This window comes from Lysinibacillus sp. UGB7 (assembly GCF_049058285.1).
GTDB classification, from domain to species: domain Bacteria; phylum Bacillota; class Bacilli; order Bacillales_A; family Planococcaceae; genus Lysinibacillus; species Lysinibacillus sphaericus_B.
Window position 1 is genome coordinate 1 of record NZ_JBMGUV010000008.1, and the last position, 57,671, is coordinate 57,671.

56 protein-coding genes, 2 pseudogenes and 1 riboswitch (1 of these 59 running past the window's edge) are annotated in these 57,671 nt (G+C 37.4%); of the genes and pseudogenes, 47 read left to right on the forward strand and 11 right to left on the reverse strand.

Annotated features, from left to right (window positions below; genetic code table 11):
• Nucleotides 1–111: 111 nt before the first annotated feature.
• Nucleotides 112–357: a hypothetical protein gene (locus ACOMCU_RS09055; protein ID WP_421049991.1), complete on the reverse strand. Its 246-nt coding sequence runs from the start codon at nt 355–357 to the stop codon at nt 112–114.
• Between the two features lie 148 nt (nt 358–505).
• Here ACOMCU_RS09055 and ACOMCU_RS09060 point away from each other — a divergent pair, with 148 nt between their 5' ends.
• The 6 genes from ACOMCU_RS09060 to ACOMCU_RS09085 all read left to right on the forward strand — a co-directional run bounded on the left by ACOMCU_RS09060 (nt 506) and on the right by ACOMCU_RS09085 (nt 5,608).
• Nucleotides 506–1,054, forward strand: coding sequence for a hypothetical protein (locus ACOMCU_RS09060; protein ID WP_421049992.1), 549 nt, complete (start codon nt 506–508; stop codon nt 1,052–1,054).
• A gap of 172 nt (nt 1,055–1,226) precedes the next feature.
• Entirely contained in the window at nt 1,227–1,598 is a 372-nt protein-coding gene (locus ACOMCU_RS09065; protein ID WP_421049993.1) for a hypothetical protein, read from the forward strand.
• Nucleotides 1,599–1,969: 371 nt separating this feature from the next.
• On the forward strand, nt 1,970–2,746 hold the full coding sequence (locus ACOMCU_RS09070; RefSeq protein ID WP_421049994.1) for a phage baseplate assembly protein V: 777 nt from the start codon (nt 1,970–1,972) through the stop codon (nt 2,744–2,746).
• Nucleotides 2,746–4,056 carry a hypothetical protein gene (locus ACOMCU_RS09075; protein WP_421049995.1) on the forward strand — a complete coding sequence of 437 codons (1,311 nt, stop codon included), beginning with the start codon at nt 2,746–2,748 and terminating at the stop codon, nt 4,054–4,056. The genes ACOMCU_RS09070 and ACOMCU_RS09075 overlap by 1 nt, the downstream gene beginning before the upstream one ends.
• Nucleotides 4,053–4,493 (forward strand): hypothetical protein, encoded by a 441-nt coding sequence (locus tag ACOMCU_RS09080; RefSeq protein WP_421049996.1) that lies wholly within the window; start codon nt 4,053–4,055, stop codon nt 4,491–4,493. Before ACOMCU_RS09075 ends, ACOMCU_RS09080 begins: the two co-directional genes overlap by 4 nt.
• 761 nt (nt 4,494–5,254) lie before the next feature.
• Nucleotides 5,255–5,608, forward strand: a complete 354-nt coding sequence (locus tag ACOMCU_RS09085) for a hypothetical protein (RefSeq protein WP_421049997.1) — start codon at nt 5,255–5,257, stop codon at nt 5,606–5,608.
• A gap of 188 nt (nt 5,609–5,796) precedes the next feature.
• On the opposite strand, the gene ACOMCU_RS09090 is transcribed toward ACOMCU_RS09085, so the two are convergent.
• The gene (locus ACOMCU_RS09090) at nt 5,797–6,012 is read right to left on the reverse strand and encodes a helix-turn-helix domain-containing protein (RefSeq protein WP_421049998.1); all 216 of its coding nucleotides are present in this window, start codon (nt 6,010–6,012) and stop codon (nt 5,797–5,799) included.
• A gap of 201 nt (nt 6,013–6,213) precedes the next feature.
• Here ACOMCU_RS09090 and ACOMCU_RS09095 point away from each other — a divergent pair, with 201 nt between their 5' ends.
• The 10 genes and pseudogenes from ACOMCU_RS09095 (at nt 6,214) to ACOMCU_RS09140 (ending at nt 15,901) form a co-directional block, all read left to right on the forward strand.
• Nucleotides 6,214–6,996, forward strand: a complete 783-nt coding sequence (locus tag ACOMCU_RS09095; RefSeq protein ID WP_421049999.1) for a recombinase family protein — start codon at nt 6,214–6,216, stop codon at nt 6,994–6,996.
• A 148-nt stretch (nt 6,997–7,144) separates the two neighbouring features.
• Nucleotides 7,145–8,380, forward strand: a pseudogene (locus ACOMCU_RS09100) (IS110 family transposase).
• 479 nt (nt 8,381–8,859) lie between these two features.
• Nucleotides 8,860–9,339 carry a DUF2247 family protein gene (locus ACOMCU_RS09105; RefSeq protein WP_421050000.1) on the forward strand — a complete coding sequence of 160 codons (480 nt, stop codon included), beginning with the start codon at nt 8,860–8,862 and terminating at the stop codon, nt 9,337–9,339.
• A gap of 1,098 nt (nt 9,340–10,437) precedes the next feature.
• Entirely contained in the window at nt 10,438–10,743 is a 306-nt protein-coding gene (locus tag ACOMCU_RS09110) for a hypothetical protein (RefSeq protein WP_010861416.1), read from the forward strand.
• Between the two features lie 168 nt (nt 10,744–10,911).
• Nucleotides 10,912–11,403, forward strand: coding sequence for a hypothetical protein (locus ACOMCU_RS09115; protein ID WP_421050001.1), 492 nt, complete (start codon nt 10,912–10,914; stop codon nt 11,401–11,403).
• 371 nt (nt 11,404–11,774) lie between these two features.
• A complete protein-coding gene (locus ACOMCU_RS09120) occupies nt 11,775–12,026 on the forward strand; it encodes a hypothetical protein (RefSeq protein ID WP_010859787.1) in 252 nt (83 codons plus the stop codon).
• Complete coding sequence (locus ACOMCU_RS09125; protein WP_421050002.1) at nt 12,010–12,555, forward strand: hypothetical protein; 546 nt, start codon at nt 12,010–12,012, stop codon at nt 12,553–12,555. The genes ACOMCU_RS09120 and ACOMCU_RS09125 overlap by 17 nt, the downstream gene beginning before the upstream one ends.
• Nucleotides 12,556–13,160: 605 nt before the next feature.
• Nucleotides 13,161–13,319 (forward strand): competence pheromone ComX, encoded by a 159-nt coding sequence (comX, locus tag ACOMCU_RS09130; protein WP_036130322.1) that lies wholly within the window; start codon nt 13,161–13,163, stop codon nt 13,317–13,319.
• Nucleotides 13,292–15,643, forward strand: coding sequence for an ATP-binding protein (locus tag ACOMCU_RS09135; RefSeq protein ID WP_421050003.1), 2,352 nt, complete (start codon nt 13,292–13,294; stop codon nt 15,641–15,643). Before comX ends, ACOMCU_RS09135 begins: the two co-directional genes overlap by 28 nt.
• A gap of 108 nt (nt 15,644–15,751) precedes the next feature.
• The gene (locus ACOMCU_RS09140) at nt 15,752–15,901 is read left to right on the forward strand and encodes a hypothetical protein (RefSeq protein ID WP_421050004.1); all 150 of its coding nucleotides are present in this window, start codon (nt 15,752–15,754) and stop codon (nt 15,899–15,901) included.
• A gap of 564 nt (nt 15,902–16,465) precedes the next feature.
• Here ACOMCU_RS09140 and ACOMCU_RS09145 read toward each other — a convergent pair.
• From ACOMCU_RS09145 to ACOMCU_RS09155, 3 genes are read right to left on the reverse strand one after another with little or no spacing between them, the layout of a single operon-like run.
• Nucleotides 16,466–17,764, reverse strand: a complete 1,299-nt coding sequence (locus ACOMCU_RS09145) for an AAA family ATPase (RefSeq protein ID WP_421050005.1) — start codon at nt 17,762–17,764, stop codon at nt 16,466–16,468.
• On the reverse strand, nt 17,757–18,641 hold the full coding sequence (locus ACOMCU_RS09150) for a tetratricopeptide repeat protein (protein WP_421050082.1): 885 nt from the start codon (nt 18,639–18,641) through the stop codon (nt 17,757–17,759). The genes ACOMCU_RS09145 and ACOMCU_RS09150 overlap by 8 nt, the downstream gene beginning before the upstream one ends.
• A gap of 21 nt (nt 18,642–18,662) precedes the next feature.
• A complete protein-coding gene (locus tag ACOMCU_RS09155) occupies nt 18,663–19,112 on the reverse strand; it encodes a hypothetical protein (RefSeq protein WP_421050006.1) in 450 nt (149 codons plus the stop codon).
• Between the two features lie 443 nt (nt 19,113–19,555).
• Here ACOMCU_RS09155 and ACOMCU_RS09160 point away from each other — a divergent pair, with 443 nt between their 5' ends.
• The 5 genes from ACOMCU_RS09160 (at nt 19,556) to ACOMCU_RS09180 (ending at nt 28,118) form a co-directional block, all read left to right on the forward strand.
• Nucleotides 19,556–22,420: a hypothetical protein gene (locus tag ACOMCU_RS09160; RefSeq protein ID WP_421050007.1), complete on the forward strand. Its 2,865-nt coding sequence runs from the start codon at nt 19,556–19,558 to the stop codon at nt 22,418–22,420.
• A 267-nt stretch (nt 22,421–22,687) separates the two neighbouring features.
• Complete coding sequence (locus ACOMCU_RS09165; RefSeq protein WP_421050008.1) at nt 22,688–24,010, forward strand: hypothetical protein; 1,323 nt, start codon at nt 22,688–22,690, stop codon at nt 24,008–24,010.
• A 396-nt stretch (nt 24,011–24,406) separates the two neighbouring features.
• Nucleotides 24,407–25,657, forward strand: coding sequence for an MFS transporter (locus ACOMCU_RS09170; RefSeq protein WP_421050009.1), 1,251 nt, complete (start codon nt 24,407–24,409; stop codon nt 25,655–25,657).
• Between the two features lie 12 nt (nt 25,658–25,669).
• On the forward strand, nt 25,670–27,085 hold the full coding sequence (locus tag ACOMCU_RS09175) for a M20 family metallopeptidase (protein ID WP_010859776.1): 1,416 nt from the start codon (nt 25,670–25,672) through the stop codon (nt 27,083–27,085).
• Between the two features lie 79 nt (nt 27,086–27,164).
• Nucleotides 27,165–28,118 carry a glutaminase gene (locus ACOMCU_RS09180; protein WP_010859775.1) on the forward strand — a complete coding sequence of 318 codons (954 nt, stop codon included), beginning with the start codon at nt 27,165–27,167 and terminating at the stop codon, nt 28,116–28,118.
• Nucleotides 28,119–28,438: 320 nt separating this feature from the next.
• Here the strand turns inward: ACOMCU_RS09180 and ACOMCU_RS09185 are convergent, their stop codons facing one another.
• Entirely contained in the window at nt 28,439–29,782 is a 1,344-nt protein-coding gene (locus ACOMCU_RS09185; protein WP_219361635.1) for an amino acid permease, read from the reverse strand.
• 166 nt (nt 29,783–29,948) lie between these two features.
• A riboswitch (glycine riboswitch) is annotated at nt 29,949–30,025 on the reverse strand.
• Nucleotides 30,026–30,229: 204 nt separating this feature from the next.
• Here ACOMCU_RS09185 and ACOMCU_RS09190 point away from each other — a divergent pair.
• Nucleotides 30,230–30,385 carry a hypothetical protein gene (locus ACOMCU_RS09190; protein ID WP_155242460.1) on the forward strand — a complete coding sequence of 52 codons (156 nt, stop codon included), beginning with the start codon at nt 30,230–30,232 and terminating at the stop codon, nt 30,383–30,385.
• Between the two features lie 409 nt (nt 30,386–30,794).
• Here ACOMCU_RS09190 and ACOMCU_RS09195 read toward each other — a convergent pair whose 3' ends face one another.
• Nucleotides 30,795–31,181, reverse strand: a complete 387-nt coding sequence (locus ACOMCU_RS09195) for a rhodanese-like domain-containing protein (protein ID WP_010859772.1) — start codon at nt 31,179–31,181, stop codon at nt 30,795–30,797.
• Between the two features lie 402 nt (nt 31,182–31,583).
• On the opposite strand from ACOMCU_RS09195, the gene ACOMCU_RS09200 reads away from it, so the two are divergent.
• The 8 genes from ACOMCU_RS09200 to ACOMCU_RS09235 all read left to right on the forward strand — a co-directional run bounded on the left by ACOMCU_RS09200 (nt 31,584) and on the right by ACOMCU_RS09235 (nt 40,190).
• Nucleotides 31,584–32,414: a lipoate--protein ligase family protein gene (locus tag ACOMCU_RS09200; RefSeq protein WP_010859771.1), complete on the forward strand. Its 831-nt coding sequence runs from the start codon at nt 31,584–31,586 to the stop codon at nt 32,412–32,414.
• A gap of 202 nt (nt 32,415–32,616) precedes the next feature.
• The gene (locus ACOMCU_RS09205; RefSeq protein ID WP_421050010.1) at nt 32,617–35,187 is read left to right on the forward strand and encodes a vitamin B12-dependent ribonucleotide reductase; all 2,571 of its coding nucleotides are present in this window, start codon (nt 32,617–32,619) and stop codon (nt 35,185–35,187) included.
• A gap of 642 nt (nt 35,188–35,829) precedes the next feature.
• Nucleotides 35,830–36,318: a VOC family protein gene (locus ACOMCU_RS09210; RefSeq protein WP_421050011.1), complete on the forward strand. Its 489-nt coding sequence runs from the start codon at nt 35,830–35,832 to the stop codon at nt 36,316–36,318.
• 538 nt (nt 36,319–36,856) lie between these two features.
• Entirely contained in the window at nt 36,857–37,297 is a 441-nt protein-coding gene (locus tag ACOMCU_RS09215; protein WP_421050012.1) for a LytTR family DNA-binding domain-containing protein, read from the forward strand.
• Nucleotides 37,298–37,307: 10 nt separating this feature from the next.
• Nucleotides 37,308–37,772 carry a DUF3021 domain-containing protein gene (locus tag ACOMCU_RS09220; protein ID WP_010859767.1) on the forward strand — a complete coding sequence of 155 codons (465 nt, stop codon included), beginning with the start codon at nt 37,308–37,310 and terminating at the stop codon, nt 37,770–37,772.
• On the forward strand, nt 37,762–38,487 hold the full coding sequence (locus ACOMCU_RS09225) for an ABC transporter ATP-binding protein (protein WP_010859766.1): 726 nt from the start codon (nt 37,762–37,764) through the stop codon (nt 38,485–38,487). The genes ACOMCU_RS09220 and ACOMCU_RS09225 overlap by 11 nt, the downstream gene beginning before the upstream one ends.
• The gene (locus tag ACOMCU_RS09230) at nt 38,484–39,215 is read left to right on the forward strand and encodes an ABC transporter permease (protein ID WP_421050013.1); all 732 of its coding nucleotides are present in this window, start codon (nt 38,484–38,486) and stop codon (nt 39,213–39,215) included. The genes ACOMCU_RS09225 and ACOMCU_RS09230 overlap by 4 nt, the downstream gene beginning before the upstream one ends.
• Before the next feature lie 66 nt (nt 39,216–39,281).
• Nucleotides 39,282–40,190: an NAD(P)H-dependent flavin oxidoreductase gene (locus ACOMCU_RS09235; protein ID WP_421050014.1), complete on the forward strand. Its 909-nt coding sequence runs from the start codon at nt 39,282–39,284 to the stop codon at nt 40,188–40,190.
• Nucleotides 40,191–40,386: 196 nt separating this feature from the next.
• On the opposite strand, the gene ACOMCU_RS09240 is transcribed toward ACOMCU_RS09235, so the two are convergent.
• On the reverse strand, nt 40,387–41,358 hold the full coding sequence (locus tag ACOMCU_RS09240; RefSeq protein WP_010859763.1) for a DUF1385 domain-containing protein: 972 nt from the start codon (nt 41,356–41,358) through the stop codon (nt 40,387–40,389).
• Nucleotides 41,359–41,899: 541 nt separating this feature from the next.
• Between ACOMCU_RS09240 and ACOMCU_RS09245 the strand changes: the two genes are divergently transcribed.
• From ACOMCU_RS09245 to ACOMCU_RS09305, 13 genes are all read left to right on the forward strand, one after another.
• The gene (locus tag ACOMCU_RS09245) at nt 41,900–42,325 is read left to right on the forward strand and encodes a hypothetical protein (RefSeq protein ID WP_010859762.1); all 426 of its coding nucleotides are present in this window, start codon (nt 41,900–41,902) and stop codon (nt 42,323–42,325) included.
• Between the two features lie 62 nt (nt 42,326–42,387).
• Nucleotides 42,388–42,822: a type II 3-dehydroquinate dehydratase gene (gene aroQ, locus ACOMCU_RS09250; protein WP_010859761.1), complete on the forward strand. Its 435-nt coding sequence runs from the start codon at nt 42,388–42,390 to the stop codon at nt 42,820–42,822.
• A 1-nt stretch (nt 42,823) separates the two neighbouring features.
• Nucleotides 42,824–43,885 (forward strand): M24 family metallopeptidase, encoded by a 1,062-nt coding sequence (locus ACOMCU_RS09255; RefSeq protein ID WP_421050015.1) that lies wholly within the window; start codon nt 42,824–42,826, stop codon nt 43,883–43,885.
• Between the two features lie 17 nt (nt 43,886–43,902).
• Complete coding sequence (gene efp / locus ACOMCU_RS09260) at nt 43,903–44,460, forward strand: elongation factor P (RefSeq protein ID WP_010859759.1); 558 nt, start codon at nt 43,903–43,905, stop codon at nt 44,458–44,460.
• Between the two features lie 201 nt (nt 44,461–44,661).
• Nucleotides 44,662–45,663: an NAD(P)H-dependent flavin oxidoreductase gene (locus ACOMCU_RS09265; protein ID WP_421050016.1), complete on the forward strand. Its 1,002-nt coding sequence runs from the start codon at nt 44,662–44,664 to the stop codon at nt 45,661–45,663.
• 298 nt (nt 45,664–45,961) lie between these two features.
• Entirely contained in the window at nt 45,962–46,171 is a 210-nt protein-coding gene (locus tag ACOMCU_RS09270; RefSeq protein ID WP_010859757.1) for a hypothetical protein, read from the forward strand.
• Nucleotides 46,172–46,176: 5 nt separating this feature from the next.
• Nucleotides 46,177–46,554, forward strand: coding sequence for a hypothetical protein (locus tag ACOMCU_RS09275; RefSeq protein WP_010859756.1), 378 nt, complete (start codon nt 46,177–46,179; stop codon nt 46,552–46,554).
• A gap of 13 nt (nt 46,555–46,567) precedes the next feature.
• Nucleotides 46,568–47,479, forward strand: a complete 912-nt coding sequence (locus tag ACOMCU_RS09280) for a stage III sporulation protein AE (RefSeq protein WP_421050017.1) — start codon at nt 46,568–46,570, stop codon at nt 47,477–47,479.
• Between the two features lie 291 nt (nt 47,480–47,770).
• Nucleotides 47,771–48,106 carry a hypothetical protein gene (locus tag ACOMCU_RS09285; RefSeq protein ID WP_421050083.1) on the forward strand — a complete coding sequence of 112 codons (336 nt, stop codon included), beginning with the start codon at nt 47,771–47,773 and terminating at the stop codon, nt 48,104–48,106.
• On the forward strand, nt 48,107–48,667 hold the full coding sequence (locus ACOMCU_RS09290; protein WP_010859753.1) for a SpoIIIAH-like family protein: 561 nt from the start codon (nt 48,107–48,109) through the stop codon (nt 48,665–48,667).
• Between the two features lie 199 nt (nt 48,668–48,866).
• Nucleotides 48,867–49,361, forward strand: a complete 495-nt coding sequence (gene accB / locus ACOMCU_RS09295; RefSeq protein ID WP_010859752.1) for an acetyl-CoA carboxylase biotin carboxyl carrier protein — start codon at nt 48,867–48,869, stop codon at nt 49,359–49,361.
• Between the two features lie 15 nt (nt 49,362–49,376).
• On the forward strand, nt 49,377–50,735 hold the full coding sequence (accC, locus tag ACOMCU_RS09300; protein WP_010859751.1) for an acetyl-CoA carboxylase biotin carboxylase subunit: 1,359 nt from the start codon (nt 49,377–49,379) through the stop codon (nt 50,733–50,735).
• Between the two features lie 248 nt (nt 50,736–50,983).
• The gene (locus ACOMCU_RS09305) at nt 50,984–51,394 is read left to right on the forward strand and encodes an Asp23/Gls24 family envelope stress response protein (protein WP_010859750.1); all 411 of its coding nucleotides are present in this window, start codon (nt 50,984–50,986) and stop codon (nt 51,392–51,394) included.
• Nucleotides 51,395–51,489: 95 nt separating this feature from the next.
• On the opposite strand, the gene ACOMCU_RS09310 is transcribed toward ACOMCU_RS09305, so the two are convergent.
• Nucleotides 51,490–52,659 carry an MFS transporter gene (locus ACOMCU_RS09310; RefSeq protein WP_010859749.1) on the reverse strand — a complete coding sequence of 390 codons (1,170 nt, stop codon included), beginning with the start codon at nt 52,657–52,659 and terminating at the stop codon, nt 51,490–51,492.
• Nucleotides 52,660–52,795: 136 nt separating this feature from the next.
• Nucleotides 52,796–53,638 (reverse strand): MerR family transcriptional regulator, encoded by an 843-nt coding sequence (locus ACOMCU_RS09315; RefSeq protein WP_010859748.1) that lies wholly within the window; start codon nt 53,636–53,638, stop codon nt 52,796–52,798.
• Nucleotides 53,639–54,044: 406 nt separating this feature from the next.
• Between ACOMCU_RS09315 and nusB the strand changes: the two genes are divergently transcribed.
• Nucleotides 54,045–54,425, forward strand: coding sequence for a transcription antitermination factor NusB (gene nusB, locus ACOMCU_RS09320; protein WP_421050018.1), 381 nt, complete (start codon nt 54,045–54,047; stop codon nt 54,423–54,425).
• 34 nt (nt 54,426–54,459) lie between these two features.
• Entirely contained in the window at nt 54,460–55,323 is an 864-nt protein-coding gene (folD, locus tag ACOMCU_RS09325) for a bifunctional methylenetetrahydrofolate dehydrogenase/methenyltetrahydrofolate cyclohydrolase FolD (RefSeq protein ID WP_010859746.1), read from the forward strand.
• A gap of 581 nt (nt 55,324–55,904) precedes the next feature.
• On the opposite strand, the pseudogene ACOMCU_RS09330 reads toward folD, so the two are convergent.
• Nucleotides 55,905–56,274: pseudogene (locus ACOMCU_RS09330) on the reverse strand (transposase); the annotation flags it as partial.
• A gap of 303 nt (nt 56,275–56,577) precedes the next feature.
• Here ACOMCU_RS09330 and ACOMCU_RS09335 point away from each other — a divergent pair.
• A complete protein-coding gene (locus tag ACOMCU_RS09335; protein ID WP_421050019.1) occupies nt 56,578–57,393 on the forward strand; it encodes an undecaprenyl-diphosphate phosphatase in 816 nt (271 codons plus the stop codon).
• Nucleotides 57,394–57,594: 201 nt separating this feature from the next.
• Nucleotides 57,595–57,671, forward strand: the 5' end (the start) of a protein-coding gene (xseA, locus tag ACOMCU_RS09340; protein WP_421050020.1) for an exodeoxyribonuclease VII large subunit. 1,276 nt of this gene lie beyond the right edge of the window; the window shows 77 of its 1,353 coding nt (coding positions 1–77); it begins with the start codon at nt 57,595–57,597; the stop codon falls past the right edge of the window.

The window sequence follows — 57,671 nt, forward strand, 5'->3', positions numbered from 1 at the left end:
CTGCCAAGAAAGTAGTACTTGCAACGAAAAAGGTTGCAAGTAAAGCGAAAAGTACAGCAAAAGCGGCTACAAAGGCAGTTACGCAGACAGCGAAGAAAGTGGCAACAGCAGTTAAGTCGATTGATGTAAAATAAGCGATATCCTCACTGGAAAGAAATTAGCGCCATGGGAACGAGCAGTCTCAGCAGCAGCCATTGTAGGTGGACCGGCAGTCAAAGGTGCGAAGCACGCAGCAAAAATTGGGGGAGCAGCAGTCAGTGGTATTGCTAAGGCTGGAAAAAAAGGAGTCCCAACTAAAGCACCACCGAAAGCAACAAAACCACCTGCTAAGCCAACAGAAACAAAGAAACCTAGCAAGAGTACACCACCAGTTGCTGCGAAACCAAAAGCAACACCGGCACCGACGAAAGCGACAAAACCACCAGCGAAGGCGACAGGAACAAATGCCCCAAGTAAGAGTCAACCAGTTGCTGCGAAACCGAAAGTAACACCAGCACCAGCACCGGTGAAATCGACAAAACCACCAGCAAAGGTGACAGAAACAAAGGCACCAAGTAAGAGTACGCAACCAGTTGCTTCGAAACCGAAAGATACAGCAGTTCCATCAAAAACGACAATACCATCAGCAAAGTCGACACAAACAATTGAGCGTAAAACAGGTGCGTATAACTCGTCGTATAATGGTAGTTCGGGTCAAGGACTAGGTAAGTTAGTAGGGAAAGAACTAAATGTTTCCGAGAAAGGTTTAAAAATTGTGAAAGAGCATCTTTCAGAAAATTTTGGGGATTATCCTGAAAATTTAGCTATGATAAAGAGATTGGAGAATGCATTAGCTAATAAGCAAAAAATATCTGGTGCAGATGCAAGTTTCTATTTGCATGAAGTTTCTGAATCAACAATGATGAAAAAGGGAGTTGATTATGATACTGCACATGAAATGGCAATTAAAAAGTATAATGTCTCTCCATTTAGCGTTTATCATGCTGATGTTATTAAATCAATGCCAGATATATTTAACAAAAACTGGAGAAAATTCTGGGGGTTGGATGAATGATTGCTTTAGATAATTTAGGGCAAAACAAAAAAAAGGTAAATTATGGGTAAATAATTTACCAGATTTAAATTACGAGATTATAAATAAGATAACAACTTCCATAGATATTGAAAAATGCATGTATATTAAGCCTACTAGCATAGCACTTGAGCTTTTGCTTTCAAGACGTGACATGAGTAATTATGCATTCTTAGGCATTAAATTTACGCCTAAAAATATAAAAAGTCTTAATATTAGAGTAAATATCAGTTTGGATGAAGATGAAATTCTATCTGATAATATTGCAATGAAATCCGATACTGTATTTTTAGGAATACCAAACGAATATGCAGAAGCGATTATCGATACTACAAATAAAGTTGTCAGAGAACATTCCTTATTTCCATGTGGAGATTTAGAGTTTTTTATGGGGGCACATGGAGAAATTGGATCAAGTAAATTCTCATTTTCTAAGGTAACAGAAATATTATTAAAATTATTTGTTATTGAGCCTGAAAATAAAAGTATTAATCAAATAGAAAATTTAGTTAAGAGTGGTCTGTAGTTTAAAATATGCAGTGAATCAACTATTTTAAGAGATTTTAATTATTCGAAAAAGGCTGAACAGGGGTTTGAAGTAGCCTCTAGTAGTGACATTAAACGATGGACTATTCCAATTGTTTAATGTCTGAATCGGCTACACTAAGTTGGACATAAAAAATAGGGCTATACACTTAAACTACCAACTTAAAAGGAGCGTGCTACTATGTCACGTCAAACTTTTACATCTGAATTTAAATTATTGCAATAAAATATCATCAAGAACATGAATGCTTAATTACAATAGTTAGTTTCACAAGTTATAAAGTTTTTTATCAATTCAAACAGCTCATGCAACCATTTTACTGGTAAGTGTGAGCTGTTTATTTTTTCATTTTGGCAAAGTCAATTGCCCACATGCAAAGAGGTGTTCTTAGCTATGAATACCATTTGCTGTCGGAGGCAGGCATTCGTCAAGGGAGACTCAGCATTCCCTCTCTTCCAGGCACAGCGATTGAAGGGACCGTATTAGAGGTTAAGAAGGGTCAAGTGCGACTGCACCTAGCGATTGATGAGGCGCAAAAGAAGGAAGAAGCCACGTGGTTTTCACTGGCTACTCCGTATACAGCCGAGGGTCATAGCGGTTTTTACAGTCCACCGGAAATCGGCGATAGCGTCCACCTTGCCTTCCCGAATCACCGAGAGGAAACAGCAGTCGTTCGTCACAGTGTTCGCAAAGGCGGTGATGCCAACCCTAAAATAGCCGATCCCAAAACAGCTTATTGGGGCACACCAAAAGGCAAAGACATGAAACTCGACCCACAATCTGTGACCTTTACCGCCAAGGAAGGCGCCGTTTTCCTGCAGTTAAACCAGGACAGCGGGATTGAGGTACATAGTAACTATCCGCTTACACTAAAGGCCAATGACAATATCACCTTTGCGGGTAAAACCATTTCCATAAGCGCCACAGAATCCATGCGTTTGACCTGTGGCTCCAGCAGTATCGTGCTCGATGGCATTACCGATATGCAGGGACAAGTTGTCGAAATGGAGGGTTCCATCAAGGCGCCTGTTCCGGCATCTAGTGCAGCGGAAGAGGGAAACGGAGATGACCTTGAATCCGCTCTCGACGTCATGGGCATGATTCCCCTCGCAGGGGGTGGTACGTAATGGCCAAGAAAGGGAAAGGTTTTTTCGGTTCGATAGGCAGTTTTCTTGGTAGTATCCCAGCTGTCGGCAAAGTCAAGAATGCCGCCAAGTCTGTAAAAAAGAAAATCAAAAATACGAAAAAGAAACTGAAAAAAGCTATAAAAAAGGCGAAGAAAAAACTAAAGAAAAAGCTCAAGAAAAAGATTGGGAAAGTATTTACAAAAGCCAGGAAGCTTAAAAATAATCTATCGAAGAGTAAAATGGTGAAGAAGTTTAAGCGGACTGCCAAGAAAGTAGTACTTGCAGCGAAGCAGGCGGCAAAGAAAACCTCTACCAAGGTAAAACAAGCCGTGAAGGAAGTAAAAGCGAAGGTGAAAGAGACAGTCGTGCCATTAAAACCTTCGAAAGGCAAAGTAGAAAAAATATCCAAAAAAGTCGGTAATAAAATCCAAGGAGAAGCTGAATTAGCGAAATTCTTTGACGAGTACCTTAAAGACCGAAAGACGGTTGGACCAATAGGAAACAAGTATTCAGTTCAGGATGGCAATCCACTGACAACTTTACAGGACAAACAACGAGTATTAGGTGGAGGAAATCATTCGCGAACTAAAAAATCTACAGCAGTAGACCAATTTATCTACAGTTTGCTTATTGAAAATTATGTTACATTGGTTGACCCTAAAGCTACTCTTGGAGAGAAAGCACTTGCGGGACTTTCCATGGTACCAATATTCAAGCCAGTGAAAGCAGTAGATGCAGCTTATGACACAGCAAAAATCTATAATAAAACACGTGTTATAGAGAATGTAAATGATAGCAAAAAAATAAGAGCTAGTTCAAATTTCAATAATTATAAAAATAAAGAAAAAGAAGTTTTAGAGAATATTAAAAATTCCGCAAAGAAAGTTGAAGTCACTGAGCAAGATTCCAAACAACTTGCAGAGTATGCTAAGAGTCTTGATAAGGGTACGGGTAATGTTATTAGTAATGGTAAAGTTACAGTTAAATCAATTGAATCAAACCCAAGTGCATTTACTGGTAAGAGTGTAAATGAAATTGCCGAGGTTTTAAAGAGTGAAGGTTATGATGTTACAATAAAAGTATCTACTAAATCTCGATCTGGTGCACAAATAATTCAAATTAATAATCATGGTAACGGGAGAAATATAACACAAGTACAAGTATCACCTGGTGGAGGGAGACATGGGGATAACCCTTATGTAAAAATCAGTACAAGTGACGAAGGTATAATTAAAATTGTAGATGGTAAAAAGGACACTTATAAAACTGATGGAAAAGAGAATGCTAATATTATTTTTACGGAGAGGTGATATATTTGATTGATCTAGAGGCGCCTATCGTTCCTTGGATTGGAATGGGAAATATAAAGTTGTATAGTCACATTAATGATTTATATTCATTAATTGAGCAACAATGTAAACAACCAACACTTTTAGGAAACTTTTTAATAAGGTACGAAATAGATAATTCAATTGATTTATGGTTCAATTTGTTAAACGGTAAAATATTTAAAATAACTACTTTAGAAAACTATAAAGGTACTTTATTTAATAAAATAAGAGTAGGAATGCATATTGATGAAGTTCTTAAGCTAGAACCAAGTTTTATATATGATGAATTTGAAGAGGTGTATTGTAGCTCTAAAGGAGTTTACATTGAAACAGACCCTGTGAATAACACAGTATTATGGATTTCAGTATTTATAAAAGAAATAGATGATCCAGATTTTATAAGAGGGGAATGGTAGAAAACACTTTTTAAACCTTGATTGGCTATATTGTCACTCTCGAGAAGAAAAACAGAATGGACCCAATGAACAATAATTGTTTGAGAATCGAGACTTCATGAAGGCAGAGCCATCAAGAAGTGCTATTGTAGCGCTAATGTAATAAGAGCGAGAATAGGCGAGATGCCATTTTACTTACAAGGGACCACTTTATGGGTGGCATAAGCAACAAACACACGAGATTAAACAAGCTAAAGGGTTTAAAAGGTACACTTGCCATGTAGTAAAAAAGATGTCATACTGTCAATACTAAAATAACTTATAAAACTTGCAAATATTATTAAACTTAGAGAATTTATAAACTTAAAGCACTTGATTGTCTATAAAAGGCGACAAGTGCTTTTTTTTGCATGTTTATATACGTAAATTGAAAAGATTACGATTATTTAATTAGTGTACTAAGTGTTAAATTTTATACATGAACTAGCATAACAAGGGGAAGAACAGGCGATGGAAATAGAGGTTTCGATAGATAAATTTGTTATAGATTTTAGGGATGTACCACATTCAGCATTTTTACGTGCTTATATGGTGGGAGTGCAGAAATATAAAGTGAAAATGGAGATTTATGGTGGAACATATAGCTATGAATTGCACATAAAAGTGATAATGTATACATTCATATGTATTTTAAAAACTTTAGAGAAACAGAAGGTCACTTACATACCCTAAGGATTGAGACAAGGCCAGAGCATTACTCACATTTCAGAGAAATACTAGAGATGATAGGGAAGCGGGCAAGTCGAGTAGAATTTGTGAGCTGTGATGTTGCGTATGATATACAAACGGGGTTAGAAAATATAGTGGTGATACCGACAGATATACGGAGGAATATGACACACTTTGATACAACACGGTATTTTGGTAGAAGCGACCAACGTAAACGGAATGGTTTCTGTAGGATTTATGATAAACGGCTAGAACTAGCAAGGAATAAAGGAATTTATTTAGCACATGAATTAAGTCGAATAGAAGTGGTGTACAAGGTAAATGAGCAAGTAATGCTTAAAGACCTCATGAAACATCCACCAAAACAGAATGAACATTATTTTGCGGCTGTAGTGATAGATTGGTAAATACTTAAAAACAAGCATCGAGAACGGGTAGCTAGCATGCGAGATGGAAGAGATATGTATACGCAGTATTTACGGAGGGAAATAAAAAAGACCCTTACGAATCAGTATCGATTGGACTTCGACGAATTAGCAAGGGTGGAGTGGAAAAGATTGATAGAAGAACCCAGTTCAATAGTTCTGCGAGTGAGTTAATCGTTTATCTCCAATACAAGTAGGTCTTGGATAGAGACATGTAATGTGTCGCACAAAGCTGAAAGGGTACTTATATGCAGACGTTGTATGGGTTGTGTACATAAATCATTGACGGTATTAGGACGCAATGAGGTTTGCTTGGCCAGTTGCCAACGGCTCATTTGTTTTTCAATTAAAATTTCATTGAGACGTAAACGAATAGTAGAAGACATAAAACACCTCTTTGTTAGATTGTAACGGTTATGTATAGTGTACGACCATACTAGAGAAAAAACGACTGTAAAATAAAGGGTTTTGCAGAATTTGGGTAAGGTCGTACAGTATGTTGTAACGGATATACGTTACACACAAGTTATCCGCAAAAAACGGGTAAGCGTTACAGGGACTTTAATTGCTGTAACGGGAGGGGCATTATGAAAGAAAAAGTAGTTGGTTATGTACGAGTTTCAACAGAAGGGCAAGTACGTGAAGGATATAGTTTAGTGTATCAAGTAGAAGAAATTGAGAGGTATTGTGACGAAAATAAGCTACAACTGCTTCACATATATGAAGATAGAGGACTCAGCGGAGCGACAGTTGATGAAGATGGATTAACAATTGAGCGAGAAGGCTTGCAAGAGCTATTGGCAGATATAGAATATCATCAAGTGAGCCAAGTAATTGTATTAAATACGTCTCGTTTGTGGCGCTCTGATATGGCAAAAGTATTGATACAACGAGAGTTGAAAAAATATAACGCAGATGTGAAAGCGATTGAGCAGCCAAATTACAGCATATACACACATGAACCAAATGATTTTTTAGTGAATGGGATGTTGGAGCTATTAGACCAATATCAACGATTAGAGATTGCATTGAAACTAAGTAGGGGCATAAAGAAAAAAGCTGAACAAGGTGGCTATGCAGGTGGCGGTGTCATGTTTGGTTATACAGTACAGAAAGGGCGAAAAGTATTAGAAGTGGATACAGAGAAAGCGATCGTTGTACGGAGGCTATTTGAATTAAGACATTTTTTTAAACATTGGTCACTATCTCAATTGTCAGAACAGCTCAACATGGAAGGCCATCGAACAGAGAAAGGGAAACGATTTACAAAAGTACAAGTGAAGCGCATTTTAGACCGAGAAAGCTTTTATCGGGGAATTTATACATATGGGCAAATTCAAGCAAATGGGCAACACCCTGCAATAATTTGAAGGGCTACTTAAAAAAGGTGCTCATTTACTTATATATCTTCATATAACGGTGAAAATGGATAGGCTTTCGTACCAATGCGCACCAGTTGGTGAACGCTCGAACTAAGGTTGCCGGCATTTTCATTCCATTGAATAGGAGGATAAGTTAATGCACGAAAGACAGAAGCATTTTTATGTGGGAGTAGATTTACATAAGCAACACCATGTGGCGGTTATTATTAATTGTTGGCAAGAAAAACTAGATGAAATAAAGTTTGAAAATAAACCTTCTGCTTTTTCAACTTTTTTATTGGATATTTATCAACATATGGAGGATGGTTTGACACCCATTTTTGGTTTAGAAGATGTTGGGGGTTATGGGAGAGCGTTAGCTAAATATTTAGCAGACCATGAGCAAATTGTAAAAGAAGTGAATCCAGCTCTTTCATACGCTGAACGAAAAAGCAATATGACCACACAAAAAAGCGATAGTTGGGATGCAGAATGTGTAGCTAGAATTTTGGTGAACAAACTAGAGCAGTTACCAGACGCTAAACCACATGATTTATATTGGTCGATACAACAGCTGGTCAGTAGAAGAAATGCATTAGTAAAGGCACAAGGGGCTTTAAAGAACCAACTGCATATTCAATTAAGTCACCACCATCCAAGCTATAAAAAGTTTTTTTCAGAGGTAGATGGAAAAACAGCATTGGCATTTTGGGAACGATACCCGTCTTCCCCGTGTTTAGAAGGGGTAAGTGTTAAGCAATTGACCATATTTTTATTAGAAGCCAGTAGCAATACATGTTCGGTGAAAAAAGCGAGTGAAATTTTAAAGTTGGTGAAAGAGGATGGAAACACAATAAGAGAACACCAAGAAACACGAGACTTTCTAGTAAAGAGCATCGTCCGAGACATTTCATTTAAGAAGCAGGAAATGCGCTATGTGGAACGAGAATTAAAAGGGTTAATGAGTTTACTAGACTTTCAATTAGACACGATGCCAGGCATAGATCTCGTTACAGCTTCGGCTTTAATTGCAGAAATAGGTGATGTACGCCGTTTTCCGAATGCCAACAAATTAGCATGATTTGCGGGCATTGCGCCTGTTTACTTTGGTTCTGGTGGGAAAGGAAGGGAACAAAAAAGCAAGCAGGGAAATCGGGCGCTACACGCTTTATTTTACAACTTAGCCGTACAGCAAGTACAAGTGGCAAAAGGAAGTAAGCTGCCAAGGAATCCAATATTCCATGCATACTACCAACGGAAGCTAAAAGAAGGCAAAACAAAGGGACAAGCATTGGTTTGTATCATGAGACGGCTTGTAAATATTATATACGGCATGATGAAGCACAAAACAGCCTATGAATTGCCGATAATAAAGGAGGAAGAAGTGGTTTAATAAGGTTTAAAAGAGATTGTTTTTTATTAGCGGATTATAAGATTACAACATAGGGTACTGAAAAAGCTGGTCAGAAAGTCAGTGGATCTAATTCTAAAGTAATTGAAGAACTTGAAGGTCCTATTATAGATGGAAAACGAGTTGGAAGTGGGGAAAAGGTTGATAAAGTAAAACCAGTTTGGGGAATAGACGAAAAAGGGAGACCTATTATAGAAAAAGAGTACCCTCATGTACCAAAGGAACATGGTTTTTCTGATGTTGTTGATAATTATTCAAGATTTTCGGAGAAGTTTCCACTGGTAGGAGGGGATAAGATTGAAAGGGAATTATATCAAATAATGGGGAGCAATAATGGCAAAAAAGGTGTTTTTGAATGGATTATTGAGCCGAATGGTGACGTGAGCCATAGGAGATTCATTGAAAATGGTGTTATAACAGGTACGTCAAATCAAATTCCAAAAAAGTAGTAGGTGAATAAAATGAACTTAAAAGATTTAAAAAATAGAAATATTAAGTATGACTGGAAGACTATTTTTGTAGGTGTCCAAGAAAATTATTTTAGTAAAGCTGTTATTTCTGACTACGCGGTAGAGTTGATGGAGATTGGTAATGAAAGTGGGTTTGTTAGTGAACTTGCATGGGGAATATCTAGTGAAGATTTAGATAAAGTAATGTTAGAAATAAAAACTAAATATTTCCCTCAATTAGATGATGAAAACACAATATTAGAAGAGGAGAATAGAAAACTCAGATTTGTTTGTTTATCTGAAATAAAAGAAAGATGTAAAGAAGATAATGAATTATTAAATAAAATTGCAGAGTTTTATGGAAATCATCACTACCCAGAAGATATGGTGAGTTTTATTAATTATATGCCTCAAGAAGTTCCAACTACGAAAAAAGATTTGGTATATAGGTTTGATAAATTTTTAAAATTAGAGAGTGTGAGATTTAGTTAGATATTTTACTTAATTCTAAGGGTAGAGAAAGAAAAGCTTAAAAGAACAAGAGAAAAAGCAAACTATGGGCATTTTTAGCAAAAAAAGCTGTCAAGGGCTAACCAAAGTATTACCTAATTTGTGGATCTCTCATGCAGGGACAAAAGCATCAAGTTTTAGATAACCTTGTATTGATAACAATGCTACTTTTGGTCTACAAAATTAAAGGCCAAATATAATATCAGTTTTTGGAGTTATGTAGATGAATGGATTGTAATTGGCTTTGAAATGTAAATAGATAGAGGTACAATAAATAAAACAATGATTAAAGAGTAGACCAAATGAACAATAATTGTTTGAGAATCGAGACTTCATGAAGGCAAGTCATCAAGAGATGCTATTTTAATACTAATGTAATAAGAGCGAGAGAAGGCGAGATGACATTTTACTTACAAGGACCACTTATGGATGTATTAAGCAACAAACACACGAGATTAAGCAAGATAAAAGGTTTAAACGTTACACTTGCCAACTAGGATAAAAGATGGGTACTGTCGATATAAAAATAACTTATAAACTTGCAAATATTAATAAACTTAGAAAATATATAAACTTAAAGCACTTGATTGCCTATAACAGGCGACAAGTGCTTTTTCGTATTTTCATATACATAGATTGAGAAGATGATGATTATTTAATTAGTGTACTAAGTATTAAATTTTATACAAGTACTAGCATACAAGGGGAGGACCAGGCAATGGAAATAGAGGTTTCGATATGGTAGGAGTGCAGAAATACAAAGTGAAAATAAAGATTTATAGTGGAACATATAGCTATGAACTGCACATGCGGAAATGTGACGATGTATACATTCATATATATTTTAAAAACGTTATAGAAACAGAGAGTCACTTATATACCCTAAGAATTGAAGCAAGACCAGAGCATTACTCGCATTTTTGAGAGTAATGGATAAATGGGCAAGTCGAGTAGAAATTAACTTAAATCCAACTAAACCAGCTGATAAATCTAGTGGTCGATGTAATCAAAACAAATGGAGAGATAGGAACTATTTTTCCAGATAGTATGTTACAACTGTAGTATAGGGAGGTATTAAAAATGTTTGAGGAAAAAGTAAGAGCAGTCTTAGGTGCAAGAGCATTACTTGATGATAATGACCCGAGAATCGAGCAAAAATGGGAAGAGCTAATTGTCGTACTAAGTGAAGATGAAAACTTGACTTTGAATTTCTTACAGATTTGTACAAAAACAGAGCTTTCATTTTTAAGTGAGATTTTCGAAGAAGTGGCATATAATTTACAAAGTAAAAAGTATATAGATTTACTATACTGCTTAGATCAAAGATACCCAGACTTAAATTTAAAGAGAAGTATACAAATTGCTGAAGAGTACATGGGAATTTAGTTAAGTTTGGTTTGTAATTTAGAATATGGAAAGAGTAATCAGCCTTTGAAGAGATTTTAATTTTTCAAGAAAGGTTTTTGTAAACACCCACTCAGCCAAGCCCAGTTATGAGGAATACTACTTTAATAATATGTAAAATAATTGAGGTGAAAGACTATTGGGAATTTATTGAATATCGCTGTTAAACGCTTATCAACAATTCAATTTGAAAATGTGGCTGATAAGATAAAAGAATCACATCACGTATTGATTAGAGAGTATTTTCGAAGGATTAATGTATTTTTAGATAATGTGGATATTGTTGTTGATACATATCCTATATTCAGTATATCTAAAGTTCTCGGAAAGACGTTAGAAGGTGATATTTTTAATGTTTGTCAAAAAGTTGATGGGATTAATAATCTTTATATAAAAGCAATTTGTTTCTGTTATCTTGAAATTTCTGAACTAGCTGATGAGGGAGTCAGTGAAGCGATTGCATATATCGACTTGTTTGAACCAATAATTAAATTTTTGGAAAGAGGAGGCGTCTTTAGTATTCGGCAAGGTGAAATGATTGTTGGAAGTTCATCTTATCCTCTAAAATACTGGAGGGATTTAGATATACCTGTAAATGATATAAGTGATGTTTCTTTAGACAGAATAGATGAAAAATATTAGACCAATACCTACGGATTGAAACAACATTACAAAGGGGTGAAATAAAAAAGTAAAAGTAGGAGGAAAGCAAGTGGTAGGCCAACATTTGCCTATCATAAACAAAAAGGTGAAAAAGAACTAATAGATACATAAAGGTCAAACAGAAGTAATAAATCAGGTGTTTGAGCTTAATTGGCCGATATCTAATAGTGGAGAAGATTGGAGAAATATCTAAAGAAGTAATGGATAAATTTAATAGTAATTCAAGCTTGCAAATAGCTTAAATATATTAGAAGAAGTACGATTTGAATATGTCGGCTTTGATGAACAATTTGCTCCTACCTGTGTGCTTCAACAAATCGATATAAACGCAATTAGAGCATCAATCTGACTTGCCTAGTAGTGTATATTGGAAAATTCACCAGCAAAGCCGACTGATACGACCGTTCGTAAAACAGGTGCTAATAACTAGTGCAGATGCAAGTTTCTATATGCATGAAGTTTCTGAATCAACAATGATGAAAAATGGAATCGATTATGATACTGCACATGAAATGGCTATTAAAAAGTATAATGTTTCTTCATTTAGCATTAAAAAAACTGGAGAAAATTCTGGGGGTTGGATGAATGATTGCTTTAGATAATTTAGGACAAAACAAAAAAGGTAAATTATGGGTAAATAATTTACCAGATTTAAATTACGAGATTATAAATAGGTTAACAACTTCTATAAATATTGAAAACTGCATGTATATTAAGCCTACAAGCATAGCACTTGAGCTTTTACTTTCAAAACGTGACATGAATAATTATGCTTTCTTAGGCATGAAATTTACTCCTGAAAATATAAAAAGTCTTAATATTAGAGTAAATACTAGTTTGGATTTAGATGAAATTTTATCTGATAATATTGCAATGAAGTCAGATACTATATTTTTAGGAATACCAAACGAATATGCAGAAGCGATTATCGATACTACAAATAAAGTTGTCAGAGAACATTCCTTATTCCCATGTGGAGATTTAGAGTTTTTTATGGGGGCACATGGAGAAATTGGATCAAGTAAATTCTCATTTTCTAAGGTAACAGAAATATTATTAAAATTATTGATTATTGAGGCTGAAAATAAAAGTATTAATCAAATAGAAAATTTAGTTAAGAGTGGTCTGTAGGTTAAAAATGAAAAGGGTCTTCCTTACAACAAATAAACGTAATTCAACGCTACTGTATATCGTCTATTTGAAAAATTCGAATCATTCTTAAATTGCTCTAAACTACGTCTTCTAGTACTATCCGTAACAGGTTGGCTGCTGAAGTCATTTTTTAAAGTCTTATATGTTTTCAGCTTCCAACTATCTTATGAACTATGTCAAAAAATAACCTACTAGTGATTTATATAGAATGGCTATAAAAATACAGTATTGCTGTAGCAGATATAGTTCCTAGGAAGAAGCGTTTAAAAAAACGTCCTCGGATTTTTTTTAGGAGAAATGATGGGCAATTTATGCTTGAAAACAAGGGTCTAAAAATATCATATTGAACAAGAATTACTCATAATCTAAAATATTTTAGCATTTAATAGAAAATAATGTTGAAAAATTGTGAATAGATAGTATAATTATTTTATAGTTACATTTATGGTTAATAATTACTTTTTGGTGATTAAAAAGTATGGTTGGTCACTATGCGATAGCTATTAAAGTTCTACAAGTTGAGGTTCTGAATTTTCTAAATGTGACTATACGCTAGAAAAAAACTAATGAAATGAGGAGATTTTATGATTAACATGATTCAATTTTTAGAGCAAAATCCGACATTGGTTACACTGTTAAAAGAAAAAAAGGCTTCTCTAGTTGGCGTAACAGCACTTGAACAACAGGCTATTTTAGAATCTTATGAGGAAGACTTGTGTTTAGATCTTCGGTTGTGGAACTAAAACCAACTAAATACAAATGGTTTTGGCTTGTTATAGGTGTTTATTTAACAATAGGTTGTTATTTACTATTTGTAACTTATAGCAAGCCTTTCTTAAATATTGAAATACAAGAGGAGAATGGACGTTGGATAGTCACTGACCCATATTATAAAGATTGGGCTGATAAACAAGGAGTATCACCTAGAGATGCTGTTTTAGACGTGGATGGCATTCAAATCAATGATATCGCTAATATAAAATATGACTTTGTAATTAGAGCAGCAAATGATTTAACAATAATGAAGCCAAATGGTCATTTGGTTCATGTACAAATAAAACCACAAGATATTCCGCAACAATTTTACTATATACTTGTAGTACCTACTAGTTATTATTTCCTGACGTTGATGATTTCGTTATATCTATACTACAATCAGAAGAATACGGCTTTATTAAATTTATTGATTCTGTTTATTCTCACGGTCTCATTGGCATATGTCAGTATAGGTGCATCTGGTATATTAAACAATGTTGGCATTATTGTGAATCGTAGTAGTATGTTACTTTGCCTCGTACTTTTAATTCACTTTTTAAGTAAGTATTTTGAATTTCTAAATATAGAATGGATGTTTTTTAAGAACATAAAAATACTTTATATGTTACCTGTGTTAGTAATATTTATGAGTATTTTTGGTATTACTTTTCGAGCTACTCATCTCATACTATCAAATGCAATCTTAGGGTTATTTTTTTTACTACTTATATTCATACTTAGTACGATGGTGGTAGGTTATATGAAATATAAAACGCCACAATTAAAAATTTTACTGAGTAGTATTATTATTCCGTTTTTGCCGTTCCTTTTTCTTTATGCTCTACCAGAAATTATATTTCAAAAACAAATACTTTCTGCGGATATCTGCTCTTTATTTCTCATGTTAATCCCTTTTAGCTTTATTTTCACACAACTAACAGAGCGCATATTTGATTTGGAATATTTTATTACACGTTTACGTTATTATGTTAGTTTTTCATTTGTTTTTACACTGTGGCTATTATTAGGTGTTTATTGGTTTGCGGACCTACCCATATCAAAAATGGCAGAAATATTCTTCTTCTCTTTTTTGTCATTAACTGCTCTTTTTTATGCCAAGGAAAAAATCGATTACCGAAAGCGCAAAGTTCTTTTTTCTACAAAAGGCGATTATATCCATCGATTGTATACAACAGTTGATCGAATTGGACGAGTCATTAAAATTGAGGACTTACTGCAAAAATTTGTACAGGAGGCCGCTATACATCTTGAGATTAACAGTGTTTATGTATTAACATATGATTACAAAAATAACCAATTTATTTCTGCCAATAAATCAACCGAGTACCTACATAATCATTTCGATGAAGTATTAATTGAGCGGTTACAACTCGGGGATATAAAGAGAATCGACAAGTTTTATATGGCCTTCATCCACCAAGATGTGGATTATAAAAGAATATTAGTAGTAGATCATAATAATTCGATACATTTAAAAGATGAGGAACTGTTGTGGCTGGAATTGCTACTTTTATATTTAAATAATTTTATCGAAAATACGAAGATGGTGGAAGAGCTGTTAGAACAGTTAAAGCATATGAAGGTGGCCGATAAAAATCAACTACCGTGGCTAAATAAGTTACTATGGTATAGATTTGAGGAAGAGAAGTTCCAATTGGCGCAAGAGCTCCATGATACCAATTTACAGGAACAGCTTCATATTGCTCGGGAAGTGAATGCACTTATGCATACCAAGAATACGACGGACATTCAGTGGCAGCTCGCCAAGATACATGAACAAATGATAACATCGTTGTATGATTTAAGAGTATATTGTGAGAATTTAAAACCTCCATTATTAGATACATTAGGGTTGAATGCTGCACTTGACAAGCTGATTCAGAAAACACGCAAAAGAGCCGACTTTGTCTTACTTTATTCAATCGATCGTCTCTATCTAGAAGATGAACGATTAAACCTTATGATTTATCGACTTTTTCAGGAGTTATTAAACAATGCAATAAAGCATTCCTCTTCAACCACGGTCGAAATTCACCTGCAAGAAATGGAAAATGGTTTTGGGATTTTTTACACAGATGACGGTGTAGGATTTAATATGGATGCCATTATCCGCTCTGATTCAATGGGATTAAAGGGCATGCAAGAACGGGTACAAGCCTTTAATGGACTGTTCTACATCAATTCAGAGGTAGGCAAAGGAATGTCTATTCAAATTACCGTCAATGAAGAGAACAACATTCTGGATTATGCTCAAAGTGGATGGTCGTCTCATTTCACTAGAGGGCACTAAAAATATATTGCAAAATGGATAGTAAAAGAAAATCATAATCAATTCCTTCTAATTAATTTCGTGCTGAGGCGATGAGTTCAGTACGAACATTGAGTAGGAGGTTTTTTGATGCCGCAGTCGGAAGTTTTTCGAATGAATGCTTATAAAAAATTGAAACGATTTATTGGAATTGTATACGCATGGATACATATAGCATATGTAAAATTGGAGGTTGTAGATTTTATTATGCCAGAAAATGAAGTAAGGGAGTTTTACTGATATTACTATCTAATGGGGAGGTATTTGGTCGTGTCTCATGTGGAAACTAGATACCTGAGAGATTCTTGGCTAGACCCGAGCGTTTCTTGGCTCGCCTGAGCGAAACTGACCTTAACCCGAGCGGAAACCACGTGTACCAGAGCGAATCTTGGTTAGACCCGAGCGGAAACCACGTGTACCAGAGCGAATCTTGGTTAGACCCGAGCGGAAAACGTGAGTGCCTGAGCATTTCTTGACTAGACCCGAGCGGAAAGCGTGTGTACCCGAGCGAAACTGAACTTGACCCGAGCGTTAAACGGTAGGACCCGAGCGATACTGGCCTCGCCCCGAGCGGAAATCGTGAGTACCCGAGCGTTTCTTCGCTCGAACTGAGCGGAAACCATAAGGACCCGAGCGATTCCCTTGACTCGAATAAAACTCCGACTGACGGAAGCGATAAACCTGGCTTACCCCAAGATGGCCCCATTATTTAGTTGTGCATAAACTATAGCGTTAAAAAAGAGGCGTCTCTAAGTTTGAGATGCCTCTTTTCTGCTGATTTTCCTTACTGCCTTGAATCTTATTTTATATGCGCCGACCATGGGCACGCAGATATTTTTCAACATCATTGTAGAGTCCTGTTTGGTTTGCGTATTTAACGTAGTTTTTTGCTGTACGTAGCCATTCTAATGTAGATGGTTGTAAATCTTTTAATACATGTAGTAGATCATTTGTTGTAATTGGTCGTTCATCACCAGTTGTTAAAATTTCAGCAAGTACATTTTCAGTAGCTAATTCTATGACATTTTCGATATCTGCACCTGAGAAAAACTCAGTTTGCGCCGCAAGTGTTGTTACATCAATGTCTTCAGCATATCTTCCTTTTAGCTTCAATTGAAAAATTAGTTTTCTTGCTTTTTCATCTGGTGGGGCGACAAAAATGAGTCGGTCGAATCGACCTGGACGCTTTAACGCATTATCAACATCCCACGGGGTATTCGTTGCTGCCATTACAAGAATTTCATCTGTGTTTGTATCGATTCCTTCCATCTCTGTAAGGAAGGTATTAATTAAGCTTCTAGCATTTGCTGAAGAATGCGAACGACTATAACCAAGTGTATCTACTTCATCAAAGAACATAATACTTGGCTTTTGCAAACGTGCTTTATCAAAAAAGCTTTCTAAATTTTGTTCACTTTCGCCAGTGTACCCACTTAGAATGTCTGTAATATGAACAGGGTAGAAATTAGCCTTACATTCACCAGCAGTTGCCTTGGCTATAAATGTTTTTCCACATCCGGGTGGTCCGTACAGGAGAACACCACCGCCTACTTTTTTTCGAAACTTTGCAAACAGACCTTTGTTGTAAAAAGGACTAATAATGCGAAGATTAATAGTCTTTTTTAAATCGTCAAGACCAGCAACATCTGCAAACGTGACTTGATTCTTCACTTTTTTTGCAGTTATTTTGGGATTTTCGCCATCAATGACTTTTAATCGCGGTTCAAGATCCAATAAACTTGTTTGTTGTTCTGTCTCTTCTTCTTCCACTTTTACAAATAGCTCTTCAGCTGAAGCGGCAATTGTTTCGTCACCCTCGTTCTCCTCGTTGATCGCGTTAACCTGGTCAACTTCATCCAACACATAAATTTGTTCGGGGTGCGTTGTCTCTGCTTGTTGAATATGTATGCTCGCCTTAGTCAGTTCATTGATGATTTCCATACGTAGCGTTTCGTCTGCACAGAAAGAAATGCCAGTAGTATAAGACTGAATGGCTTCTAGCCAACGACTATTTTCAGCAAGCTCTTTTCCAAGCCAGTAGTGTGCCTGAGGGTCTGTTGGGCTTTGCTCAACCATTTGTTGTAACCATTTTACTTTATCCATAATTGTATCCCCTTAATTTTTTTAGTCCCTTCACTAATGGGACTGAAATCCATGTATAAAGTGCAAGTACAATATAGCACTTCATCCATAATATTCCTATATCTTCAAAACCCAAGAACAAGAGTGTGAAAGTCGTCCCAACACCAATTAGCCAAAAAACAGGTGCACCTCCAAAGCGTTCTATTATACGATTTAGTGCTAATAATGGGTGTCCTGAAAATTCCATTTCTTCTAATATTGATAGTAAATTTTTATCTTCTGGCTGTAGAAGATAGGCTTGTCTATAATATTCTTTAGCTTCTTTGTCGTTATGTCGAAAGGAAGCATTATTGCCAAGATGCAGTAGCTTGGCTAATTCACTATCTGCGGAATTCATATATTGCTCAAGTGCTAGTACTTGTTGTTGCTTGTCACCATGGACGCCTTCTAAAGTAAAATGCTTTCGTAGAACATAGGCATTTTCTGGATCTAATTCTAAAGCTTTTTCTATTAATAATTTTGCTTTTTTTCGATGACCTGTTTTTTTCATTAGGACGGCATAGCTAGCGTGTGTCTCTGCATCGTTTGGATTCAAGCAAAGTACTTCTAGAAAGGATGCTTCCGCTTCTTGCCATTTCTCAGTTTCCATATAAAGATGGCCTAATACATAAAAGACAATTTCTTCATCATGGCCTAATCTCATCGCTTCGAGTAATTGCTCTTCAGCATCATCAAATTCGTCAATAGTATAGTTGCTATATCCTAACATATACCAAAGCATACTATTTTCTATATGGTCTTGTAATTCTTCCTTTACGAGCTCAATAACTTGATTATATTTTCCAATATCAAAATAATGCTCGATGACTTCAAAAGATGTTTCTTCGTATTCGTTCATCAAGGTACACGCCTTCCTTTTTTACATTGCTAAAATAAACGCTAGAATAAGTGCATCAATCAGACCTGCCAGTATACACCAAGTCAAGCCTAATCCCATTAAAGGTTCTGTATCTCCACCAACTGCTATATGTTCTTTGTAGGGTTTGTTAAGAAATGCAAAGAATATAAAAAAGCCAACAGCTCCAGTTAATCGCCCAACAAGCTTAATAAACGTATCATCAATCGCTATTAATTGTTGTGCGATTAAGTAAACGAGTACAATTTTGGATATGAATAGAATAATACTAATAACCGTTAATAGTTGTATGTATTTTTTCTCTAATTTCAAGGACTTTGCATTTCGTATACCTAACACTGAAACTGCAAGAATCCCACCAATTATTGCGACAAAAAATAGGTTGCTAACCTCAAAGCTTTTTGTTTTCTCCACGTCACTCCCGGTCAAACTTGGTGTATATAGATTTTCCATACACCCATCTACCTCCTTAAATGTTATAAATAGTATAATAACATTTGTATTATACATATATATAACAATCTTGGAAACTGCTTAAAGGGTAATTGCATACTTTCTAATGGTTATTGAATTTTAATGAATAAGTCGAAAAATGGTATTAAACCTAGTATGAAGTTAAAAATAAATAAACAAAAAAAGTCTAGCAATCATTATTGATGGCTAGATTTTTTTGTCAGAAAAAAGGAAGAAGATACTTCCATTATGGTTGGGTAAGAGTTGGAAAAGAAAAATAAAGTTGATTTATGATATAAAATGGGAAATAAAATCAAATTATTATTTTTTTAATTATTAAAATAGGTAAGAAATACACTTTATGAGAAAAATGCGGTAAAACAAAGGAAATTATTGAATTGTTACCGATATAATTTTAGAGATGAAATGAGGAGGACTGAATATTGAATAAAAAATTACTTTTCACCGTAGCAGCTATTCCGGCAGCCCTTATTGTTCCTACAGTAGCTGGAGCAGAGGGAGTTTCAACGATTTTAATCACAGGAACGAATACCGTAAATGAAACATTAAAGGCGTCTATTGAAAACTTACCAGCAAACACAATTGTAAATAAGTATCAGTGGTACTATGTAGAGAACGAAAGTGGTACCAAGACTACTACGAACAAACCAATTTCAGGTGCAACAATGGCATCTTTTACAATCCCAGCTGAAGCAGCAGGTAAAACAATTTTTGTAGAAGCGACTTCGACAACAGGTAGTACGTATAAAAGTGAATCACGTACCATTAATACATTGGAACTTGAGATTACACAGCCAACATTTGATTCGACTACAAACTTTGTAGCACCAGGTGAAACGGTAAGGGTATCAGGGGCCAAAGTAACAGATAAAGGCGGGGCAAAGTTACAAAGCAGTCAAATTACATATAGCTATCAATGGTTTTATAAAGTAGGTGAATCGTTCACTATTATCAACGGTGCAACAGCTGGTACTTATAAAATTCCAGCAGATGCATTAGAAAATGGAATGAAAGATTTTATAGTGAAAGTGCAGGCGAAGGTAGGTCCAGCGGTTGTTGAGTCGGATGTATCTGCACCGATAACAGTATCTAAAGAACCGTCTGATACATTGATTAACGATATTAAAACTTTACGTATAAGCGACAGCAAATATAATGTATCAAGCTTAGAATCATTTAAAGCGGATTTAGATGCATTAGAAAAAAAATATCAAGACCTATCGCCCGCTGCGAAGGCAAATGTGACCAACTATGATGTATTAAAGAGAGCACTTACTGACGTAGAGGCAATAAACAAACTAAATGAAAAAGTAAATAAAGTAAAAGAAGTAAGTGAAAAAGACTTACCTAAATATATAAAAGAAATTGAAGATGCCTACGATAAGTTTGATTTATTACAACGCAGCTTAGATATAGGTGATGTTTTATATACTAATATTAAGGACATTTTGAAAGAACCTGCAGATATTGCAGAAATTGCTGAAGTAAGAAGATTGAATCAAGCGATTGTTGCATTACTATCCTATGAAAATTCCCTTGTGAAGTACGTACCTACAAGCATGGAGTCTCTAAAAGTAGCTGTTGAGGCGATTGAAACAGATATAGCGAAGTTATCAAAAAACTACCAAGTAACTGTACAAAATCAAACAATCTTAAATGAAGCGAAGCAGGACATCAAAAAGATTGAACAATTTATTAAGCTTTTCGATAAATTATCAGTAAATAATACACCGAGCAAGCAAGTAACAGCTGCAAAATCAATTCGTACAGCCTATGAAAAGCTCACTTACAAACAGCTGCAACTAGTGCCAGCTACGTATGTCACGCAATTACTAGCTGCAGAAAATGCAGAGGAAAATCAAATTTATTTTTTAAATACTGAGATAGCTCGCTACATAGGAGACGTAAGCTATCCGATAAATCCATCTGCGGAATCATGGCAAGGTCATGTGAAAAATGTTAACCAAATAATTACTGATTATAAAAGCTTAACGAAAACTTCAGCTGCTAAAATTATCGGTTATCAAAGCATTTTAACGCTGCAAAAAGATATCAAAACAGCAGAAAAAGTCATTAAGGACATGGTCGCATATAAAAATCTTACATTGACAAGCGGTGTAGCTGAAAGTAAATTACAATCGACCTATAGTAATACGTTAAAAGCTTATAATAAGTTGACAAGCTTGCAGCAATCACTTGTTTATAATGCAGATGAATTTTTGAATAAATCACCAAATGTAACGGTTGATGGTAAAGAGCCAGCAGATAAAGCGGCAGCAGAAGCTTTAAAAGCTGACATTGCGAAGTTTACTGATGTAACAAAATACTCCTTCACGCAATTAGAAACAGCTGTAAACACTGCGACTGCGACTTATAAAAACCTCTCATCTTCAGCACGTAAGTATGTGACAAACTATCATTTATTAACGGCAGCAACTAAAGACATTACTGGGGTAAAATCATTCCATAAAAAGGTACAAACTGCTAGAGAAGAAATGGACGTTGCTAAACAAGCGAAGAAAATAGAGACTGTGGAAAAGGCCTATGCAAAATTACCAGCAAATCAGCAGCATTTAGCAAAACCACAGTACGAAGATTTACTAAATAATCGTTTAGTAGATGGAAATGCACCGAATATTTCAAAATTAAATGGACAAATAGCGGCAATGGTGTCGGACGATTTATATACGGTGTCTCTCCAAGAAATTCAGAATCTTTCTGCTCAATATAATAAGTTGAGTTCAAGTGATAAGAAGCTCATCACTAATGCCTCGATTTTAACAGCAGCTGTTTCAGATGTTAAAAAAGTAGAGACTTTCATGAAGCAGTATGATAAGTCATTTGCTAGTAATCCAACAACGGTTATTAAAGCATTTGCAAAACTTACTGCAAAGCAAATGAACTTGGTAAGCCAGGATACTCGCCAAAAGATTATTGAGGCTGATAAGAACCAACAAAAAGCAAACGAAACGGCATTAGGCTTAATAGAAGCTATTAATTTGCTTGTTCAAAATGGTGATTATGTAGCTGATTTACAAACGAAGGTAGCGACAATCCGAGCAGACTATGATAAGTTGAGTTCTTCAGAAAAAAACATCGTGAAAAATTATTCAAAGCTAACACAAGCTGAGAGTGATTTGAAAAAAGTAGCGGAAGTACATGCATTGCATGAAGCAATTCCTGCTGAAAATAGTGAAACAGCTCGCAAAGCTTGGCAAACTGCGTATGGGAAGCTTTCGAAAAAATTAGAGCTTCTATATAATAAGTTATATCCAAATGATTTGTAGGTGCCTGGCACCCACACAATTTTCACACAATTTGCATAAAATATTACCCCGAACTGTTATGTAGTTCGGGGTTTTTTATGCCTAAATTTTGCTCTATTATGGGTTATATAGATAAAATAGAAAGTTAATTTTGAAATCACTACCTATTGTGATGGTCCTTTCATTTGGCTAGCCGTTCATTTCTTCGTTATACTATTTACAATTGAAAGGTAGAGACCAATATATATTTAGCATGATGAGAGCAGTTGACATAGAAAGTAGGAATAAATGATGTATAAAATTGGTGTTGTTGGGCCTGCAAAATCGGTAGAAAGAATTATATTGTTAGCCCAAGAAATTGAACAGGATATGGAGTTTAAGCCCTATATTTATTCAATTGCTACGGAAACAAAAAATATTGTGGAAGCCCATGATCAGCATGTTGATTTTTGGCTTTTTTCTGGCTATATACCATTTCAGATTGCCAGTCAGACGAGCGTGCCACAGGACAAACTTACACATATTTTCTTTTCTGAGGCAGCCATTTATCAAGGTTTTTTGGAGCAATCTTATAGTATGGGAAAGCTCATTGACAGTGTAAGTGTAGATATTATTCCTTCTCCTGCACAGATGGCAGCAGAAGGGCTTGAGAAAATCGAAAAAAATGTGAAACAGCTGTTTGTCAAAGAATTTGATGTAGCAATTGATCCGAAAGAGTTATTTGACTTTCATTTTCAGCTTTGGCAGAAAGGAAAAATTGAATTTGCCATTACTTGTTATCCAACAGTAGATGAACAGCTAAAAGAAGCGGGTGTTCCCTCTTATTGGGTATCCCCTACAAAGACTGAGATTTATCATACCGTTCAGTTATTTACTGAAAAAATCAAGACCTCCTATTATAAAGAGACGCAAATTGGCGCTCTAATGCTAGAAATAAAAGATTTCGACTCATTAAAAGAGCGGATGAAGCTAGGCTATCAAATTCAGTATTTAGAATTACGGATGAAGGAAAATTTGTTGCAGCTATGTGAACAGGTGGATGGTTCCTTAATAGAAGAAGGCAATGGGAAATATACAATTTTTAGCACGAGAGGAGCAATCGAAGGGCAAATTCAATTTATAAAAGAAAAAATGTATCAGCTGTCAATCGAAATGGATGCGAAAGTGACTGCTGGCATTGGCTTTGCTCAGACTGTGTTTAATGCGGAATTACACGCTCATAGGGGATTGCATCAAACGAAAGTAAACGAATCCATTGATATTGTGATGATTCAAGACGATGGAACCATTATTGAATCTGTGGGCAATACGGAGGAGCTCTCGTACTCTTATCGAGCGGAAGATCCCGTTGTAATTGAGAAATTGAAAGAAGCAAGTGTAAGTGTTAAAACATATACAAAAATTCAAGCATTAATTCAAAAAATGCGTTGGAAGCATTTTACGACAAAAGATTTAGCGTCACAACTCCAGATGAGTGAGCGCAATGCACAGCGTATAGTTGCAGATTTATGTAGTGTAGGCTTAGCCAAAATCTATGGTGAAGAGTTGCAACATACACGGGGAAGACCGATTAAAATTTACCAACTTATCTCGTCAAAAAATACAAATTAATGAAAAGATGTCCCGAACCTTCTAAATGGTTTTTGGGACATTTTTCGATTATGAAAAAGCACGATGAAACAGGGGGTTATACAGTTTTCTTTAGATAGATGGTGTCTCAATTATTTTGGGGGCACCATCTTTTATTTATAAAAATTTTAAAAAAATATTGAAATATCATATAATTTTGCTTATTATACGAATATATAACGAAATTGTCGTTATATAAGGGGATTGATTTTAATAGACAGGGAGAGATGAACGCAATCGTGTTTAACTGGCTACGAACTATGTTGAATTGGTTAAAATATATCGCTCGAAGCAGACGGATAAATACCTTTTCAAAGCAAATCGTATCCTTAGATTTATGTAGTGAAAATGCATTTTTAAAACATGGGAGGGCATGACATGGTAACAAATGATATAACAAAGAAATCTAGAAATTTGATATTAGGATTATTATTTTTAGGGTGGTCATTAGGGAACTTAGATCGCTACATCATGAACTATGCAGTAGTATCCATCACAGACGATCTAAGTTTAGATGCTTCCTCAACGGGCGTGATATTAAGTGCTTTTTTTCTAGGTTATGCGATTATGCAGATACCTGGTGGTTGGCTTGCAGATAAATTTGGTGCTAAAAAAATCTTACTTCTATCGGTAATTATGTGGTCAATTTTCACAGGTTTAACAGCTATGGCTTGGTCTTTAGTAACAATGATTGTTATTCGATTTTTATTTGGTATTGGAGAAGGTGGATTTCAACCCTCTAGCTCAAAAATAATCGCTACTATCTTTCCGAGGGAAGAAAGAGGTAGAGCGATGTCGATTATGCTTACCTCTGCGGGGATTATGTCACTAATTGTTCCTTTACTGTCGGCTTATATGTTAGGGACAATCGGTTGGCGTATGATGTTCATCATTATTGGGGCGATTGGCGCTATTATTGCCTTTTTGTATTGGAAATATATTAAATTACCTGAAGATACAGTGGCATCAACTGGAAATGTTGAAAATCAGGTGAGTGCTACAAACAAAGTGAACTTTAAGGAACTATTTAAAACGCCGCTTATGTGGAATTTAATCATTGCGTATTTCTGTATTTATGCAGTGAACTGGGGATTAGTATCATGGATTCCTACTTATCTTCAGAAAAATCGTGGACTCGATTTGATGTCCATTGGTTGGGCACAAACAATTCCAGCTATCACGACGATTATTGGCGTGTATGGTAGCGGATACATCATAGATAAATTACCGCGCGGGATGGATAAAATTTTAGGTTCCATTTCATGTGCAATCATTGGGCTTTTATTATATTTAATGTTTACTGCTGAAACAGTGACAATGTTTATAGGCTATCAAACTATGGTTTCTATTTTTATTGCATTTGTAATCACACTGCTGCCTGCCATTGTTCTAAAGAAATTGCCTTCATCCATTACAGGTTCAGCAATGGGCGTTGCCAATACAGGTGGGCAATTAGCGGGATTTGTGACACCAATGGCTATTGGATTTATGGTAGATGCCTTTGACGGTTCATTTGATGCAGCCTTTTGGATGTTAATTGCCTTTGCGGTAATTTGTATAATAGCGCTCCTTACTTTGAATGATCAAAAAGGAAATCTATTGAATTCAGAAAATAATACAGTCGCTTAAGGAGGAAAAAGTATGCGTTTACATGAAAAAATTTCAACATTAGTCGAAGCAAAGAGGGAAGCGGGTATACAGTTAAGTGATGCCATTTGGGCAGTTCCTGAACTTCACTTCCATGAGGAAAAATCTGTTCAATATATGAAGGAAGCTTTAGAAAAAGAAGGCTTTGAGACGGAAATTGGTATTGCCAATCTTGATACAGCACTTGTAGCAACATTTGGCACAGGGAAACCAGTTATTGCTTTTCTTGGTGAGTATGATGCGCTACCGGGTTTAAGTCAGAGAGGCGGCACCACTCAGCATGAACCGCTCGAGGTGGGAGGGAATGGTCATGGCTGTGGTCATAATTTATTAGGAACAGGTGCATTTGCTGCAGCAGTGGCTGTTAAAGATTACCTTGAGGAAAATAATCAATCTGCGACTATCCGTTTTTACGGCTGTCCTGCTGAGGAAAATGGTTCAGGGAAGGCTTATATGGCTCAGGCGGGAATCTTTGATGATGTAGACATTGCGATATCATGGCATCCAGGTACCTTTTCAACAGTGATGACATGTAGTTCTCTAGCAAACTATGCAGCTACTTTCAAGTTTACGGGAAAAAGTGCACATGCAGCCGCGGCTCCTCATCTTGGAAGAAGTGCTTTAGATGCCGTGGAGTTAATGAATGTCGGTGTTAATTATTTACGTGAGCACATTATTCCGGAAGCGCGCTTACATTATGCAGTGACCAATACAGGTGGGACATCACCAAATGTTGTACAACAGTATGCAGAGGTGACATACTTAGTACGAGCACCTAAAAAACATCAAGTGCAAGAGATTTATAAGCGTGTTGAAAACATAGCAAAAGGTGCCACATTAATGACAGAAACATCTGTAGAGGTTGTTTTTGAAGGAGCCGCTGCAAATCTTATACCAAATAAAACACTTTATGATATTATGTATAAGCAAATGCTTGAAATTGGCATGCCTACGTATACAACTGAAGACGACAAGCATGCTGCAGCTATTTTTAAGACATTTTCTCCTGAGGTTCAGGCAACAGCATTAGTAGGGCTAAATAAAATGGATGCCATACAGCTAAAAGATAAAGTCATTGCTGATAGCATACCTAGTATATTACCAGAGTTTATAATGGGTGGCTCTACCGATGTAGGGGATGTAAGCTGGAATGTTCCAACTGTGCAATGTACAACAACATGCATGGCTTTAGGTACACCGCTTCATACATGGCAGGTTGTGTCTCAAGGTGTGATGCCGATTGCGCATAAAGGCATGTTGCAGGCGGCAAAAACCATGGCTTGTACAGCAATAACATTGATCGACAATCCAGCGCTTATTAAAGAGGCGACGAAAGAATGGCAAGAGCGTCTTGATGGTGAACCTTATGTTTCGTTAATTCCACAGGACGCTACTCCTCCGAAGTTTTAACAAGTAGGCTAAATTTGACTAGAGTCTTCATAGAGTAATGCTATGAAGGCTCTGTTTTTCTTGAAAGGGGAAATTAAATATGATAGAAGATCATACAAAAATAGCACAATGGGTGGAACAGTTTCGACCTTATGCCAAAGAAGGAAACTGCGCTAGCTATATACCAGCATTGGCCCAAAAAGATCCAAATCAACTAGCCATTGCTATCATCGGCCCAGATGGTAGGGAAATGAGGGCAGGAGATACAACTGAAACCTTTACACTCCAAAGTGTATCTAAAATTGTTAGTTTTATTTCAGCATGTATGGATAAAGGATTGTCTTATGTATTAGAGCGTGTTGATGTAGAACCTACAGGTGATACGTTTAATTCCATCGTACGCTTAGAAAGTCATCAGCCAGGAAAACCTTTTAACCCGATGATTAATGCAGGAGCTATTACAGTATCTTCTATGCTTGCAGGCGCCTCACCACAGGAAAAAATAGATAATCTACTGCATTTTTTAGAAAAAATGATAGGAAAAAAAGTTAGTGTCAATGAAGAGGTTTTTCACTCGGAATGGGAAACGGCTAATCGGAATAGAGCGCTAGCATACTATTTGATGGCATCTGGTTATTTAGATTGCCCAGTTGAGGAAGCGCTGGAAGTTTATTTAAAGCAGTGTGCTATTGAAGTAGATGTTGCTGATATGGCCATGATAGGATTAGTAATTGCCAATGATGGATATCATCCTATATTAAAAACACAGTTATTTCCAAAGCAAGTAGCCAAATTAACAAAAGCGTTAATGGTGACTTGTGGTATGTATAATGCGTCTGGTAAATTTGCGGCGTTTATTGGATTGCCTGCTAAGAGTGGTGTCTCGGGAGCGATTCTAGCGACTGTGCCAAGCCATGCAAGCTTACAATCACCATTTCCGGCTGGTTGTGGAATCGGCATTTATGGGCCTGCAATAGATACAATAGGTAACAGTGTTGCAGGTGTTCATTTACTGAAGCATATTGCCACAGAGTGGAACATGAATATTTTTTAGTTACTCAAATCGGCTCATGTGAATAATAGAGCAATCTTAAGTGTACAAATGCGCGAATGCCAATGTTCTTGGGGTAATCCTTGAGAATGAGGTATGTTGTAACTTAGCACATGCACTAAAAAATCAGTAGACAAGCATACAGGCTTGTCTACTGATTTTATTTTATTCTTTGAAAACCCCTCAGGAGCGTAGCGACGAGGAGACGGAAGCCATGCCCACGAAAAGCGTCCACCGTAGCAGAAATCAACGGGCTCATATAGACACTTCTATTAGAAAAAAGACTGTAAACAAACTGATCTGACCCAAAAAAGTTAGTCAGATCATTCTGATTTTCTTTTTACTTTATAGAGAATAAATAACACAATAAACCATAGCGGTGTTAATAGTAACGCTGTACGCGTTGCTTCAGAGATGAACATGATCACTAATAAGAAGGCGAAGAAGGCAAGCACCAAGTAGTTCACAAATGGTGTAAATGGCGCTTTGAAAATCGATGCCTCATGGCGTGCTCGATTTTTGCGTTTATAAATAATATGAGAGATTAAAATGATACTCCATACCCATATAAAACAGATAGCACTAATTGTCGTCACGACACTAAAGGCATTCTCCGGCATTAGCTTACTTAATAACGCTCCTACTGATACGACAAACGCAGACACAACAAGTGCATTACTTGGTACGCTGTTTTTATTTAATTTTGCAAATGATGGTGATGCTTGTTTATTGCTACCAAGATTAAAGAGCATGCGGCTAGTAGAGAATAGGCCACTATTACCGGCTGAAGCAGCTGATGTTAGCACAACAAAATTAATAATACCTGCTGCAATAGGAATTCCAGCTAGTGTAAATACTTGCACAAATGGGCTGCTTGCCGCAGACATTTCATTCCAAGGGTTAATGCATAAAAGGACAAAAAGAGCACCCACGTAAAAAAGTAAAATTCGTATTGGAATTTTATTGATGGCAGATGGGATATTTTTTTGTGGATTTGCTGTTTCAGCAGCGGAAACACCGACTAGTTCAACACCTACAAAAGCAAAGACTACCATTTGGAAGGCCATGAGGAAGCCGTAGATGCCGTTAGGGAAAATCCCACCATGTGCCCAAAGATTTTCCACAGAAACTGTACCAGAGCTTGTTTGGAAACCAGTGAATAGCATAAATAATCCTATAATAATGAGGGCAACAATCGTCACGACTTTAATAAGCGCAAACCAGAATTCTAGTTCACCAAATAGTTTTACTGTCAGTAAATTTAAAATTAATAGCAGTACTAAACAGCCAATTGCTGGTACCCATTGTGGAATATCAAACCAATATTGTGTATAGACACCGACCGCAATAATATCCGCCATAGCCGTCATAATCCAGCAGAACCAGTATGTCCAACCAGTGACATAGCCTGCCCATGGGCCGATATATTCTGTGGCGAAATCTGTAAATGATGTATAACCTGCATTCGATAATAATAGTTCACCAAGCGCACGCATAACAAAGAACAGGGCAATTCCGACAATTAGATAGGCGAGAATAATTGAAGGTCCTGCTAAGGCGATAGCTTTTCCTGATCCTAAAAATAAGCCTGTGCCTATTGTGCCGCCGATGGCAATTAATTGCACATGACGATTTTTTAATTCGCGTTTTAACTGTTGTTGTTCCACGTTAACCCCTCCAAAGATGCGTAAAGCTAAGACTGGAAAATAAAAAAGAGACTAGTAGTGACACTAGTCTCGTAAACGTCAGAATAACAAATACCATTTGAGGATGTTTAATTTAAAAAAATTAAGCTTAACATTCGTGTGGTATAGCTTTCGTGGTGAAAGTTTGTATTACTCCTCTGTCCTTTTGCCTGAGATAGTGAACCCTTCGGCGACGCATATTGCGCTCTCTCCAGAAATGCTCCTGCTATAGTGTTATCCATAGCATTCATAGCACGTATCGTCGTAAAGACAATACAATATTTTAAGATATTATACATCCTATCAATGCTTACGCTTTTATTCAAGTATTAAAAATTGGCTATTTTCAGAAAATAGAAAAATAGCGTGCCGATTGATAAATTATTAACACAACTTAGTATTTTTAGACATACTAAAAAAGTTAAATTTATGCTGGTTGTCATAGCTAGTAGCATGATTTCGTTTTATTTTCCTGAATTAGGTAAAAAGATGAATCAAGTGAAGGAAGCAGCAAGGTTATTGGCAGAAGAAGGCGAAATGAAAGAGATTAGTCTTGTAGCCATTCATAATTTAGCAGAGCTATAGAAAGAACGAAGAGTATGACAAGATGTGTATCTATGTCAAGCAGGCTGATAGCGATGGAGCCTGAATCATTTATGTGCAACAAGAAATGTTCGCTACTAATGAAATGTATATACCTTTACGTGCTTTACTCTTTTTGTCCTATGCATGATCAAGGGCTTGGTGAAAGAGAACTAAATGGTTAGTCGTTAGACAACTACTATTATATAGTAGAAACTCAGAATATTAGAAAAAAGCTAGCAATTAAACAGCTGCTAGCTCTTTATAAAAAATATAAGAAAGTATAGGCATTGGCGCCGCACACAGGAGGTCGCTTCGATTCGTGTTTCGTCCTCTCAGTAGCTTACCGAGTGTGCAGCTTTTTTGCGCTTTATGTGAACTGTCAGCGGAAAAATGTGCAAATGCGCAATTCTTATTGTTTTTTTGTTTTTATTTTACCAGTCCAATTACGGAAGCCGCCTTCAAGCTGGTAAATTTGGTTGTAGCCACGTTTTTTTAAGAATAGTGCAGCACGAGCACTACGACCTGTATTTTGGCAGTATAAATATACTGGTAGATCTGGTCGGATTTCTTTGTAACGTTGACGTAGTGCTGTAGAAGGAACGCTTCGTGCGCCAAGAATATGACCTGCCTCGAATTCTTTTTGCTCACGCACATCAATTAGCTGTGCTTTACGGTAGCCTTCAATAAACTGTTCTTGTGTTAAGTTGGTTACGGCTTTTTTTAGACGCATTGCATTTATCGCGATATATGCAATTAGAACTACTAAAATTACACCAATTGTGATAAGTATGTCCAAGATTTTCTTACCCCTTTCTATCTTCTTTATCATTATAAAAGATGCGGTAGCGATAGTCCAATGAGTTTGATAAAATTAACTAGATTGTGGCTAAAAATAAGATAGCTTTAAGTAGCACATGTTATGAAGTAGTATCAGTCACGCAGTCTCTTGCCTCTATAAGGTGATGTGATTGTAAAAATAATTTGAATGAAGAACAAGCCCCGGCGGATGGCACAAGTTTTGAAGGAACCCGTTGCGTCTATGCGACAACCATTAATCGACCTGCCTGGGTAAATCGCCACGTCCTGTGGTTTGACTGAGATGACGAACATTGTGTCAACCTGCGCAGGTCCAAAAAGCAATTCAAAATTTGGTTTTAATTACGCCGAGGCATAATTGATACTTGTAGGAGATGATTGTATGACAACTTGGTATTTTCTAAATTCAGGGAAATGTAGTCCTTCGTTTAATATGGCGCTGGATGAGGCATTGCTTGATTGGCATAGTGAGGGTTTAATTCCTCCAGTGATTCGGTTTTATGAGTGGGAGCCTGCGACACTTTCAATTGGCTATTTTCAGCAGGCGAAAAGAGATATTAATTTAGAAGCAGTTCGTGAACAAGGTCTAGGTTTTGTGCGACGTCCAACAGGTGGAAGAGCAGTTTTACACGAACATGAGTTGACATATAGCGTCATTGTCACAGAAAGCTATCCAAATATGCCTGAATCGGTAACAGAGGCGTATCGTGTATTGAGCGAGGGGATTTTACAGGGCTTTCATAATTTAGGGATGGACGCGTATTTTAGTGTGCCGGATACGGAAGAAAAAAAGGCCGACTTGAAGCAGCCAAAGAGTGCTGTTTGTTTTGATGCACCAAGTTGGTATGAGCTTGTCGTAGAAGGAAAAAAAATAGCGGGTAGTGCGCAAACGCGTCAAAAAGGTGTCATTTTACAGCATGGTGCAATTTTACTTGATCTCGATGAAGAAAAACTATTATCAGTATTTAATTTTTCAAGTGATGAAGCGAAAGAACGCATGCGTAAAAAGCTGCCAGAGAAGGCTGTTGCCATTAATAGCCTTGTCAAAGAACCTGTTTCTATTGAACAATGTGTGACGGCTTTCCGAGATGGTTTTGCAAAATCGTTGCAAATTGATTTAAAACCATTTACACTTTCTGAGGAGCAATTAGAATATGTCCATGCACTTGAAGAAAAAAAATATGCGCATGATGATTGGAACTTCAAAAAGTAAGAAATGGTATAAGAAAAATATTTTTTTTGCGTTTAAACCTTGTGCTGACAAGCAGTACTGATTCTAGTCAAAATTGCAAGAGTTGAATTAAAAAACTATATATAGTATCTTTTGTTAAGGAATATACACAATATGTAGTGTTTAACGACACATGATATTGTGTATTTATTATTGTAAGGATGAAAATAAGGGAGGCAAAACGATGGTACTCACAAATCATCAACCCGAAGTAAACAAACAAATCGAACAATTGAACAAGGATATTGAACTATTTCCACAGGTTCACCCCGTAACCCCTGATATGCACATTACGCATAAAGGTGTTTCTAGATTGGTAATGATCGATCGCTACTCGTTTAAGGACACAGAGAAGAAAACATTAAAAGCTGGTGATTTCGTTGTCTTAACAGTAAAGGCAGATCCAAAATTCCCTGCACGTGGTTTAGGGACAATTCAAAAGATTGATATGACTACAAAAACAGCAGACATTTTGATCGAGGAAGACTACCGTAGCGTTTTAGATGAGCCAAAAGAGCAAGAAACGGGTGTGATTACGCGTTCAATTGACGTGTTAGAAAAGCCTCTTGAAATTTATTATGAGCAAATCGCAAAACGAAATGCAACAGGGCTTGCCTCTGTTGAAAAAACAGCAGAAAAACGCCAAGAATGGTTTGAGAGATTTTATGAGCAATTAGTATCATTGCGATTTATCCCAGCAGGACGTGTTATTTATGGAGCAGGTTCTGAAACAGATGTAACGTTCTTCAATTGCTACGTAATGCCATTTGTTGCAGATTCACGTGAGGGTATTAGTGATCACCGTAAGCAAGTAATGGAAATTATGAGCCGTGGTGGGGGAGTAGGAACAAATGGTTCAACTCTGCGTCCACGTAATACTTTAGCACGTGGTGTGAACGGGAAATCGTCTGGTTCGGTTTCATGGCTAGACGATATTGCCAAGCTGACACACCTTGTTGAACAGGGTGGATCACGTCGTGGCGCACAGATGATTATGCTGGCCGATTGGCATCCTGATATTGTGGAATTTATCATTTCAAAAATGCAAAATCCACGTATTTTACGATACTTAATCGAAAACACGACGGACAAGTCTATTATCCGTCTAGCAAAAGAAAAATTAAACTTCAAGCCTTTATCTCAACAAGATGAAGCAATGTATCAGGGTATTGTAAATTACAAAAACATCGAAGGCTTAGGCGGATTTGATGCTGCGATTATTCGTGATGCAGAAAATAAATTACGCGACGGTGGTACGTATACAGTCCATAACTCAGAGTTTTTAACGGGCGCTAATATCTCTGTAACATTGACAAAAGAATTTATGGAAGCTGTTGAAAAAGATGCGGATTTTGAGCTTCGTTTCCCAGCAGTTGAAGAATATACAAAAGAGGAAATGACTCTCTACAATACGGAATGGCATAAGGTTGGCGACGTACGTGAATGGGAGAAATTAGGCTATAAAGTGCGCACATACCGTACGATTAAAGCGAAAGAGCTTTGGAATCTTATCAATGTATGTGCAACATACTCTGCAGAGCCAGGTATCTTCTTCATCGATAACGCAAACGATATGACAAACGCTAAGGCATATGGTCAAAGCGTTGTTGCAACAAATCCATGTGGTGAGCAACCACTTGCACCTTATTCGGTGTGTAATTTAGCTGCTGTAAATTTAGCGCAGTTTGCTAATAAAGAAAATCAAACAGTTGATTATGAAGCATTACGTGAAACGGTACGCGTAGGTGTACGTATGCAGGATAATGTTATTGATGCAACGCCTTATTTCCTAGAAGAAAACCGTGTACAAGCCCTTGGTGAGCGACGTGTTGGCTTAGGGGTAATGGGCTTAGCAGATTTACTTATCTATTGCGAAAAAGAATATGGCTCAGAGGGAGGCAATGCACTTGTTGATGAAATCTTTAAAACAATTGCAGAGACTGCTTATGAGGCTTCAACAGAACTAGCAAAAGAACGTGGTAGCTTCCCATTCTTAGTAGGTGCGACAGCAGAAGAAACTGCACGTTTACGTAAAGCCTTCACAGAAACAGGCTTCATGCAAAAAATGCCAACGCATATCAAAGAGCAAATTTTAGCAACAGGTATTCGTAACTCGCATTTACTTACAGTGGCGCCTACAGGTTCTACTGGAACGATGGTTGGTGTAGCAACAGGTCTTGAGCCTTATTTCTCGTTCACATATTACCGTTCGGGTCGCTTAGGTAAATTCATCGAGGTGAAAGCAGAAATCGTTCAGGAATACTTAGACAGTCATCCAGCAGCAAGTGCGAACGACTTACCATCATGGTTCGTATCATCGATGGAATTAAAACCAGAGGCTCATGCCGATGTACAATGTATCATTCAAAAATGGATCGATTCATCGATTTCAAAAACGGTGAACGCTCCAAGAGGCTATACAGTACAGCAGGTAGAAAAAGTATATGAGCGTCTATATAAAGGTGGCGCTAAAGGTGGTACGGTTTATGTAGATGGTAGCCGTGACTCACAAGTACTTACACTAAAGGCCGAAGAAAATGATATGGATCAGCTATCATTTGAAGAAGAACTAGTAGAAGAACACACAAAGCGTCCGGTCGTATTAATCGACACGATTCAAGCGCTGGAGTCAACAACTGTTATCGGCTCTGACGTTGGGAATACTTGCCCGGTATGTCGTAAAGGAACAGTCGAGGAAATGGGCGGCTGTAACACATGTACAAACTGCGGTGCACAGCTTAAATGTGGTTTATAAAATAATGAAAAAGTGTCTATTGTGAATTTGATATAAAGTTGCACGGTTTTCCCCCTTTGGATTATATTAATCTAAAGGGGTGTTTTTATGTTTACTGTCATGCTTGGTACTGAGGCAAAATTGAACAGGTTTTCCATCAGTTAAAGGATTAGAGGGGCTGTCCCAAAAGCCATGGGAAATTGGCTGAGGGCTTGCCTGGCATGTTTCTCCATTAAAGGGCGCTTTAATGGAGGAAATATCATAGAAATGATCAAACTTTTTTATAAAAGAATGATTCAATAAAATATATTAAGCGCGTGTTTTGATTAATCTTTTTTTAAAACACGCTCTTTCTTTTTGCTTGTTTATCAAGGCTATTAGTATTAATTTAATCAATCTTTATTATAAAGCTATATCTATTGTAGGTTTGAAATAAAGTCGCGATGTTTTCCCCCTGTGGATATATGGTTATCTAAAGGGGCATTTTTATAATGAAGGGAAAGAACATCTGAATTAAAAGGTGGATTAATGAATTGTTAATTGAAAATAAATTGTTCTGTTAAAGGCACAGTTTGTTGAATAAAGAGGAAAAGCTATTAAGCAATCGAGAAGAAATCTTTAGGAGACATATGTGATAAAATTAGGAAAAAGGTGGTATGAGATATGAAAATCCATAGAATAGATCATGTGGGTATAATCGTCAATGATCTTCCTGCCGCGAAAGCGTTTTTTCTTGACTTGGGCCTTGAAATGCTGGGGGAAGGAAAAGTGGAAGGTGAGTGGGTGGAGAGGATGGAGCGGATATTAGGGCTTCAAGACGTTAAAGAGGAAGTTGCAATGTTGCGAACGCCTGAAGGTGATGCAAATATAGAACTAGTAATGTTGCGAACGCCAGACGGTGACGCAAATATAGAACTAGTAAAATTTCACACGCCATCAGATGAAAATGGCATACAGCGTCCTTTAGCAAATACTCTGGGTATCCGGCATATTGCCTTTGCTGTGGAAGATATTGAAGCCCTTGTTACCAAATTGACTATGAAAGGCGCAGGACTTATTGGTGAGATACAAAACTACGAAAACGCTTATAAATTATGCTACGTTCGTGGGCCAGAAGGAATTATTTTGGAGCTGGCTGAGGAAATCAAATAAAATATCCAATCTTTTTTATCAAAACAGCAAACTCGTTGATAAGAAAAGAGAACACTTTGATCAAATTTTTTCAAAATGGTTTCTTTTCTTTGGCTGCTAAATCAGGGTTGAGCCAATACTTTTACTCAAACTTTATTCAAAGCCTACAAAAGGTGTGGATTAAAAATAAAGTCGTACTGTTTATAAAAAAGTTGAATGTTTATTCAGCCGACTATTCAAACCGTTCTTTTTAGGGACTTCTATGAGTTTTACTCAAATTTCTTTATAAAAACACAATCTGCATTTACAAATGAAGAATCCATTTTGATCAATCTTTTTTCAAAATGGATTCTTTTTATTTTGCAGTAAAATGTGGGTTCACGGAACATTTTTGATCAAACTTTATTTCAAAGCTACATCTATCTTGCCTACAAGGCGGATAGGCACTTTTTTTGCTGTATAAACCACTTATGCTGGAAAAACGACCAGTCATCCATAATACATTTACATCAATGTTTGAAAACTTTATAGTGAAGGCGAATGAAAGGACTGTGATGATATGAAAATAGAAGTGTCGATCGATCCGACATATCAAGAACCAAAAGTTATTATTCTCACAGATAAAATGACAGAGGAAATCGAACAAATCATGCAGCGTATTGCTACTGAAGAGGCTGATTCGTTGACGGTATTTTCTAGTAGGGGAGCGGAGATGATTGCCTGTAAAGATATTTTGCGTATCTATACGGAAGCAAAAAAGGTCTTCGTCCAAACATCGCGGGGCATTTACACGGTGCGCAGTCGTTTGTATGAACTTGACAAGAAGTTAAATCCGCAAATATTTGTACGTATTTCAAATGCTGAAATCGTCAATCGAAACATGATTAAACAAATGGATATTAGTAAGACAGGAACTATAGGGGTAGTGCTACAAGGTGATATTAAAACGTATGCCTCAAGGCGCTATGTCTCAAAGATTAAAAAGCAATTAGGAATATGAGGTGAAAGAGATGCAAAAGGATATTGTGATACGCTTTGTAGGGGGATTTGTGATCGGTGTTACCATTGGGCAAATTGTACAGCTCTGTATATCTCTTGGCTTAGGTCAAGAAAGCTATTTAGCGGTTGTGCCAAATTTTCGTGCTTTATTTACAAGTGAAACAGTAGCTGTTTGTACACAAATTTTTTTAACGGGGATGATAGGTGTCACATTTGCCATGGCGGCATTAGTCTTTGAAATCGCTAGATGGGGCATGTTGAAGCAATATATCGTGCATTTTAGCGTGACGGCAAGTGTCTGGATACCCATTGTTATGATTATATGGATGCCTAAAACGATGGCCAATATATTTTCCTTACTTGCGAGTTTTATAGGAACATATATCGTGACATGGCTGATGCAATATCAACTATCGAAGCGTGATATTGAAAAAATCAATGCCATCTTAGAAAGAGGTGAGAATCATGACCATTGAAATAAAAGAATTATCGAAACATTATCAGGAACGAGCAGTAGTCGATCATTTATCATTAAACATTGAAAAAGGTGAATTTTTTGCGCTTCTTGGTCAAAATGCGGCGGGCAAGACCACAACCATTAAAATGCTATGTGGACTTGTTACACCTACAAGTGGTGACGCTCTTTTGGACGGAGTGAGCATCGTTCACAATCCCATTGTTGCTAAGAATAACATTAATATTTCTCCGCAAGAAACAGCAGTTGCACCAAATTTAACGGTTGTGGAAAATTTACGATTAATGGCTCGAATTTATGGCTATTCAAAAATACAAGCGGAACAACATGCGATTGCACAGATGAATACGTTTGGCTTGCAGATGAGCCAGCACGAGAAGGCTAAGATTTTATCGGGTGGTTTTAAGCGACGACTAAGTGTGGCAATGGCCATGATGTCAAATCCGAAAATTTTGTTTTTAGATGAGCCTACATTAGGCATGGATGTGCGTGCACGTCGTGATTTATGGGGAATTTTACGTCAATTGAAAGGGCATGTCACCATTGTTTTAACAACTCATTATTTAGAAGAAGTGGAGATGTTAGCGGACCGAGTTGGTATTATGCATCAAGGAAAATTACGAGCACTCGGTACGACTAAGCAATTGATGAGTCAAACAGGAAAACAAACATTTGAAGATGTCTTTTTAGAACTGACGGAGGGGGAGTCGCGTTGAAGGCTGCTATATTTGCGACAAGAAATCATAAAGAAATCGTACGAGATCCCTTAACACTGCTTTTCGGTATAGGCTTACCTGTCCTACTTATGGGCTTATTTTCGGTCATGCAAAAAAATACGCCAATTTCATTATATGAAATTAATAACCTAACACCAGGTGTCATTATTTTTGGTTTTTCGTTCCTTACACTTTTTTCAGGGATGTTGCTTGGCAAGGATAAAAGTACCTCCTTTTTAATGCGAATCTTTGCTTCACCGATGTCTGCTGCCGATTACATCATAGGGTATGTCCTGCCATTATTAGCGATAGCGGCATTACAGATCAGTGTATGTATACTCGCTGCTATATTTTTAGGGCTGTCACTTAATCTATCTGTCCTATTCATGGGTATCGTACTCATCGTTATTTCCTTACTGTATATTGGACTTGGCTTATTACTTGGTACGATATTTACAGATAAACAGGTGGGTGGGATTTTTGCGATTTTTGTAAATGTGACAACTTGGTTAAGTGGTATATGGTTTCAGCTTGATATGATGGGTGATACATTTCATTCAATCGCCCGATTACTTCCATTCGTCCAAGCTGTGGATGCTGCGCGCGCAGTGTTAAGTGGACATTACCAAGATATTTTTATACCTCTCGCTATCGTCTTCGGTTATACTACCATAATTTTTATTACGGCTATTTTAGGATTTAAACAAAAAATGAAGAGTAAATACTGAAATTCCAATTTTAAGTAGGATTTATGTGATATTTATAGAATATTCAATTTAAAGGGGGGAAGGTTTATGTCGAGTTTACCAATTATAGTTGCACCGATGTTTTTAGTATCTAACCCAGAGATGGTGATTGCAGCGAGTAAGGCAGGGGCTATCGGTTCATTTCCTTTATTGAATGCAAGACCAACAGCGGTTTGTGCAGAGTGGTTACAGGAGATTAAAGAGGCGTTACCAACAGAGCCTTGGGCTGTTAATTTCATTTGTCATCCTGTAGCGAACGAGCGTTTCGAAGAGGATTTGCAGTTAATTGAAAGGCACGAACCACCGATTGTTATTACATCACTTGGTAATCCGAAGCGGGTCATTGAAATTGTGCATGGCTACGGTGGCAAGGTGTATGCAGATGTAGCGAATGTCAAGCATGCAGAGAAATCCGCGGCAACAGGTGTGGATGGCCTTATTCTTGTCTGTGCGGGAGCTGGTGGACACGGTGGTCAACTGAATCCATTTGGTTTTGTATCTGCCGTGAAAAAATTCTTTGATGGTACAATTATTTTATCTGGCTCTATTTCTAGCGGTGCAGACGTGTTGGCCGCGCAAATAATTGGCGCAGACTATGCCTATATGGGAACACGCTTTTTAGCTTGTGATGATGGCAATGCACCAGAAGACTATAAAAAAATGGTTATTGCAAGTAAGACCGACGATATTTTATATACGGATGCGTTCAGTGGAGTGCATGTTAATGTATTAATTCCGTCGTTACTCAAAGAAGGAATTGATCCGTCCACGTTAAAGCCAAGAGAAGATATTGATTTAACCCATCTTGTGGATGCTAAAGCTTGGCGAGATATTTGGTCAGCAGGTCATGGCGTTACAAATATCGAGCAGCGAGAGACAGTGCGTGAAATTATCACGACATTGCAAGAAGAGTATGAGACGGCAAGACAACAACTCATCGCTGTACAGCCTCAATAAAGAAACTTCAATGCTTGGGGGATTTCTTCATCCCCCAAGCATTGTTAGTTGAACCAATCGGGCATTTACGGTCAGTTGATTGACATCTCGTTCACTCGTTGTCTATGTCCACTGGAGGTGGGTGTATTACTGACCGTTAATGCGGGATAAAGTAGAAAAGCAAGAGAAATCATTCGCGGATGATCTCTCTTGCTTTTTAGTCATGATTTAAAGTTGCAGCGATTTCCGGCTGTTGTTCGACTTGACGTAGCATTTTGAATGAAGCAATGGCTACTTCGACTTGATCGTCTTTCGGCTCTCGCGTAGTCAATAATTGGAGCCATAAACCTGGATAACCAAGGAAGCGTAAAACAGGTATGTTACGGCACGCATTTGTGGCTTGGAGTACTTCAAATGATACACCAAGTACTACGGGAATTAATAAAATGCGGTCTACAATACGTAACCAAAGTGGATCCGTTGGTACGAAGAAATATAAAAACATACCCACAAACACAGTGAAGAGCATGAAACTACTACCGCAACGATAATGTAAACGTGATTGTGCTTGTACATTTGCAACAGTTACTTCCATACCAGCTTCATAGCAATTGATTACTTTATGCTCGGCACCGTGATATTGGAAGACTCTTTTTATAATAGGTGTTAAAGAGATAAAATATAAATAGGTAAGTAGTAAAATAAGTTTAATACCACTTTCCAATAGAATCTGGCCTGTTTTACCTTCTATCCACTTGGAGAAAAAATCCGCAATAAATACAGGGATTAATGTAAATGCAAATTTGCCAAATAAAAAGGACAGAATCCCCACAACGGCAACCCCTAAAATCATTTGCAGTTTAGAGCCTTCCTCTACATTTTCCTCTTCTTCGCCAGGTGTAACATCATAGCGATCCCCTGAAAATTGCATATGGCGTGAACCTAAACCAGCTGATTCAACAAGTGCCACAACACCACGTACAAAAGGAATTTTTTTTAATTTTTGTAGAATAGGTTTTTGAACTTTTTTGTAATGATAATAATCAATGGACTCATCGTTACGGCGAATGGCTGTAATCGTATGTTCCTTTCCTCCGAACATCACACCTTCTAATTGTGCTTGTCCCCCGTATACAGGTGAATTGCTCAAGGCTAACACCACTCTCTTTAAATATTTCAACTGTACCATTGTACTAAATTTAGTGAAAAACCTCTAGAGGAACGCATAGTAAATTTTCTATATGGCTACACTAAATTTATAATTTTGTTTTATTAGTATGTTACGTTCACGTAGTATGTTGCGTAACGCTCAGGTCGAGGTGATAAATGCTCGGGTGAAGCCAAGAAGCGCTCGGATCCACCGGTTTACCGCTCGGGTGAAGCCAAGAAGCGCTCGTGTCCACCGGTTTACCGCTCGGGTGAAGCCAAGAAGCGCTCAGGTCCACCGGTTTACCGCTCGGGTGAAGCCAAGAAGCGCTCGCTCGGATCCACCGGTTTACCGCTCGGGTGAAGCCCAGAAGCGCTCGTGTCCACCGGTTTACCGCTCGGGTGAAGCCAAGAAGCGCTCAGGCCAAACCGCTTAACACACAGGCCCAGTCCGTTCAGCGCTTAGGTCTATAACCAATAACCCATAACGCCCGGTTCCAAAGCGTTGAACACTTCGCTGCGGTAATAGGCTCATCACGCTCAAATCGAAAGAACTGAGTCGTTCACATTTAGGAGGGATATGCTTGAAAATAGCGAGTATAACATCAATTGTAGGTGCGCTTACGCTAGTATTGTGCTTGAGAGCGCTTCAGTTCTTTCATTTAATTGATTGGAGTCCGATAGGGTTTTATAAGAAGTGGGAGTTGTTTGAAGATAGTTCGAAATTATTTCAGTGGAGCTTTCTAACATTCGTTTTATTTTTATGTGGTTTCTTTTTGTATGTTACTTTGCAATATGTCCATATTATACCAGCGGTGCTGACGTCTTTTTTACTTGGTCTTATTTTTACCATTACTTTAGAATGGATTATCCTTGATTTGCCTTTACAGTCTGCCTCTTTTAAAAAATTATCAATTCCCTTCATGGTCGTGGTAATTTGCTTATTACGGTTCCTACTTGAAACAGCAAATTTTCACCAGAAAGAGCATACTGCACAAAAAGGAAATTAGTTGCCGTATGCAACGGGTGTGATAAAATAAAGTGCAAGTACATAGAAAGAGGCGAATATTGCGTGAAGTTATTATGTTTAAATGGCCCTAATTTAAATCGGCTGGGTAAACGAGAGCCGCATATTTACGGACATGAAACGTTAGATGATGTGAAAAAAAATGTTCGGAATCTTGCGGCAACTCTCGGTGCAACAGTTGAGTTTCGTCAATCCAATCATGAGGGAGAGCTAGTTGATTGGGTGCATGAGGCAGAAGACGAAAAATATGATGGTATTATTTTTAATCCTGGTGCTTATACACATACGAGCATTGCGTTACATGATGCAATTGCAGGGATTTCAGTGCCAGTTATAGAGGTACATATTTCGAATATCCATAAACGTGAGGCTTTCCGCCATCATTCTTATCTTGCACCAGCTTGCATCGGCCAGATTTGCGGTCTAGGTACAAAAGGCTATGAGCTAGCGCTACGCACATTCATCGAAGGGGAGAAATAACATGTTAAAATTACAAAAGCTTCGTAAAGCACTACAAGAACACAGCATCGAGGGTATTTTAATTACGAACGAGTACAACCGTCGTTATATGACTGGCTTTACAGGGACAGCGGGTGTAGCGATTGTATCACAAAACGATGCTGTGTTTATCACAGATTTCCGTTACACTGAACAAGCAGCTGCTCAAATTAAGGATTTCCGCATCGTCAAGCATGAAGCGACAATCCTCGAAGAAATAGCAACACAAGTAAAAGCAATGGGCATCAAATTATTGGGCTTTGAGAAAGATGCTGTAAGCTATGGCACATATGAGCTATACAAAAATGTGATTCAAACGGATTTAGTACCTGTTTCTGGACTAATTGAAAAAATTCGCTTGATTAAGACGGAACAAGAGATTAATATTATTAAGGTTGCGTGTGAAATTGCTGATCACGCATTTACACATATTATAGACTTCATCAAGCCGGGGAAAACTGAGCTTGAGGTTTCGAATGAATTAGAATTTTTCATGCGTAAACAAGGGGCTACGCAGTCCTCATTTGATACAATCGTCGCGTCTGGTCTTCGGTCAGCATTACCTCATGGTGTTGCAACAGATAAAGTAATTGAAAAAGGCGACTTTGTCACACTAGATTATGGTGCACTTTACAATGGCTATATCTCTGATATGACACGTACAGTAGCTGTTGGCGAACCATCTGCAAAATTAGTAGATATGTACAATGCAGTACTTGCTTCACAACTTTTAGCACTTGAAAAAGTGGGTCCTGGATTAACAGGTATTCAAGCAGATGCGATTGCACGTGACTACTTAACAGAAAAAGGCTATGGCGAGGCATTTGGTCATTCATTAGGACATGGCATTGGTCTTGAAGTACATGAAGGCCCTGGCTTATCGATGCGTTCAGAAACGGTATTAGAGCCGGGCATGGCCGTAACGATTGAACCAGGTGTTTATTTACCGGGAATCGGTGGTCTACGTATCGAGGACGATATTTTAATCACAGAGACAGGTAATGAACTCCTAACGCATTCGTCAAAAGAACTCATCATTTTATAAACAATGGAGGAAAACAAATGATTTCAGTAAACGATTTCCGAACAGGTCTAACAATTATTGTTGATGGCCAACTATACCGTGTTATGGATTTCCAACACGTAAAACCAGGTAAAGGTGCTGCATTCGTGCGCTCAAAATTACGTAACCTTCGTAATGGTAACGTACAAGAAAAAACTTTCCGTGCTGGTGAGAAAGTTGAAAAAGCACAAATTGATAACCGTAAAATGCAGTATTTATATGCACAAGGTGACGAGCATGTCTTCATGGATATGGAATCTTATGATCAATCAGAATTAGCATCCTCTGCAATTGAGTATGAGTTAAAGTTCCTTAAAGAAAATATGGAAGTACACATCCAATCTTATCAAGGTGAAATGCTTGGTGTAGAATTACCAAATACTGTTGAGCTAGAAGTAACTGAAACAGAACCAGGTATTAAAGGAGATACAGCTTCAGGCGGTACTAAACCTGCAACTCTTCAAACAGGTCTTATCGTCCAAGTACCATTCTTCGTCAACCAAGGTGATGTTTTAATTATCAATACAACGGATTCTTCTTACGTATCTCGCGCGTAATCAACGTATATCAAGCCTACTCTTTACTAAAAAGAGTAGGTTTTTACATATTCTTTATACATTTATGACTTTTTTATTGCAAATTATGAGAATAGATAGACGAACAATTGTCTTTTTTAATATTTAATCGTTTGTTTCTATCATCAGATAGATGGTCATATGTGGAAGAAAAGTTTACAATAAAAGTAAGGAGTGAATGCTATGTTACATAAATTTGAGCTTCAATATCCAATTATTCAAGCGCCCATGGCTGGGGTTACATCGCCAAAGTTTGTTGCAGCTTGTGCAGAGGCCGGGATTTTAGGCTCTATTGGAGCAGGCTATTTAGATGGGGAGCAAACGAAAAGCTTTATTCAACAGGTTAAAAAACTTACACATAAGCCGTTTGGGGTCAATTTATTTGTGCAGGAGGAACCACGTATTGATGTGGAGGTTCTACAAAATGCACGTATGGCGCTACAGCCGTTTTATGACGAGCTTGGTCTATCAACTGTCCAAAGTGTAGTGTCATCGGAAGTTTTTGAAGGACAAGTCCAAGCGGTACTGGATGAAGATGTAGCGATTTGCTCGTTTACATTTGGCATCCCGTCAGCAGATGTCATTCGTCGTCTTAAAGAAAATAATGTTTATGTTATTGGTACGGCTACCACATTGCATGAAGCGAAGTGTGTGGAGGAAGCAGGCATGGATGCTGTGGTTTTACAAGGTGGGGAAGCCGGCGGACATCGAGGCTCCTTTACTGAGCCTATGCAGTTAATCGCACGTCATGATTTACTACAACAAGTTGCAGGGAAAATTACCATTCCCATTATTGTAGCAGGTGGTATAGTCTCTAAAGAAGATGTGACTACGGCATTAGCACATGGTGCGCAGGCTATACAGATTGGTACAGCCCTTTTAGTGGCAGATGAATGCGAAATTTCGCCAGTATATAAAAATGCTATACTTGAATCAAAAGCACAGCAGACGACTGTTACTCGTGCCTTTACCGGCAAACCAGCACGTGGTTTAGCTAATGATTTTTCTGAACGTATGAAAGATGCGGTTGTAGCACCGTATCCACTGCAACATTATTTAACGTCTACTATTCGTAAGGTAAGTGCAGAGCAAGGAAATCCTCAATACTTATCAATGTGGATGGGCGAAAATAGTCATTTGGTACAACCAGGCTCTGTGAAAGACATTATTGCAAAGTTAATTTAATTTAGCCATGTTCAAATCATGCGTGGAGCGAAGCATTAGATAGGGCAATCACATATGTTTAGTTGACTTACACCCACTTGCCCACAAGAACTCTGTCTAGTGTCGCCAAATTCTGTGGCATGCATAAGAAACCAACCATCTGGTGGGCTCAATGTCTCCATGGCTTAAGGGTGTAAATTATACTAGCGCAATTTAAAAAGAAACTTAAATATTTTCATACTAAGATCTCTATACGTCTGTATAGAGGTCTTTTTTTTGGGCTAGCGACATATATTGCTGTACACGAGGGGGCGTATGAATGGAATTACAAGACGTATTAAGAGTCGCTGGAGTGGGACTAGTCGTTGCGCTTCTTCATGTTTTCTTTGATCAAACAGGGAAGAAAGAGTTTTCGTTTTTCTTATTTTTCATTGCTTACTTATATATGACAGCAGAATTACTGCGATTTTTACGGATATTTTTCAATGAAATTTTAACCTTCTTTCAATGGCTTACCTCTTCTGGGTAATGTAGATGGAAATTGTCATTGTCGCTGTTGTCATGCTGCTTTTATTATTGCTTATAAAAGAAGTTATAAAACCACTCCATGCGCTCATTAGTGTAATGTTTTCGTTTTTACTGTTCAGTTTATTGTTTTCGACACTCCTATTGCCACTCGTGAAACAGCTCCTCGAAATGTTAGCCTTTTTGCCTTATGCAAAAGCTATTGTCATGAGTGCTAGCCTTTTTTATGTAGGGCAATGGGTGTCTATGTTGCTTGTTGAACATAGCTATAAAGTACTCGGGGGCTTGGTTTTTGACGCGGTGAAAATTGTTATTTTGTTGTACTGGTTCAAAGAATTTTTGGCTGTTTTACAGGAGGTGTCGGCCATTTTACAAAGGATAAGCTAAGGAGCGAATAACATTGCAGGAGCAACTACTGTCGTTTTTGATAGATCCTTTTTTTCTCTTGCTCAAAATGACACTCATTTTGTGTGGCTACGTCATTATTATTCTTATTGTCAATATGGTGCTACCTGAGTTTGAAAATGGGACAAGGATCCTTTTTTTTCTCATTGTGTTAGCGACAATCGGCCCTGTGGTGGTCAATTCATTCAATTTAATCGATCAAATTGCACAGGGACTTTCGCATATCTTTACGGCATTCTATCCAATTCTAACATCAAGCTTTCTTCTATCTAGTAGTATTACAGCCATTGCTTCTTGGCAGCCTTTTTTACTCTTTTTTGTACAAGTCTTAACTATCATCAGTAGTAAGTGGCTTATTCCGGGGGTGCTTTTTGCCATTGTCTTTGATGTTTGCAGCGTCATTGTAAAAGAAATATCCTTTTCGAGAATTGCGGATCTTATTCGTTTTACAATTATGAGTATCGTTTCGGCATCTGTCGTATGCTACATCATTTTAATGTCGGCAAGTGGCGTTGCGGCATTTAGTGTCAATAAAGCTGTTTCAGAACCTGTGAAAAAACTTATTGAAGAAAATATTCCAGTTGTCGGGTCTTTTATAGTCGATAGCTTTTCAATGTTTCAGCATATGACGCAATTTTCTTCTTCTATTAGTAGTATTAGTGCCTTTATAGCTGTTATCACAATTTCGTTTGTACCGACTGTGCAACTTGTTGTTAGTGCATATTCATTAAAGCTGCTAGCTGCTATTTTAGAACCGATTGCTTTTGATGATATTTGTAAACTACTTGATCAGGTTAGTAAATCTCTATTTACATTATGTGCAGTATCATTTCTTATTGCTTTTTCATTTATGTTTTCTTGTTTTTTCCTTATCGTTTTTGTGCAGGTTATGGCTGGGGGGAGATAGATTGATTCTTTTATTGGCGTTGCTCTTTATTTGTCAGCTTTTCGTGTTTCTAACCGATGATAAGCAGATAATTTCACTAACAAAACTCGTCATTACGTTAGTATTTTTGCAATTGCTATTAAAGATTCCATTTATCAATTCATAGGAGGAAACAAGCGTACATACACTTGAAAAAGAGAAGATGAAGGGAGGCAATGTACAAGTGATGTGGAAAAGGTACGAAAAAAAACAACACCATTTTTGGTCTTAATGCTCATTGCTGCCTCCATGGGACTTTTCATCGTGTTTCCTATGTTTCAAACGAATTCAACAAATGAGCGAGTAACACCGTCTACAAATGAAGAAAAGCTAGAAAAGACACTGCGAGCTATGCAAGGTGTTGGGGAGGTAAAAGTTTATTTTTATTATGGAGAGATGACAAATGAGACGGATGAAAATAATCTATTTAGCCAATATTTTAGGGGTACTGACCAAGGCGTGAAAGATGTAACAGGAATGCTTATTGTTTCAGAGGGAGCATCGGATATTTTTATTAAAAATGAAATTCGTGCTGTCGTCAGTCAAGTGATGCAATTGCCTATTCATCGAATTATTATCGTTCCAATGGAAAATAAGGGGGAAAAATAAATGCGCGTGCGTAGAAGAACTGTTTGGTTTATGACATTATTAAGTCTAGTAGCAGTAATTTCAGTATACTATTTAGTTGACCCAGCAAAACAATTTAATGGCTTAACAATTTTTTCAGATGATACATTACAGCAAACAGCGATAACAGGTGTAACAGATCAAGAGGCTTCCAAACAAGATGTGACGACTGAAGTATCATCGCCAAGTCATTTATTTGAAGAAATGCGTATGCAAGTAAGTGATGAGAGAAGTCAATTACGTCAGCAGTTAACGCAAAAAATTGCCTCTGAAGAATACACAGCTGAAGAAAAAAATAAGGCATTCAATGAAATCGATGGGATTATTAAACAGGAATCAGCGGAAGCCATGTTAGAAATGCTAGTTAAATCGTTAGGATATTCGGATGCCTTTGTTAAAGCGGACGGAGAAAAAGTATCTGTCACTGTCATGGCGGAAGAGTTATCTAAATCACAAGCAAATGAAATAATTTATTTGGTGAAAAGCGAATGGGAAGGCGCCAATGATGTGCAAGTTAAATTTAGTGCAAACAACGGCTATTAAGATTAGTGAAAAAAAGGAATATTCTGTTTATTAGTCATTAGTTGTTATATATCAGGATAATGAAAAGGCTTTCGTTTAGTAAAAGAAAGCCTTTTATTTTGTTTAGATTTACTTAATTTTCATTTAACTATTTCAAATTGACCGAAATAAATATAGAATAGTGGGTGTAGTAGATATTATTTCATAAGGAGAGTTAAACATGTTCAAAATTCAAGAAATTCGTGAAATCATTAAATTGGTAGATTCTTCTTCAATCGACGAGTTCGTTTATGAAGTAGATGGCGCAAAAGTTAAATTAAAAAAGAACAGTGTGGTTGTTACTGAAACTGTAGCACCTAAGAAAGAAGTTTCAGCTCCTGTTGTACAACAAAGTGCATCAGCAGCAGCTCCAGCACCAGCAGCCCCAGCAAAAGTAGAAGAAGCTCCAGCAGCACCAACAAACAACGACCCATCGTTACATAAAATTGTATCTCCAATGGTTGGTACTTTCTATGCTGCTCCAAACCCAGAATCACCAGCTTACGTACAAGTGGGCGACAAAGTAGGCGACGAGATGATCGTATGTATCGTAGAAGCTATGAAACTGTTCAACGAAATCGAAGCAGAAGTAAAAGGTGAAATCGTTGAAGTACTTGTTAAAGATGGCGAATTAGTTGAATACGGTCAACCATTATTCCTTGTAAAAGCTGAGTAAGGAGTGTATACAACCATGAAAAAAGTTTTAATTGCAAACCGCGGCGAAATCGCTGTACGAATCATTCGTGCTTGTAAAGAGCTAGGTATCAAATCTGTTGCCGTATACTCTGAAGCAGACGCAGACGCATTACATGTGAAATTAGCAGATGAAGCATATTGCATCGGTCCTAAACTATCAAAAGATTCATACCTTAGTTTCCCAGCTTTACTTAGTGTAGCAGAAAAAACAGGTGCAGACGGTATCCACCCAGGTTACGGTTTCGTATCAGAAAACGCTGACTTCGCTGAAGCATGTGAAAACGCAGGCATCAAATTCATTGGTCCTTCATCTGATTCGATTAAAATCATGGGGATTAAAGACGTTGCGCGTACAACAATGGAAGCAGCAGATGTTCCACTTGTTCCAGGTACTGGTATTGTGCCAGATATCGAAACAGGTAAAGAATGGGCTGCTAAAATTGGTTACCCAGTTATCATCAAAGCAACTGCTGGTGGTGGTGGTAAAGGTATCCGTGTAGCTCGTACAGAAGAAGACCTTGTAAAAGGCATCGACATTACGCAAAAAGAGGCTGCTGCAGCATTCGGCAATCCAGGCGTATATTTAGAAAAATTCATCGAATACTTCCGTCACTGCGAAATTCAAATTTTAGCAGATGGTTATGGTAACGTCGTACATTTAGGCGAGCGTGACTGTACAGTGCAGCGTCGTATGCAGAAATTAGTTGAGGAAGCACCATCTCCTGCACTATCTTCTGAACGTCGTGCTGAAATGGGTGCAGCTGCGGTGAAGGCAGCACAGGCATGTAATTATGAAGGTGCTGGTACAATCGAATTCATCTACGATTATCAGGAAGACAAGTTCTACTTCATGGAAATGAATACTCGTATTCAAGTAGAACATCCAGTAACAGAAATGATTTCTGGTGTCGACCTTGTACAACAACAATTGAAAATTGCTTCTGGTGAAAAGCTTCCATTTGCACAAGAAGATATTAAATTAACTGGATGGGCAATTGAATGCCGTATTAACGCAGAAAATGCATACAAAAACTTTATGCCATCAGCTGGTACTGTAGATACTTATATCACTCCAGGTGGTTATGGTGTACGTATTGATTCTGCTGTGTATGCAGGCTATACAATCCCTCCATACTATGATTCAATGGTAGCGAAGTTAATCGTTCATGCAGATACGCGTGAGGAAGCCATTGCGAAAATGAATCGTGCACTAGGGGAATTTGAAGTTTCTGGACCTGGCATCAATACAACCATTCCATTCCATGAAGCATTAATGAATAACGACGTATTCAAATCTGCGAAATTCAACACGAAATTCCTAGAAGAAAACGACGTATTAGGGACAAGTAAATAATCGTTCATACAAAGGCGAAGGAATCCATATGATTTCTTCGCTTTTCACTATTTATAGATACTGTTTTAAAATTTATCGACATCACTTTTTGATTTATCTAGAAAGGCTAGGAATTTATCGCCTAACTTATTAGAAAATATCGATTTGAAATTAAAACGGCTTTCCTAAGCCAAACCTTCCTATTTATAGTATAATAAACGTAACAACAGCATTTGCTTGCGATGCGTAAAGGAAAGGATGATATTTGCATGGCAGAGAAAGTAGGACAATCTTTTGTACAACCAACACCAGCTGGAAAAGAGGAGCTTGGTAAAATTGAGGTAGCGGCGGAAGTAATTGAAATTGTCGCTGGGATTGCTGTTAGCGAGGTAGAAGGTATCGCGGCAACACGTGGTAATATAGCAACGGGTGTTGTGGAACGCTTTGGTAAAAAAGTACACAATAAGGGCATTAAATCTGGCGTCACAGAAAGTGGAGAAATTGCCATTGATGTATTTTGCTCTGTAAAATATGGTTATGCAATTCCAAAAGTTGCGAAGGACGTACAAACACAAATTCGCCAAGCGATTTTAAATATGACTGCACTTGAAACAGCAGAAGTGAATGTACATATTACAGGCATTCATTTTGAAAAAGAAGAAGTGGCTGTACAAGAATAAGAAAAACGAGGTTATCTCAAAATTTTGAGATAACCTCGTTTTCTGTTAGGATGCAATACTAGAGTTGCCTTTAAAACTTTTCTTTTGGTGATAAATTATATTTCAATATGTTTTGGTTTTTTCCAGTAAAATGCAAGCACCACACCGAAGACTAACACGATTGTGGCAAAGTAGTATGGATAGTTTAAATTTATGTCGAACAATATGCCACCTAAAATGGGTCCGAATATATTACCAAGGCTGGTAAACATTGAGTTCATGCCGCCAACGAAGCCTTGTTCATTTCCTGCGATTTTCGATAAATAAGAAGTAACTGCAGGGCGTATTAAATCAAAGCCCACAAAAATAAAGAAAGTGACGAATAATATTGCGGCATAATGATTAACGATTGTCATGGCAAAAGTAAGGACAGCGGATAGTACAAGCGAGTAGCGAATGACGTTAATTTCGCCCATTTTTCTTGTCAACCAATCAAATAATAACAGCTGTGCAAGTGCACCGACAATTCCACTACCAGTAATAATTATTGCAATATCCTTTGGGGTAAATGCAAATTTATGATCTACGAATAAACTAAACAGCGATTCAAATGCTGCAAGACCAAATGATAGGACAAAAATTAACACGAAGGCGATGAAATATAACGGACTAAAAATGCGTTTTGCACTACCCAAAATAGAGCTTGCAGCTTCTGCATCGTCTTTTGCTCGTGTTGGTTCTTTTAATAATGTTAATGATAATATTGCTGCTATGAAACCAAGTATACCTGCGGCGTAGAATGGTACACGTGTACCGATTTCCGCCAAAAAACCACCAAGCCCTGGTCCAATAATAAAGCCCGTGCTAATAGCAGCACTCATATAGCCGAGAGCCTTTGGACGTTGCGCCATTGTTGTAATATCAGCAATGTACGCCGTCACCGCAGGCATAATAAATGCAGCACTTACACCACCGAGCATACGTGATATAAATAACACTTCGATTGTACGGCCAACCCCAAATAACAGCTCTGAAAGTCCAAAAACAAAAAGACCTGCAACGATCATAACTTTCCGACCGATGCGGTCTACGAGTTTACCAGCAATTGGTGAAACAATAAGCTGCGTAATCGCAAATGCCGCGACCATATAACCGACGACAGACCCTGTAATATTAAGTTCGTTCATAATCGTTGGTAAAACAGGAATTACTAGGCCGATGCCTAAAAAGGCGATAAATAAATTACTTAACAAAATAATTAGCGTTAAGGTTTGTTTCTTGTTCATTTTCTTTACTCCTTCAACATTTCACGTTACATGGGAAATACAAAATCCAATCTACTAGAATATTTTCAATTATTACATTAAACCCTATAGTAACTATAGGGTCAAAAGATTTGTTTGAAAAAAGAAGGAAGTGACATTAATTGAGGGATTTTTGCCTAATTTTCAACTCAACAATAAACTTTTTTTCTTGCTCTGCTATTAATGTAGCCGGCATATATAGTTCATATACAGTGGTTTCGAATGCTTTTTTTTGCGACTCTACATAATTCTTAAGTTTTTCATAAAAAGAAAAATATGTTTCAGGGTGATAGATAAAGGCAATGCATACATATATGCCTGCGGGTACAATCGTTTGTTTGACATCGGTTGAAAGTTTAGAAAAGGTACGCTCGGTTAGTAGCGGTGTAAATATGGCATCGTACATAATATCATTTACATCTGCGTACTTTGCAAGTGGGTAGATGCAACCGTAACGACTATTTAATACACTGCCTTCATTTTCGATGATTTTGGTCAATGTACCATAGTACGAATTTGTGCTGGATGTCGGTGTTAGTTCGGTTGTGGTAACTTGTAAAATGGCCATTTCTTCTTCTAACTGCGTATATACTTCACCAAAGACCGGAATATCAATTTGTTCTTGCATTTGTTTTTTAGTTTTCAGTAGGGTGTATTTTACTTCGTTTAATCGGGAGATTTTTTCTTCAAGTCGTTGTTCTTTTTGTTCTAAAAAAATGAGTAGTTCTGCAGGTGTCAGCATGAGTGCTTTTTTTATATCTTCAAGCGACGTACCGATATACTTCAGTGATTTAATTATATCTAAGTAAAAAATCTGATCATCTTTATAATAACGATAATTACTAGAGGTATCAGTATAAGCTGGTTTAAATAAATCAATTTGATCGTAGTAGCGAAGTGTCTGCACAGAAAGATTTGACAACTTTGCCACCTCACCGATTGTATAATAATGTTCTTTCATAGATAGCCTCCTAGCAATAGCAAAAGGAATTTGGAATTTGGAATTCATTACTTCAGATGTCCATTTACACCTCTAAAGTGGAAATGAATTGTTCTCATTATATCATTCAAACTATTTTTAAAAAATATAGCTAGCACCATCATTTTTACAAAAGGTGACATTGCTGGCTGTCGCTCCGCTTTCGTGCATAAAACCAGTTGCGACTAGCGCTTAATTTTTATGCATAAAACCATTTGCGGTTGTCGATTTGCTTTCGCGCATAACTTTATTTGCAAAAGAAAGTTAAAATAAGCAGAAAGTTGCTTGAAAAAGGTTTCAGATTATTGAAAACTTGCTTGAAATCATGTTTCTCACATGAATTTATGCTATTATAAACCTTAATGCCACTTAAGAAGGAGAGCTTTACATGAAACGACATGAAGCACGCGAAAAAGCGTTGCAAGTTTTGTTTCAGCTAGACAATACCGATCTAACAGTCGAAGAAGCAATGGGACATATTAAAGGTCAACCAACAAATGCTTTCTACGAAAAGATTGCAAATGGAACAGCTGAAAATTTGGAGGAAATTGATGCGGCCCTTGCGCAGCATCTAGAAAAGTGGTCAATTGCCCGTCTACCGAAAATTGAAAGAACCGTGTTACGTCTAGCTGTATACGAACTTTTATACATGCCAGAAACACCAAAAAGAGTAGTACTTAACGAAGCAATCGAGTTATGCAAAACATTTGGCGACGATGGATCGTCGAAATTTGTCAATGGCGTACTTTCTAAATTTACAGAACAATAAAAACGTGTTGTATTGGAAGGAGTAACATAGGTTTATGTCAAGTGCAATAATTAATGGTAAAGAAATTGGTCAAGAAATTCGTAATTCTGTAGCAGAGCGTGTAGCTCGCTTAAAAGAGCAAGGATTAACACCAGGCTTGGCGGTTGTATTAGTTGGGGACAACCAAGCTTCTGCTACATATGTAAGAAACAAACAAAAATCTTGTGAAGCCATTGGTATGTTTTCAGAGCTAGTAAAATTACCAGAAGAAACTACGCAAGAAGAATTACTAAAACAAATCGAATTATTAAATGGACGTGAAGACATTCACGGTATTTTAGTTCAATTACCACTCCCAAAACATATTGATGAGGATACTGTTATTGCTACAATCGCCGTTGAAAAGGACGTCGATGGCTTCTCACCAATAAGTGTTGGAAAAATGATGCTTGGCCAAGAAACTTTTTTACCGTGTACGCCGTTTGGTGTTATGAAGCTTCTTGAATATTCAGGAATTGAAATTGCAGGAAAGCATGCGGTCATTGTTGGTCGAAGTCATATCGTAGGGAAACCTATGGGACAACTTCTTTTGCAAAAGGATGCAACCGTGACATACACGCATTCAAAAACACCTGATTTACCTTCATTCACTAAACAAGCGGATATTTTAATTGCAGCAGTTGGACGTGCTAACTTCATTACGAAGGAGCATGTTAAAGCAGGCGCAGTTGTTATTGATGTCGGTATTAACCGCGATGAAAATAACAAGCTGTGTGGCGACGTAAACTTTTCAGATGTCGATGGTGTTGCGTCTCATATGACACCAGTACCAGGTGGAGTTGGGCCAATGACGATCACAATGTTACTTTTCAACACAGTGCAAGCAGCAGAAAATACGCTTGCCAATAAAGTGCAATAATGAGTAAAGATTCTACATTACGTATCGATTTTTAGTAAGTTAAACCTAAAAAGATTCATAAGCAAATTACTTTCATAAATAGTTTGTCTTAAAGATACACGAACATTTTGGTAGGAGCGTAAGGCGGCAACTTCAGCGGGAAAAGTAAGCGAACCGAGACCCTGGGCTGAGCTTTTATGGGAATGAAGGCTAAAAGCGTCACGTCCTGTGTCAACGCATTCGCTTTCGTGACCAACATCCTGTTGCTGACGCTTCGCTTTCGCACATAAAAGTCCCTGTTGCCCCGAAGCGGCTCGGTGCTTGCCCGCGAAGAGCGTCCCCTGTTGCGGAATATAAATGTGATATGAACAATTACTTTATTCTCCTTAATAGTATGCGCTTTTATTGATTTGATAGTGAATTATGACATTGATTCAAGCAATCTCTAATTGAAAAAGATACTATTTAAAGAGCATAACTTATAGATTGAGATTGCTCAAATTGACGAAAAAAGGTGTTCGGAATGATCATATTCCGAATACCTTTTGACATTTTATCAGACATATTCGTACCAAATAGCCCCTATTAACGACAGTAGTACGCTACAAGTAACTATTTTCTGCCATTTTTGAACTTTGCCATGTCCAATTAGCTAGCTTCTTCAAAAGTAAGTAGTATTACCTGCATGAACAATTTTTTAATCCTTCGTAAGGTTGTCCAACGCATACCATGCTTTTCTTTCGCATCCGCAGATAAACGTTCAATCTTTTCTTTTTGACGTGCATAATTTGTTTCATGTCACTTTGATGATATAAATGATTGGCTTCTTCCACATGATGCGCCCAAATAGTGATATTCAATGATTTTTCGATGATCCTTACTCGTCGTACACTGAGCCAATAACGGACAACTTGCGCATTAAAACGGATGGGATTTGTACAGTCTTCTACCTTTTTTCGTTGTCGTTGAATAGGATACACTAGTTGATTGGAGCATAGGCGGCGACTTCTGCAAAGAATAGCATGAGTTGAAGGCCCCGCAGGAGCGTAGCGACGAGGAGACTGAAGCCCTGCCTGCGAAAAGCGTTCGACGTAGCGCAAATCAATGGGTTCGTATAGATACTTCTATTTTCAAAGAAAAAAGATTTTTTGAGTTTGTCTATAGTCTGGGCATATCTCATAGATTGAGATATGCTCTTTTTTGTGCGAACCTTTCAGATAATCCCAACGTCTTAACTAAAGTTTGCATTATACATACTAATTATGGAGGGTATTAATGGAGAACTTCGATATAATACTTATTTTGAAGCATATTTTTATTGGACTTGTGCAAGGGTTTACAGAGCCTATTCCGGTATCATCGAGTGGTCATGTCATGATTGCTAGTGAATTACTTGGTTTGGGTGAACAAGGCTTTACATTCGCCATCCTAACGAATACGGCTTCATTGTTGGCCATTGTGTTTATTTATCGGGAAGATATAGTACGACTCATAACACATTTTTTCCTTTATATCAAAACGCGTGAAAGACGCTATAAAGTGGATTTTCGTTTTGCATTATACATTTTGATAGGTTCCATTCCAGCCGGGATATTAGGTGTTTTACTAAGCGATGTCATTGCAGATAATATAAGCATGACGACAATTGCTATGATGTTATTTGTAACCGGCATTGCACTTTGGTTAATTCGTAATATGCGCGGGACGAAGAAGGATGCTGATTTGCGTGCGAAAGATGCAATAATAGTAGGCCTTGGTCAAGCAGTAGCATTAACGCCTGGCATTAGTCGTTCAGGTGCAACTATTATTTCGGCCATTGCAGTTGGCATGAGGCAGGACACCGCATTACGCTTCTCGTTCATGCTTTATATTCCAGTTAGTCTTGGTGGCGTCGTACTCGGGATTACAGATTTTTTAGATGAGCCAAATAAGAGTGCATTAGCAATGCCGTATGCAGCAACTTTTATTGCTACATTATTTATGACATATTTTGCAATGCGATGGTTTATGGGCATTATGAAAAGTGGTAAGCTTAGCTACTTTACCTATTATTGTTTTATTGTCGGTACATTATTGTTCATTTTTTATTAAAACATTCTCCGCATGACGATACTGTCGTTATGTGGTCTTTTCCGTTTGCTGGTAGATTTCAAGCAAATGCATTAGTTCGTGCTTTTAACATGGGCCATTTTTCTTGCGAAACTGCATTTTTACAGGTCAGGCACAATAAAAAATGTTATGATAAGTGTAGTTTTGTGAAAAACTTGATTTTAGTAAAGGAGCCGAATCAAAATGTCATCAGCTTCTTATTTAACTGTAAAAGCGTTAACAAAATATATTAAACGAAAATTTGATGCTGACCCGCATTT

What these genes read in the sequence shown, in the direction of transcription:
- ACOMCU_RS09270 (WP_010859757.1), top strand. Translation starts at nt 45,962, where the DNA reads ATGGAATTACAAGACGTATTAAGAGTCGCTGGAGTGGGACTAGTCGTT.
- ACOMCU_RS09110 (WP_010861416.1), top strand. Translation starts at nt 10,438, where the DNA reads ATGTTTGAGGAAAAAGTAAGAGCAGTCTTAGGTGCAAGAGCATTACTT.
- ACOMCU_RS09180 (WP_010859775.1), top strand. Translation starts at nt 27,165, where the DNA reads ATGATAGAAGATCATACAAAAATAGCACAATGGGTGGAACAGTTTCGA.
- ACOMCU_RS09090 (WP_421049998.1), bottom strand. Translation starts at nt 6,012, where the DNA reads ATGTCTTCTACTATTCGTTTACGTCTCAATGAAATTTTAATTGAAAAA.
- accB (WP_010859752.1), top strand. Translation starts at nt 48,867, where the DNA reads ATGTTCAAAATTCAAGAAATTCGTGAAATCATTAAATTGGTAGATTCT.
- ACOMCU_RS09175 (WP_010859776.1), top strand. Translation starts at nt 25,670, where the DNA reads ATGCGTTTACATGAAAAAATTTCAACATTAGTCGAAGCAAAGAGGGAA.
- ACOMCU_RS09215 (WP_421050012.1), top strand. Translation starts at nt 36,857, where the DNA reads ATGAAAATAGAAGTGTCGATCGATCCGACATATCAAGAACCAAAAGTT.
- ACOMCU_RS09095 (WP_421049999.1), top strand. Translation starts at nt 6,214, where the DNA reads ATGAAAGAAAAAGTAGTTGGTTATGTACGAGTTTCAACAGAAGGGCAA.
- ACOMCU_RS09190 (WP_155242460.1), top strand. Translation starts at nt 30,230, where the DNA reads ATGCTGGTTGTCATAGCTAGTAGCATGATTTCGTTTTATTTTCCTGAA.
- ACOMCU_RS09335 (WP_421050019.1), top strand. Translation starts at nt 56,578, where the DNA reads ATGGAGAACTTCGATATAATACTTATTTTGAAGCATATTTTTATTGGA.
- accC (WP_010859751.1), top strand. Translation starts at nt 49,377, where the DNA reads ATGAAAAAAGTTTTAATTGCAAACCGCGGCGAAATCGCTGTACGAATC.
- nusB (WP_421050018.1), top strand. Translation starts at nt 54,045, where the DNA reads ATGAAACGACATGAAGCACGCGAAAAAGCGTTGCAAGTTTTGTTTCAG.
- ACOMCU_RS09125 (WP_421050002.1), top strand. Translation starts at nt 12,010, where the DNA reads ATGATTGCTTTAGATAATTTAGGACAAAACAAAAAAGGTAAATTATGG.
- ACOMCU_RS09200 (WP_010859771.1), top strand. Translation starts at nt 31,584, where the DNA reads ATGACAACTTGGTATTTTCTAAATTCAGGGAAATGTAGTCCTTCGTTT.
- ACOMCU_RS09255 (WP_421050015.1), top strand. Translation starts at nt 42,824, where the DNA reads ATGTTAAAATTACAAAAGCTTCGTAAAGCACTACAAGAACACAGCATC.
- ACOMCU_RS09225 (WP_010859766.1), top strand. Translation starts at nt 37,762, where the DNA reads ATGACCATTGAAATAAAAGAATTATCGAAACATTATCAGGAACGAGCA.
- ACOMCU_RS09305 (WP_010859750.1), top strand. Translation starts at nt 50,984, where the DNA reads ATGGCAGAGAAAGTAGGACAATCTTTTGTACAACCAACACCAGCTGGA.
- ACOMCU_RS09145 (WP_421050005.1), bottom strand. Translation starts at nt 17,764, where the DNA reads ATGGATAAAGTAAAATGGTTACAACAAATGGTTGAGCAAAGCCCAACA.
- ACOMCU_RS09310 (WP_010859749.1), bottom strand. Translation starts at nt 52,659, where the DNA reads ATGAACAAGAAACAAACCTTAACGCTAATTATTTTGTTAAGTAATTTA.
- ACOMCU_RS09220 (WP_010859767.1), top strand. Translation starts at nt 37,308, where the DNA reads ATGCAAAAGGATATTGTGATACGCTTTGTAGGGGGATTTGTGATCGGT.
- ACOMCU_RS09065 (WP_421049993.1), top strand. Translation starts at nt 1,227, where the DNA reads ATGAGTAATTATGCATTCTTAGGCATTAAATTTACGCCTAAAAATATA.
- ACOMCU_RS09150 (WP_421050082.1), bottom strand. Translation starts at nt 18,641, where the DNA reads ATGAACGAATACGAAGAAACATCTTTTGAAGTCATCGAGCATTATTTT.
- ACOMCU_RS09165 (WP_421050008.1), top strand. Translation starts at nt 22,688, where the DNA reads ATGATGTATAAAATTGGTGTTGTTGGGCCTGCAAAATCGGTAGAAAGA.
- ACOMCU_RS09315 (WP_010859748.1), bottom strand. Translation starts at nt 53,638, where the DNA reads ATGAAAGAACATTATTATACAATCGGTGAGGTGGCAAAGTTGTCAAAT.
- comX (WP_036130322.1), top strand. Translation starts at nt 13,161, where the DNA reads ATGATTAACATGATTCAATTTTTAGAGCAAAATCCGACATTGGTTACA.
- ACOMCU_RS09140 (WP_421050004.1), top strand. Translation starts at nt 15,752, where the DNA reads ATGCCGCAGTCGGAAGTTTTTCGAATGAATGCTTATAAAAAATTGAAA.
- ACOMCU_RS09235 (WP_421050014.1), top strand. Translation starts at nt 39,282, where the DNA reads ATGTCGAGTTTACCAATTATAGTTGCACCGATGTTTTTAGTATCTAAC.
- ACOMCU_RS09210 (WP_421050011.1), top strand. Translation starts at nt 35,830, where the DNA reads ATGAAAATCCATAGAATAGATCATGTGGGTATAATCGTCAATGATCTT.
- ACOMCU_RS09265 (WP_421050016.1), top strand. Translation starts at nt 44,662, where the DNA reads ATGTTACATAAATTTGAGCTTCAATATCCAATTATTCAAGCGCCCATG.
- ACOMCU_RS09155 (WP_421050006.1), bottom strand. Translation starts at nt 19,112, where the DNA reads ATGGAAAATCTATATACACCAAGTTTGACCGGGAGTGACGTGGAGAAA.
- ACOMCU_RS09075 (WP_421049995.1), top strand. Translation starts at nt 2,746, where the DNA reads ATGGCCAAGAAAGGGAAAGGTTTTTTCGGTTCGATAGGCAGTTTTCTT.
- ACOMCU_RS09205 (WP_421050010.1), top strand. Translation starts at nt 32,617, where the DNA reads ATGGTACTCACAAATCATCAACCCGAAGTAAACAAACAAATCGAACAA.
- ACOMCU_RS09085 (WP_421049997.1), top strand. Translation starts at nt 5,255, where the DNA reads ATGATAGGGAAGCGGGCAAGTCGAGTAGAATTTGTGAGCTGTGATGTT.
- ACOMCU_RS09275 (WP_010859756.1), top strand. Translation starts at nt 46,177, where the DNA reads ATGGAAATTGTCATTGTCGCTGTTGTCATGCTGCTTTTATTATTGCTT.
- folD (WP_010859746.1), top strand. Translation starts at nt 54,460, where the DNA reads ATGTCAAGTGCAATAATTAATGGTAAAGAAATTGGTCAAGAAATTCGT.
- ACOMCU_RS09240 (WP_010859763.1), bottom strand. Translation starts at nt 41,358, where the DNA reads ATGGTACAGTTGAAATATTTAAAGAGAGTGGTGTTAGCCTTGAGCAAT.
- efp (WP_010859759.1), top strand. Translation starts at nt 43,903, where the DNA reads ATGATTTCAGTAAACGATTTCCGAACAGGTCTAACAATTATTGTTGAT.
- ACOMCU_RS09170 (WP_421050009.1), top strand. Translation starts at nt 24,407, where the DNA reads ATGGTAACAAATGATATAACAAAGAAATCTAGAAATTTGATATTAGGA.
- ACOMCU_RS09105 (WP_421050000.1), top strand. Translation starts at nt 8,860, where the DNA reads ATGAACTTAAAAGATTTAAAAAATAGAAATATTAAGTATGACTGGAAG.
- ACOMCU_RS09290 (WP_010859753.1), top strand. Translation starts at nt 48,107, where the DNA reads ATGCGCGTGCGTAGAAGAACTGTTTGGTTTATGACATTATTAAGTCTA.
- ACOMCU_RS09285 (WP_421050083.1), top strand. Translation starts at nt 47,771, where the DNA reads ATGTTTCAAACGAATTCAACAAATGAGCGAGTAACACCGTCTACAAAT.